We start from the raw sequence: 49233 nt of genomic DNA on the forward strand, positions 1-49233 counted from the left end.
CGCTACCTCATCCCCGCACGGGCCATCGGCTCGGCCGAACGCATGCTCCAGATGGGCGTCGACTACGCCCGCCAGCGGCACTCCATGGGCCGCCCCATCGCCGACTACCAGGCGATCCAGTGGCACATCGCCGACTCCCAGGTGGAGATCGAGTCCGCGAAGTGGCTCACCCTGTACGCGGCCTGGCGCGTGCAGCAGGGCCTCGACGCCCGGCACGCCTCCTCCATCGCGAAGCTCAACGGCGCGGTGATGGCGAACCAGGTCGTCGACCGCGTCCTGCAGATCCACGGCGGCATGGGCTACACCAAGGAACTGCCCATCGAACGCTGGTACCGCGAGCTGCGCCTTCTGCGCATCTTCGAGGGCACCGACGAGATCCAGAAGCGCACCATCGCCCGCAACCTCATCAAGGGACACGTACGACTCGGCGGGATCGGCGAGTGACCGGGCGGCGCCCGCGCATCCGGATCTTCCAGGTGCGCGAGCTCGACCACTACCCGAACGCCGGACAGCGGATGCGCATCCTGTCGATGGCGGTCCTCGCGGTCCTCATCGCCTCCTACGAGGGTCAGATCGCGCCCGTCGTGCCGCTGCTCCTCGACGACCTGGACATCTCGCTGACCACCTACGGAGCGGTCTCCGCCACGGCGCTCGTCGCCGGGGCCATCGCGTCGATCGTCGGCGGCCGGCTCACCGACACCGTGGGCCGGGTGCGGCTCATCGTGCCGCTGCTGATGCTCACGGCCGGCTGCTGCTTCCTGATGACGACCGTCCACTCGGCCGGTCAACTCCTCGCCGTGCGAGCAGTGTTGTCGGTCGTCGACGGCATGGCCATGGCGGGCACGGCGCCGCTGGTGCGGGACTTCTCGCCGCGGATGGGCCGGGCCCAGGCCTTCGGGTTCTGGACGTGGGGACCGGTCGGGGCGAGCTTCCTGGCCGCCGCGGTCGCCAGCCTCACGCTGCCGCTGCTCGACGACTCGTGGCGCTCGCAGTTCGTCATCATGGGATCGGTGTCCCTCGTACTCTCCGTGGTCATCGCCTTCAACATCGCGGACCTCTCACCCGAACTGCGCGCCCGCATCGTGCAGTCCGAGCGCGAAACCCTCGGCCGCGCGGACCACACCCAACCGGCCCGCGCCCGCGACCTGTTCGTCCACCGCGCCATCTGGGCCCACGTCATCGGCATCGCGTCCTGGCTCGTGCTGTACGTGACCCTCGTCGTGTACGGGCAGACGATGCTCGCGGAGAGCTTCGACCTCGACGCCGCGACGGCCTCGCAGATCATGGCGGCGTTCTGGACGCTGAACATCTTCACGCTCGTCCTGTCCGGCCGGATGTCCGACCGGCTGCAACTGCGCAAGCCCTTCTGCGTGGCAGGAACGGCGGGCAGTGTGCTGCTCACCGCGTACCTGGCGGGCCTCGTCGGACGCGAAGACGTCTCACACCTGCACATCGCCGTCACCGGGGCGATCCTCGGCGGGGTGATGGGCTGCGCCTACGGGCCGTGGATGGCGAACTTCTCGGAGAACGCCGAGGACGTCGACCCGCGCCTCCAGGGCACCGCCTGGGGTGTGTTCACGTTCCTGACCAAGGCGATGGGCGTGGTGGTGCTCCTCGTCGTGCCACGTGTGGTCGAAGCCCACGGCTGGCGCCCCTGGCTGATCGTCTCGGCATGCTGCATGGCCGTGTTCGTCCCCGCGTCGCTGCTCTTCCGCGGCCCGTGGCGCCGGACGAGGGCGGTGCCGGCGGAGTCCCCGCGGGACACCCCGGCACCGGCCCCCGCGGGCGACTGACCCCGGTCAGCCGCGGGCCACCGCGATCGCCCCGGCGAGCCGCTCCCCGGCTTCGTACACCATGTACGGCACACCGCTCTGCGTGCCGAACGAAGGGGCGGCCGCCCGGCCGTTCTCCGGTGCCGAGGCCCCTGAGTCGTAGAAGACTCCGAGGTGCTTGCGCTGGGAGAAGTCGGCGCCGACCTCCGTGATCATGAGGTCACCGCCGCTCTCCTTGTCCTTGTTGTAGACGACGTACGCGGAGCCGCCACGCGTGAGCAGATGCGGGCCGCCGACGTTGACGGCATCGACGTCCGAGTGCCGCACGAGCGGTGTCTGGTCGAAGGTCCAGGCGCGGCCGTCGGCGGACCAACCCCAGCAGATGTCCCGGTGGTCGGTCGTGTTGTTCAGCATGAACAGCATCACGTAGTGGGCGCCACGGCCCGGCAGTTCGTGCGCGAAGACGCGGGCGTACGAGGTCTCGGTGGTGCCCGAAGGCATCATCGACGTCGACAGGACCACCTTGTCGTACGTGAAGGTGATGCCGTCCTTCGAGCGTGCGAGCCGTGTCGTGGTGTTCTCACCGTGGAAGTACAGCCAGAACTCCTTGTGCTGCGGCATCCACAGGACGTGCGGCGAGGAGACGTGGCTGACCGAGTAGTGCGGGGACCAGTCGTTCGACACGATCGGGTTGTGCGGGTACTCCGTGAACGGGCCTTCGAGGGAGTCCCCGTACGCGAGGCAGATGCCGCCGGGCGCGTCGTGCGGGGCGTAGTACAGGTAGTAGCGGCCCAGCGGAGAGGCGAGCTTGTCGTAGACGCCGCGGACCGTCGGGAAGATGATCTCGCCCGTCGGGTTGTACTTCAGGTCGGCGGGGGAGAGCAGTGTGCGCAGGTACGTGTAGTCGGGGAAGCCGCCCGGCGCGGCCGAGGCCGAAGGGGCCGGCAGGCCTCCCACGGCCATGGCGGTGCCGGTGACGGCGGCGGCGCGCAGGAACGTACGACGTTGCATGGTCAGCTCCTCGATGTGGGGTTGGTCAGAGATGGCTCGCGAACGCGGGATGTCAGAGGTAGGTCGCGGCCGTGACGCACAGTCCGCCGAGAGCCACCGCCCACACGTAGGGCAGCGTCCGCACCATCACCTGCTGCGGTGAGACACCGGCGTACTGGGCGGCCCACACGGTCTGGGTGCTGGTCGGGTCGGCGACGCCGAAGACCTGGTTGTACGAGGTCGTCATGCCGAGGACGGCGACGGCCGGGTAGACGCCGGTGGCGATGAGGACGCCTGCGATGCCGGCGCCGAGGCCGAACACGTTGAGCGGCCCGCGGTACAGACACAGCGGCACGAGGACGGTGAAGACGAGGACGAAGAGCACCGCGTTCTGCGGGCTGACCGCCTTCACCAGCGGTTCGAGCGCGTCGACCGCGCCCGGCAGATTCACCGCGGCCAGCAGGATGCCGATCGCGATGAACAGGGTGATCGGAGGGGCCGCCACCTCGAAGCCGCCGTACAAGGTGCGCAGCAGTCGGCGGTTCATCTCGCGCGGCCGCGTCGTCGTCACCAGTGCGTACAGGACGCCCGCCAACAGCGAGGGAATGATGGCCAGTTCGAAGCCGAGGGCAAGGACCAGCGGGACGACCGGCGTGAGCAGCGCGTACCACGGGGCGTCGCCGAGCGGCTTGCGCGCGTGGGCCCGTGGCTTGTCCTGGACCGACTTCAGCGACCACGTGTGCTCCACGCCGCGCCGCCGCGACTCGATCAGTACGTACGCGAGAGCCGCCACCAGCGCGAACGGGAACAGCTTCACCATGAAGCCGCGCACCGTCGGGATCGGCAGGTCGAGGGCAGTGGAGAAGAACTGCCACACCGGCAGCTCGAAGGGGATGCCCACCGCGATACCCATGAGGATCGTCCCGGCGGCCGTCACCTTCGGAATACCCACCGCGATCATCGCCGGGATCCCGATGAGTCCGGCGAGCATCGCCGCGGGCGCAGACCCGGTCACCGTGCCGACGAGCGCCGACACGGCGAGCACACCGAGCGCCACGAACACCGGCCGGTCACCACCGAATTCGACGATCTTACGGACGAGTGTGCCCGCGATCCCTGTCTCCTCCAGGAGCTTGCCGAGCCACGAGCCGAGCAGGATCGCGATCATCGTCGCGGCGAGTGCCGGAGCGCCCTCCTGAAGGACCGTGTCGAGGACACTGTTCTTGCCGGTCAGCGGCGCGCCCGCGAGGAAGGCGATCACCACGGCGAGCAGCACGAGCGCGAACGCGGTGGGGAGTTTGCGGGTGAGCATGGCGGCGACACCGGCCGCCATGACGAGCAGGATGACGACACCCATGGGTCACCTCAGTGTTGTGTCGGAAGTCTTGAGTCGGACTGCACGGCGGTGGCCAGGGCCTCCGTGAGCAGCAGGGGGCTGCGGCCCAGGCCGCAGGCGACGCGCGCGTAGGCGTGCGCGGCCAGCTCGTCGGCGCCCACGACATGCGCGTACACACGGCGCCGCCCGATCCGCAGCGCCGTGTGGCCGAGCGCCCGCTTGAACTCGGCCCGCACGCGCGCGTGGTGGAGGTGTTCGTGGGCCCGCTCGTGGGCGAGCGCCGCCGCCCGCACCGAGCCCACGGGGAACCAGGCGCGCCAGCCCCGCTCGTCGACGAGCCGTTCGGCGCGGTCGATGGTGTCGACGTACAGCTCGATCTGGGCGGGCCTCGACCGGTAGCGGGCGAGGAGCCCGGCTTCGAGGCCGCCCTCGTGCTCGACGATCCGGACGTCGGCGAGCCGCCCGGGGGTCATGCGAGCCCCGAACTCCTCAGCAGACAGCGCCCATTGACGCAGCGTCAGTGGATCGCGGCCCTCGTGTGTCGGTGTGTTCGACAGGAGCCGCACCGCGAGGTCCAGGTCATGCTCCGGGTCGCTGCTCATGTGCGGGACTCCACGACCGCCACCACCGGTTCGTCGGCCGCGCGCGCCCGCAACTCGCTGCGTGCCAGGGCAAGGAGCGCCTCCGGCTCGAGCACCCCCGACAGATCGGCGATCCGGCCGCCGACGAGCAGCCGCACCGCGGGCGCCCGCGTCCCGCCGTCCCCGTACGAGGTGGCGTCCCGCACCAGCGCGGAGAGGGCCTCGCCGGCCGCGCCCACGGTCGTCGTCGCCACCCGCGCGTCCGGCACTCCGAGCCGCACGACACCATCCGCGTCCACCACCCGCACCGGCCGCCGCACGGCCCGGAGCCGACGTTTCACCTCGGTGCCGTAGACGGTGTACGCGTCGGTACCCGCCAGTACGTCGATGTGTGCCTGCGGGATCTTGAGGCTGGTGGCGGCCGCCTTCAGCCGCTCCGTGTCGTCCGCGCGGTGTGCCCGGTCCTGCGTGCGCAGTTCGGTGGCGCCGGTGGCGACGGCCCGTACGGTGCTGGTCTGCGGGTCGACGGTCACCTCGACCTCGACGCCGTCGGCCGCGGCGCCCTGCGCGACGACCGCCCGCTCGGCCTCGGCGCGCACGGCGAGGATCTGCTCCTGCGTGGCGCCGGGCACGATCCGCTCGACCTGCTCGCGGACCAGCGCGAGGGCCACGCCGATCGGGCTGATCACCTCGCTGTGGCGGGCGATGCGCCCTTCCATGTCGGTGGTCGCCGCGAGATGCGGGGTGACGGATGCGGCGCCGCCGCCCCCGCCGACGAGGACGGCGGTGTCATGGTCGAGGCGGTAGTCCTTGACCATCGCGTCCACGACCGTCTTCACCTGCGCGGTCCCCGCGTCGAGGACGGCCCGCGCCGCCCCCGCCACATCGGTGCCGAGCCGGGCGGCCAGCGGGGCCAGTGCGGCCTGCGCCACCTCCTGGTCGCAGCGCGCGAAGTCACCCTCGGGCACCCGCCCGAGCGCGTTCGCCGCACACGTCATCGTGAGCGCGAACCGGCCGCCCGCCGCGTCGAGCACCACATGGTCGTCCGGATCGCCGTCCATGGGTGCCACCGTGGTGAGCTTCGCGTCCCGCAGCTCGTCGAGCGTGGCGAAACACGCGTAGGGGAGCCCGGCGATGTGCGCGCTGCGCGGCCCGACGCCCGTCACCCTGCCCTGTCCGAGACGCGCCATCGAACCGCCGCCGACCCCGACCGTGCGCACATCAAGGGCGTTCAGATACGACGTCTTCCCGAGGATCGTCGCGTGCCGCACCGCGACCTTGCCGCGCCGCACCACACTGATGTCCGTCGAGGTGCCACCCGTTTCCAGGAACACCCCCTCGCTGATCCGCTCCTGCATCAGCGCGCCCGCGACCCCGGCGGCCGGACCCGACAGCACGGTGAGCAGCGGTCGGCGCCGCATCTCGGCGAGAGACATGACACCGCCGTCGCAGCGCATCACCATCAGCGGCGCGCTCACCCCGGCCTTGGTGATGGAGGAATCGACGAGTTCCGCGGTCGACAGCATCCGCGGCAGGATCGCCGCGTTGACCACGGCCGTACGCGTCCGCTTGTGCAGCCCGTACAGCGATGTGATCTCGTGCGCGGCGGCCATCGGCAGGCCCGACGACTCCGCCGCGGCGAGCACGGCCTGCTCCCCGTCGGGCCTGTCGACACCGAACGGCTCGGTGGCGACGAGGACTTCGGCGCCCTCCTCCTGTACGCGGGTCACCGCGGCCCGCACCGCTTCGGCGTCGAACGGGTCCGGGACGTGTGCGTACGCGAGCGGCAGCTTCTTGCCGGGCGTGAGGTCCAGCTTGCCGAGCGCGGCGAGCCGCCGGGTGAGCACCGCGCCCGTGCCCGTGCCGATGCCGAGCAGCCCGACGGTCGCCACGTCGCCCTCCAGGAGCGCGTTCGTGGCCTGCGTCGTGCCGTGCGCCAGGAACGTGACATCTGCCGGGGTGCGGTCGACCTGGGTCAGCAGTCTGTCGAGGGCCTGCACGATGCCGTGCGCGACACCGTCCTCATGATGGTGACTCGTGGGCACCTTCACCTGGCCCACCAGGTCAAGCGTCGCGGCGTCGACGGCCACGGCGTCCGTGAACGTGCCGCCCACGTCGATCCCGACGCGTATCCGTGTGCTCATGTCGTACGCACCTCCTTGTGCGTTCGCGTGCCGAATGGAGGGTCAGTAGCCGCGCACATCGGGCCAGCGGCGCTGCACGCCGGCCCGGTCGAGAAGTCGCCCGAACTCGTCGAACCGCTTGTCCTCCGCCTGCACCTGGTGCGGAGACACGTCCTCGGCCAGGCAGTGCGCGGCCAGCGCACCCGCGACCTCGCCGATGTTCCACTCCACCGGGTGCAGCCGGTAACAGCCGTTGGTGATGTGGGTGGTACCGATGTTCTTGCCGGCCGGCAGCAGATTGCGCACCCGCCGGGGGATGAGCGCGCCCAGCGGGATCTCGAACGGCACCGAACCGACGTCGATGTAGTTGTCACCACCGGTCGAGGGGTGCAGATCGATGCGGTAATTGCCGACACCCACCGGGTCCCGGTAGCGCGTCCTGCCGTACGGGCCGACGACGTCGATGGAGACGTCCTGCTCCACGACCGTCGTCACCGCCTTGATCCGGCGCGACTCGCGCACGTACGGCGCCTTCGCGAGGCCGTCCGTCGTGCCGGTCACATCCGGGCGGATACGCAGACCGGGGAAGCCGGTGCCGCCGTCGGCGCGCGGGGCCCCGGTCTGGAGCCAGTACAGGACGGACAGCGACAACTGCCGTGCCTCGCGCAGTGCTTCGGCCTCCTGCCCGATGTACGGCTTCAACCAGTAGTCGTTCAAAGGCCAGTTGACGAGGGTGATGTCCGAGTCGAAGGCGCCCGGCTGGTGCAGCTTGCGCGCGAGGATCCGGCGGAAGCCCCACAGTTCCTTGTCGCCGGCGTCGGCGCTCTGGTCGGCGCTCACGGCAAGCGGGTCGAGCTCTGGGTTCGGCACGAAGGTGCGGGGGACCGCCGCCAGGCTGCGCGGGTCGGGGGCCTCGAAGCCGAGCAGCGGGCCCGGCCAGAAATCCGGGCGGTACGAACGCCAGAAGTCGTAGTCCTCAGGCCGGTCGATGGTGTGGTCCTCGCCCTCGTGGTGCGAGAGCGCGAAGCACACGGTGATGCCCTGCTGGTTCTCCGGCTGCGCCTCGGCGGGGGCGTGCGGCTCGCCGAACTCCCCTTGCGCCTCGGCTCCGTTGGCGTGCTCGACATCCGCCAGGGCGAGCAGTTCACCGGTCTCGGTGGCGTCGATGACGTATGGAGGGGTGAACCCTCGGACGATGCCGGTGCGCAGATCCCGCACGGAGACCGCGGTGATGGCATCGTTGTCCGACTCGGCGGACACCGCCCTGTGCTCCGTCAGTACGGTCAGCAGACCGCTCGCCCGGTGCGGCGCGAGCATCCCCTCCAGGACGGCGAGCGCGATCCGCGGTTCGTGACACAACTTGCTGACCCGGCCCGCGCCCGGATTGAACTCGGGCAGCGCGAGGGCCTCGCCGCGCAGCGGATACCACTGCCGGTAGTACGCGCGGATGCCCTCCCGCAGCGCCCGGTACGAGGCCGTCGTGCCGAACTGTTCCACCCACGGGTGCTCGTCCGGCGGCACGGCCTGCGCGGTGAGCTGCCCGCCGATCCAGTCGGTTTCCTCGGTGAGCACGACACGGCGCCCCGCGCGGCAGGCGGCAAGTGCCGCGGCGACACCGCCGAGGCCGCCGCCGACGATGAGGATCTCCGGTTCGCGAAACACATGACTCCTTCGTGCTGTACGTGCTGGTGCGGTGTGCTTGTTCCGTACGTGCTGGTTTCGCATGTGCTTGGTGGCTCAAGGCCTCGGTACCGGTCCGGCCGTCCGTCCGGCCCGGAACTCGCAGGTCACCAACGGCTCGTCCGCCTCCTCGCCGGCCACCTGGGCGGACAGCAGGCGTACCGCAGCCGCGCCCAACTCGTGCCGGGGTACGTCGAACCCGGTCGGCACGGGCCCCTCGGCCAGCTCCGGCGGCGGGCTGCCGAGCAGCGCCAGGGAGACATCCCCGGGACACGAGAGGCCGGCCTCCGCCACCGCCCCGCTCAGCGCCCGCCACGCCGCCCCGGTGTCCGTCTCCTCGGCCACGAACGCGGTCACACCGTCCGCGACCAGCTCCCGGACCCGCTCGGCCGTCACCTCGGCCACCGGGTCCGCACACCGCAGCACGGATTCGGGGCCGCCCGCGAGCCTCGCCGCGTCGAGCCCGTCGAGGAAGCCCTGCTGACGGTCCGTGGAGGCGGGCGCGTCGTCGTCCTCGCGCACGAGCACGATGCGGCGGTGCCCCAACTCGGCCAGATGCGCGACGACTTCGCGGCTCGCGCTGACGTAGTCGGCGCCCACCCAGGCGAGCCCTTCCAGCTTCTCCCTGCGGCCGAGGTGCACCACGGGGAAACCGTCGGCGACGAGCCGCTTGAGCTCGGCGCGCGGGACATGCCGTCCGAGGAAGAGGCAGCCGTCGGCGAGCCGCACGCGGCTGAGGGCGTCCGGACCGCCACCGCTGGAGGCGGTGAAGAGGACCAGGTCGTAGCCGCGCGCGGCTGCCTCCTGCTCCACACCCACCAGGAACGGGTAGTACGAGTGCTGCACATCCGTCGGGAACGCCGACGTGAAGCTGAAGACGCCGAGCAGATTGTTGCGGGCGGCCGCGAGGCGGCGGGCGGCCGGGTCGGGAACGTAGCCGAGGTTGCGCGCGGCTTCGAGGACCCGCTGCCGGGTCTCCTCGGAAATCGTCGCGCCCTTGCCGTCGCGGCGGGCGTTCAGGACCAGCGAGACGGTCGCCTGCGAGACACCGGCGAGCCGCGCCACCTCGGCCTGCCGGGGACGCGACTTCCGGCCCGCCGGAGCCGGGGCACGCCCCGGCTTCGTCCGCTTCCTGGGTTGCTCCACGCCTGCCGCTCCTCGGGGTGTCCGCAGTTGGTAATGCGTATTAGGTAATGCGCATTAACGCGTACTGTGCGGGCGCCGCCCGCGCGGGGTCAAGGGGTCGTACGCAGATTTCCGATGTTCAACGAGCGTGCCGCGCATGCCGTTTGAGCACGCCGAGGGACCCGGCCGCACGTCGGGCGGTCGGGTCCCTCAGCCAATGGCGATACGCAGGTCAGTGCACGGAGAGCCGCACCAGCCGCGCGTCCGTGGCCCGCTCGCCGGACACCTTGAAGGCGACATAGCGGGCCGTCGCCGAACGCAGCGACAGTGTCCGCTCCGGCCGCTTCCCGTCGAGCCGACCCACGACCCGGTAGGTGAGTCCGTCGGTGCTGAGTTCCACCTCGGCGCCGGGCGCGCCGCCGACCGTCCACTGCGCCTCCACAGTGCGCAGCGCGAACACCTCGCCGAGATCCACGACCAGGCGTCCGCCGGGACCCGGGCGCCACGCGGTGCCGGGGTCGCCGTCCACCGCCGTCGCCGGGTCGGACATGCCCTCGGGCAGCGGACTGGTCGGGAAGACGGTCCGGCCGAGCGCGCGGTCGTCCAACGGGAAGGCGGTGGCACCGGGGAGGTGCAGTGTCGTCTCCCGCGTACGGGACACCGTGGCCACGGCGTGGCGGCCCTGCGCCTCGACACGGACCCGGCATGCGGCGCCGGAGAGCCGGAGGGTGGCGCCGTCGACCACGCGGACCCGCAGACCGGCGGGCAACCGGTCGCCCGACAGCGGAGCCAGCGTGAACCGGGGCGCGAGCAGCACCGCCTCGGCCGCGTCGAGGTCCGCGCGGTAGGTGACACCGTCGTCGGTGACGCTCTGGTCTCCTTGGAAGACGGTGCGGCGCTCGCCGGACTGCGGGACGTGGGCCGTGGTGGTGGCCCGTGCACCCGACAGGTTGAAAAGGCTCAAGTGGCCATCTGTGAAAGCCACGTGGAGTTCCTTGGACTCGGCCGTGGCGGAGCGCTTGCGGGCCAATGCTCGCAACGCGCTCGCCGACGACTCCGCGAAACCCTCGACCACGACGGGCGCCGCCGGGCCGTCGGCCGCCACGATCGTGTCGCCGTACACGGAGAGGGGGTGTTTGCCGCCGCGGACGACGAGCCCGGCCCGGCCGTCGACGTCGAGCCAGCCACCACGGCTGCTGACGTCCGGCTTCGGCCAGTCGGCGAGGTCGTCCCAGGTCTCGCCGTCGGCCGAGCCCTGGATGCGGTACGCGCGGCCCGCGGCGGCCTCCCAGCGCAGTGTCACCTGGTCGATGTCGTGGCGCGTGCCCAGGTCGACCGCGAGCCAGCTGTCCGCGCGAGGGCGGTCGGCCTTGGACACGGCCCACCGGGTCGCCGGGTCACCGTCGACGGCGAGCCCCGGCCCCTTGCCCGTTTCGCTCGACGACGCGGTCGCCGTCCCGCCGCGCGCGAGGTCCGCCCCGTCGGCGCCGTCCCGCACCTCCAGGGCGTACAGCGAGTATCCGTACGTCGGGTCGGGGCGCACCCCGAGCATCCGTATGTGCCGCACGGCCGTGCGCGGGACATCGACCTTGTCGACGCGAGCCGTCGAGCCCGACCCGTCGTCCTGGGCCCGCACGGAGGCGCTGCCCTCTTCGAAGCGGTACGTACGGGACCCGTCGAGCCCGGCCATGCCCGGCATCGTCAGGTTGTGGATCTCCAGATGGCCCTCGCCGGCGCCGGTTCCGCTCGTCGCGTAGACGACCGAGCCCGTCGGCAGCGTCGCGAACCCCGCGTAGCCGCCGTCCAGTTGGAGGACGCTCGCGCTGCCGTCGAAGCCATCGCGCAGGGACTCGTAGAGTCGCACCGATCGCTTGTCGACCTTGCCCTTGGAAGAGGGCAGGAACATCGGGGTCGCGCCGCTCAGCTTGAACAGCCAGTCGTCGTGCGCCGGTTGCCACGCGAACTTCACGAAGCCCGGCTTGCTGACGGTGCCCGCCCAAGCGGCCGGTGTCTGGTGGGAGACGAGGTCGGGCCCGGCGCCGAAATCCGTGACCCCGGACGCGTGGGCGAACAGCTCCTTCTGTGTGTACGGGCGGACCGGGTCACGGCCCTCCGCCGCCGCCCACACGTGCAGCAGATAGCTGATGGCCAGCTCCGCGCGTGCCTCCGGCTCGTACTTCGGCTCCCCGGAGAACTTGGCGAGGCGGTGCTCCGGCGGATACTTCTGGTACGCCTCGAGCCGCTCGGCCAGCGCCTGTTCGGCGCGCGCCGCCGCCCGGTCGCCCACCACCTGCGCGAAGAACGCGAGCGGGATGACATCTCGGCCGTACAGGTGCTCCCGGTCGTTCACCATCGGCATCAACGGCTCACCCGCGTCGCTCATGACACCAAGGAGAGTGCGCCACAGGGGCTCGGCGTTCGGCTGCTTCGTCAGCACCTCGGGCAGCGGCCGGCCCGCCGCCAGGAAGTGTGCGGCGTTCCGCCCCGAGGTGCGCCACAACTCCTCCTGGTAGTGCGGGCCGAAGGAGCCGTGGTTCTCGACGATGAACGTGTCGTACAGGTTCCGCGCGGTGTTGCGCGAGACACGTGTGCCGTCGACGAGAGCCGGGTTGGCAAGGTCGGCGGGCGGAAGCCCGGCCTCGTTGCGCGACCAGGTGCCGTAGCCGGACTGCCAGTCGGGGTGGCGCGGGTCGTCGGGGGCCCAGGCCAGGGCGGGCGCGAGGGTCTGCGCGTACAGACCCATCTCCTCCAGCTTGGTGTCACCGACGTGGCCGCCCTTGAGGCCGTTCGGTGTCCAGTCGCCCGAGTCGGGGTCGTTGCCCGTCCCCAAGGACTTGGTGTACGCGGCCTGTTCGCGCGTGATGGTGTCGATGCGGTCGCGTGTCGTGTCGTCGAGCTCGTCCCACAGGAGTCGCGCGGCGAGCACGAAGTACGACTGGAAGGTGGTGTCGAAGAACAGCTTGCGGCCCCACTCCGTGCCGCCCGTGAGCCGGTTCGACGCCGCGAAGTGCCGGATGGTGGCGAGCGTGCGCGCCTTGAGGGTGTCCCGGTCGATGCCGGCCCGGTCACCGTCGTACGTGCCCTGTGTCAGCAGGACCGCGTTGCCGAGGACGACCGCGAAGCCGAAGTCCTTCGCCGTGTAGTGGCCGAGCGTGGCGTCCCACTGCGTCTCGGACCAGCGGGTGTGATCGAGCAGGACCCGGTGGTAGGTGGCCGCGATGCCGTCCGGGGGAGTGGACGAACGGCCCGCCGCCCGCGCCGGGTTCGCCCCGGTGAGAGCCGGGAGAGCGGCCATGGCGCCCGTCAGGCCGACGGCTTGCAGGAACCTGCGGCGATGGAGCTGCGGGAGGTGGGTCGGCATGGGCAGGGCCTCTTTCGCGAATCTCGACGAGACAACGTTGTCAGGAAGGAGAGGTGCTCAGTATTCGATCTGTGCCCGTCGGCGTCAACGGGCGGGCGGTGAGAGCGTGGTGGCCGGTGGGCACCCACCGGCCACCACCGAGGTCAGCCGCGTGTCCGTGTGAGGATCGCGCGGAGTTCGGGCACGGGCAGCTTCGGTTCGCGGTCCGCCGTCAGCAGGCCGTTGACCTCCTGCTCGGTGTCGGTGAACTGGGTGTAGCAGAAGCCGGCGAGCCCCGAGTCCACCGCGGCCCCCACCAGCGAGGACAACCGATCCGCGAAGTCCTTCTCGGTGGCCACGGTGTCGTAGCCGAACCACTCGGCACCCTCGGCCGGTTCGAAGGTGGCGCCGCCGAACTCACTGAGGACCACTGGCTGCCCCTCGTGGCGCACCCCGTCCAGAGTGAGGCGCCGGACGCCGGGCCACTGCTCGGTGAACTCCCCGCGGCGCAGGGACGAGGGGCCGTAGCGCTCGCGCAGCACATCGGCGCGCTGCGTGTAGTCGTGCACGCCCCACATGTCACCGGCGGAGATCTCCCAGCCGTCGTTGGAGACAGCGGGCCGCGAGGGGTCGAGGGCCTTGGTCAAGTGGTACAGGGCGTCCATGAAGTGGCGCTGCTCGGGGACGAGCGCCGGATTGGGCACGGACCAGGACTCGTTGAGGGGGACCCAGGCGACGATCGAGGGGTGACTCACGTCGCGCGAGATCGCCTCGGTCCACTCGGCGACCACGCGCTCGACCGTGGTCGTGCCGAACGCGTACGCCGACGGCATCTCGCCCCACAGCACGAGGCCGAGCCGGTCCGCCCAGTACAGGAAGCGCGGGTCCTCGATCTTCTGGTGGATGCGCAGCCCGTTGAGGCCGATCTCCTTGGCCAGTTCGGCCTCCCGGCGCAGCTCGTCCGCCGACGCCGCGAGGTGCGAGCCCGGCCAGTAGCCCTGCTGGAGCGCGAGGCGCAGGAAATACGGCTTGTGATTGAGGAGGAAGAGACCGTCGTCCCAGCCGATGTCACGAAGGCCGAGGTACGACGCGACCTGGTCGACGGCCGTGCCGTCCGCCGCGTCGGCGACCTCGACGGTCGCGTCCACGAGGTGCGGGCGCTCCGGACTCCACAGCACACCGTCCAGGTCCTGGGCGTTGCGCAGCGCGGGCACCGCGATGTCGAACGTCGTCTCCTGGCCGTCGGCAAGGGTCCGCTGGTCGGCGAGGACACGTTCGCCCAGCGCGAGACGCACCGACACATGCACCGGCGAGGCGGGCCACCGGCTCAGGCGCACCCGGCAGCGTACGCGGGCGTTCGCGACGTCGGGAGTCCAGTGCAGCGTCGTCACGTGCAGCTCGGGCACCTCCTCGAGCCACACCGGCTGCCAGATCCCCGACGTGCGGTGGTACCAGATGACGTGCGGGTCGCGGTGCCAGTCCTGCTTGCCGCGCGGCTGCGTGACATCGAGAGGCTGGTCCTCCGCGCGCACCACGACGACGTGCTCGCCGTCCCCGTCGAGTACGTCCGTGACATCGCAGGAGAAGCCGGTGTGACCGCCCTCGTGGCGGCCGACCAGGCGGCCGTCCACCCAGACCTCCGCGCGATGGTCGACCGCGCCGAAGTGCAGCAGCAGGCGGCGGCCCGCGGCGGGCCGGGGCACGTCGATCGTGCGCCGGTACCAGAGCACGGGGTGGAAGCCGGCGTCGCGCACCCCGGACGCCGCTGACTCGGGTGGGTAGGGCACGGTCACGACGCCGGTGTACGGCGCGGAGACGTCGGGGTCCATCCAGCGCTCCGAGCGGCCGCGGTCGGCGTCGTCGTGGGCGAACCGCCACGGACCGCCGAGGTCGTGCCAGTCGGGGTCCCGGACGAGCTGCGGCCGGGGGTGTCCTGCGACGTCGAGGTGGGTGTGAGACAAGGAGAACTCCGGTGGTGTGGTGCGCTGTTCAGGGGAGGGGGCCGGGTGTCAGGGCGCGCGTCGGCCGGTGGGGGAGCGCAGGTCGACGACCGTCGCGGCGAACGCCAGCGGCCCCGGCAGCAGCGGGACGAGCATCGGCATCGCCCACGCCAGGAGCACGGCCAGTACCACGGCGCCCGCGAGGAGCAGACTGCCGCGCGGATCGGCGAGAGACCGGACGAGCCCCTCACGCGCGGACAGCAGGTGCGGTTTCTCCAGCGCGGTGGCGCGCAGCCCCACGACCGCGGCGCCCAGGGCAAGGAGCAAGAGGGCGGGCGCCAGGACCTGAGCCCCCGGAAGGTCGGTGCCGACCAGTCGGCTGTCGAGGAGAAGGAGCACGCCGAGCAGCGGCGGCACCAGCCCGGCCAGCAGCGTCCGCCCGGTCAGCCGGGTGCGCAACTCACCAATATACGTAACCATGTTGAACTGGACGCCGCCCTGCGCCGTGCCCCGCAGCGTCGCCGACGCCGCCGAGAAGGCGGCGGGCGCCGTGACGACGGGCAGGCAGGCGACGCTGGTCAGGAGGCCGACGAGCAGCACGTCAGCGAAGAGCGTGAAGCCGCCGCCGAACACTTCGCCGGGCTCCCGGCGTTGCGGGTCGGCGCGCCGCGGCGCGACGGGTGCGTGGGTCATGGTGGCTCAGCCCTTCAGTCCGGAGGTCGCCATGCCCTGCACCAAGTAGCGCTGGAAGACGAAGAAGAACAGCACGATCGGCAGCACGGAGATCACCGACATGGCGAACATGGGCCCGTAGGCGGAGGTGCTGCCCTGGTCGACGAAGCTGCGCAGAGCGAGCGTGATGGTGAAGTTCTCCGGCGCGAACAGGTAGATCATCTGCGTGAAGAAGTCGTTCCACGTCCAGATGAACGTGAAGATGGCCGTGGTGATCAGCGCGGGCCGGCTGAGCGGCAGCGTGATCGCCCAGTACGTGCGGAACGGACCGCAGCCGTCGATGCGCGCCGACTCCTCCAGTTCCCGCGGAAGGCCCCGCATGAACTGCACGATGAGGAACACGAAGAACGCTTCGGTGGCCAGGAACTTCGGCAGGATCAGCGGCCAGAACGTGTCCGTGAGGCCGAGCTGGTTGAAGATGATGTACTGCGGGATCAGCACGACGTGGTGCGGCAGCATCAGCGTCGCCACCATGAAGGCGAACATCACCTTGCTCATCCGGAACCGCAGCCGGGCGAAGGCGTAGGCCGCCAGCGAGCAGGACAGTACGTTGCCGAGGACGGCGCCGCCCGCGATCATCAGCGTATTGGCGAGCAGCCGGGGCACGGAGACACCCGACACCCCGTCCATGGCGGTCGTGTAGTTGGACCACTCCAGGTGACTGGGCCACAGGTCGAGGCTGGCGATGACCTCGTCGGCCGGCTTGAGTGACGTGGCGAGCAGCCAGGCCAGCGGGTACAGCAGGACCAACAGGCCCACAGCGGCGATGGTGTGCGGCAGCCACCGCTTCGCGGCGATGTTCATCGGCCCTCCTCGTCCGCGTAGAAGACCCAGGACCGGGACGTCCGGAAGAGGATCAGGGTGACCGCACCAATGGCGATCAGCAGCAGCCAGGCCATCGCCGAGGCGTAGCCCATGTGCGAGGCCGTGAAGCCGCGCTCGTACAGGTACAGCGTGTAGAACAGCGTCGAGTCGGCTGGCCCGCCGTTTCCGTGGCTGACGGCGAAGGCCGGAGTGAAGACCTGGAAGGAGTTGATGACTTCGAGAACCAGGTTGAAGAAGACGACCGGGGACAGCATCGGCACGGTCACCGAGATGAACTGCCGCCAGCGGCCCGCCCCGTCGAGCGCGGCGGCCTCGTACAGTTCGGGCGAGATCTGCTGGAGCCCCGCCAGGAAGATGACCATCGGTGCGCCGAACTGCCACACCGTCAGCAGGACGATCACATACACCGCGAGATCGGCGTTGCCGACCCAGCCGCCCGTGTGGATGCCGATCGAGTCCAGGAGATTGACCACTGTGCCGCCGTCGTTGAACAGCGCCCGCCACACCAGGGCGATGGACATGCTCGCCCCGAGCAGCGACGGCGCGTAGAACGCGGAACGGTAGAAGGCCCGGCCCCGGCCGAGGTTCTTCAGCAGCATGGCCACGCCCAGCGCGAGCCCCAGCTTCAGCGGCACGGCCACGACGACGTACAGCATCGTGGTGCCCACCGACCGCCAGTAACGGGGGTCGTCGGTGAGCATGTCCGTGTAGTTGCGCAGCCCGATCCACTTCGGCGGATCGAACAGGTTGTAGTCCGTGAACGACAGATACAGCGACACCGCCATCGGTACGAGCGTCAGCACGACCGCGCCGATCATCCACGGCGAGAGGAACACGTAGGCGGGCCACTGCTTTTCGCGCACCCGACGGATCCGGCCGCCGGACGCCGGGGCCTCGGCATCCTGGTGTGTGGGAGCGGGCGCCTTGGTGGTGAGTGCGCTCATGACCTCAGCTCCTTGTTGGCCTGATCGATGAGTTCGCGCGCCGTCTGCCGGGGCGTGCCCTTTTCGTACATCACGCGCTCGTACATGCGGGTGAACAGGGGCTGGATCGCGAGGTCGCCGGGCGGCGGAGCCGTCGGCGGGGCGTCCAGGCCGTACTTCTCCATCTCCTGCGCGTACCGGTAGATCTCCAGCTCGGGGCCCTTGAGCGTCTTGCCGACGCGGACGGCGATCGTCCGGTTGGGAGGAGTGGACCGGGAGAAGCCGAGGATGTCGCCCACCCGCCTGTCATTGAGCAGGAAGTCCACCAACTGGGCGGCCTCCTTGGGATGTGCGGAGTGCGCGCCGATGCCGACCAGCATGCTGGGCTTGAAGTACGCGCCCTGCCGCCCGTCGGTCGTGGGCACCGGCGCGTAGTGGATGTCCTCGCCGAGCAGATCCACATAGCCGGGGAAGGGCGCGTCCCAGGTGAAGTCGGAGGCGGCGAGATGACGGCCCATGGGCGACATCTCGGTGTTGGTGGCCTGCACGCTGTCCCGGGGCTCGGCGATCGCGCCCGCCTTGCGCAGCCGGTCGTAGAACGTCCAGAACTCGGTGAGGTCGTCCTCGGTGAAGGCGAGTTCGGTCTGGCTCCTGTAGAGCTTGCCGCCGCGGCTGCGCAGCCAGTCCTCGAAGATGTCCTCGTTGCCGCCGCCGTCGTTGGCGCCGCGCAGCGGGCGGCCGTCGGGGGACTTGAGGCCGAGCGCGGTGACCTTCCTGTTGGCCTCGGCCCACTCCTGCCATGTCCAGTCGGGCGGGGGCGTGCCGATCCCGGCCCGCTTGAAGATCTTCGAGTCGTAGGCGAATCCGGTGATGCCGCGGCCCATCGGCAGGGCGTACTGGCCGCCCCGGTACGTGCCGGTGCGCAGGAAGCTGTGGTCCATGTCGGACGTGTCGATGGTCCCGCGCTTGATGACATCGTCCAGAGACATCAGCGCGTCACCACCCGCGTACTGGGACACCTGCCGGTAGTCGAGCTGCACCACGTCGGGGACGCCGCCGCCTGCGGCCTGCGTCGCCAACTTCTGGAGGTACGCGCCGAATTCGCCGTTGGACGTGCGGACGGTGACGCCGGGGTGCTCCTTCTCGAAGAGGCGCACCGCCTTCTCGGTGCGCGCGGCACGGTCGTCATTGCCCCACCAGGAGAACCTGAGGGTGACACCGCGCGACGTGCCGCCGCTCGCGGTGGAACAGCCGGTCAGCGTGCCGGTCAGCGCGGCGCCGGCCCCGGCGGCCGCGGTGGTCAGGACGGCCCTGCGGCTGAGGTGGGGGCGCGGGCCGCTTCGGGGCTCGGGCATGGGGGCCTTCCAAGAGTGTGTGATGGGTTGGGGCTGCGGTGATGGCCCGTCAGATACCGGGATAGACGTCGAGCCGCCCGCACATGCCGAAGCGGCCGCGTGCGGTGGGCCCGGTCGCGGTGACCCGGCCGGCCGTCAGATGCCGCTCGTCCTTGTCGCGCAGCGCGGTGAGTTGACCCCTGGTTGCCTCGGCCGCGGCCCGGGCCCCGTCGCGCCAGCGCTGCTCCCAGGCGTCGAGGCGTGGGTGGACGAGCGCGGCGGCGGCCCGCTGAAACGCGGCGAGCGGCTCGGGATCCCCGGCCTCGAAGGCATCGCGCAGCTCCAGGAACCAGCGCGTCGCCAGATCACGGCGGGCACGCGCGACCTCGGCCTGCTCCTCCTCCGATACGTCGCCGGGGATACGGACCGCGTCCGCGTACGTATCGGCGTCGGCGAGCAGGTCCGGCGGCAGGGTGAGCACGGCGTCGCCCGCCTCGGGGAGGCCGCTGTTCTGCATGACGACGGTGATCTCCAGGCCGTCGTCGTTGGCGAGGCGGTGGATCGTGCCCGGCGTGAACCAGGCGACCGTGCCCGGCTCCAGGGGTGTCTCCCGGAAGCCGGAACTGGTCAGCGTCTGCACACTTCCCCGGCCGGCTGTCACCACGTAGCCCTCGCTGCACGTGAGGTGCATGTGCGGGGTGCCGCCCCCGGGGCGGCCGTCCACGGTCGGCCAGTCGTACACGGTCAGCCGGGACACCCCGGCCGCGCCGGGGAAACCCTCGTAGGCCGCGCTCACCATGTGTGCCCCCGCAGATGTGCATCGACCCGCTCGCGGTCCCAGGCACCGTCGGCGACGGTCACCCGGTAGCCGCGGGCAAGGGTGTCACCGGGCTCCAGGACCAGCTCCTCGTGGAACGCCCAGGACGGCGCGACCGCCGCGAACGGGTCGCTGCGCACGAACCAGTGCGCCGGGTGGGTGCCCTTCTCGCCCGCCTGGTCGTTGGTGGCCGCGTGCTCGAAGACGACCGTGGCGTGACCGTCGCGTCCGTCGTGCTCACCGACGTAGGCGAGCCAGGGTGCCTGCGTACCCATCAGATCGCCGGAGTCGGCCTCCGCGGTGAAGACCTTTCCGTCGCGGAAGGAACGCGGACCGCGCCAGAACAGGCCGGTGTACCCGGCGGCGGGACGGCCGTGCGTGGTGGGGCTGCCGAAGCGCAGCGGCTCCGCACGACGGTTGGTCACCGCGGACGTCCAGGTGAACGACCAGCTCCCGGACGCCTCGTCGACGGCGCACACCTCGATGCGGCGCTCCTCGTCGGCCCACCGCTCCCCGTCGTGCGGGTGCCAGGTCAGACGCTCGGCGATGACGGCGCCGCCATCCGTGGCGGACACCTCCTCGAAGGACACGTGGGCCATCGAACCGACCCGCTCGGGCAGCGCGAGGTACCCCTCGCCGTGCACGTAGGTGTTGCCGCCCCACAGGTTCTGCCCCGACAGGTGCGAGGCCGTGAGCTGCAGGCCCTTGTGCCAGCGGTGGTCGTTCGGCCGGTAGTCGGTGACGAGCCCGCCGGACAGGGTGCGGATCGGGTGCAGATACGGCTTCGGTGCCTCCCACGCGGCTTCGGGCCGGTACACGTAGGCGAACAGTTCGGTTCCGCTCGTCTCATGGGTCACGGTGATGCGGTCACCGTGGGCGTGCGTCAGTGCCAGTGTCATGCGTCGTCCTTCGTCGTGGTGGAGGCGTCCGGGGCCCAGCCGGGGGCGCCGCCGTGCAGCTCGGTGTAGTACGGGTCGCCGGGGCCGATCTCGCCCGCCCGGACCGTGGTGTCGGTGAATGCGGACTTGTACAGCGCCGTGATGAACTCGAGGGTCCGCCGGCCGCCCGCGCCGCTCGTGGGATGGCGCCGCCCGGCCCTGATGTCCGCGACGAGCACGCGCAGTTGGGCCAGGTGCGAGCTCGGCTCGTCGGCCCCGAACTCCCGCCACCGCGCCACCGTCTCCTCGGGGACACCGGGGGCGGGCGTGATGCGCCAGTCGGCGTTGCCGTACCCGTACAGGTGCGTCAGCTCGATCGTCGCCAGCTCGCAGTCGACGCGGATCCGGCTGACTTCGTCCGGGCTCAGCACACTGTTGACGACGGTGCCGACCGCCCCGTTCGCGAAGCGGACCTGCGCCGTGGACACATCCTCCGTCTCCACGTCGTGCACGAGCCGCGCCGCCATGCCGCGCACCTCGGACCACGGGCCCATCAGGTCGAGCAGCAGATCCGTCTGGTGGATGCCGTGCCCCATGGCGGGGCCGCCGCCCTCCGTCGCCCAACGGCCGCGCCACGGCACCGCGTAGTAGGCGGTGTCCCGGTACCAGGTCGTCTGGCAGTGGGCCACCAGCGGCCGGCCGAAGGCACCGGTGTGCAGGAGTTCGCGCACATGGCGGGCTCCGGAGCCGAAGCGGTGCTGGAACACGATCGAGGCGTACGGGTCCGTGTCCTCGCCCCGCTCCGCGGCTGCCACGGCGTCGTAATCGGCCAGCGAGGGACACGGCGGCTTCTCGCACCACACCCACGCGCCCGCCCGCAGCGCGGCCACGGACTGCTCGCGGTGCACTGCGGGCGGCGTGCACAACACCACGAGACCCGGGCGCACTTCGGCCAGCATCGCGTCGAGGTCCGTGGAGGCGTACGGAATCCCGGCGTCGGCGGCGAAGGAACGCACCGCCTCCTCGTCCACGTCGACCGCGGCGACGAGCTCCGTCTCGCCTTCGGCGGCGAGCTTCTGGAGCGCGGGCACATGACTGGAACGCGCGATGCCTCCGGTGCCGACCACGGCGGTACGCAGTGGGGTGTGCGGAGGGTGCTCGGACATGAGGGACCTCTCGTGAGGCAGACGTGTGGGACACCTCGGGCGGCGCGCAGCTGCTGCGGCGGGCCCCGACGGCGACGGATTCCAACGTTGTAACCAGTGGGTGTCGCCGAGGTCAACCCTCCGGACGAAATCACTGCGGATCCGGATCGGGGCTGTCACTGGGCGTCATCACATGCATAATCAGGGGAAACAACTTGAGGGGAGCCGGGTAGTGGCAGCAGTGACACTCAAGGACGTCGCCGAGCGTGCGGGGGTGTCCATCAAGACTGTTTCCAACGTTGTACGCGACGCCCCGCGGGTGTCCGACGCCACCCGGACCCGCGTGATGCGGGCCGTGACCGAGCTCGGCTACCGGCCGAACCCGTCGGCCCGCCGCCTGCGCACCGGCCGCAGCGGCCTGATCGCCCTCGCCGTCCCCGACCTCGCCACGCCCTACTTCGCTGAACTCGCCCACCACGTGCGCACGGAGGCGGCGGCCCTCGGCTTCACCGTCCTCATCGAGGAGACCCTCGGCGACACCAAGGAGGAACTCCGCCTCGCGACAGGCGTCGGCGCGTCCCTTTTGGACGGCGTGATCCTCTCCCCGCTGCACGTCTCACCGGACGAACTCGCCCCCGTCACCGACCAGTTCCCTCTCGTCCTCCTCGGCGAGCGCAGCTATGAGGGTGACCGCGTCGTCGCCGACCACGTCCTCATCGACAACGTGGCGGCCGCCCGCGAGGCCACCGCACACCTCGCGAGCCTCGGCCGGACCCGGATCGCCGCGATCGGCGTAGACAAGGCGGGCTCCGCGACCAGCAGACAACGCCTCGAAGGCTTCCAACATGCCCTGCACGAAGCCGGGTTGACCTACGACCCCCGACTCGCGCCCCAGATCAAGGACTTCGACCGGCGCAACGGACTCCAGGCGATGCGCACCCTCACCGCGCTCCCCGACGAGCTGTGCCCCGACGCCGTGTTCTGCTTCAGCGACCTGCTGGCGGTCGGCGCCCGACGGGCCCTGTACGAGGCCGGCCTGAGCATCCCCGACGACGTCGCCCTCGCCGGCGTGGACGGATCCGAGGAGGCCCTCTACGGCACACCCTCGCTGACCACGGTGGTGCCCGACAAGGCGGCGATCGCTTCCCTCGCCGTGAAGTGCCTGGTCAACCGGGTCCTGGCCGAGGAGCCCCCACCCTTCGAAGTACACATGGCCCCGCACTGGCTGGACGTGCGCGAGTCCACGGGCGGCGAGCGGACACCCGTCGACCCCGCGAGCGCGGAGTAGCCACGTACGGGATGCGGACACGGCGGCCGTCAGAGGCGCCGCCGCACTCCTGGCGGCCGCTCAGCCCTCGTCGCCGCACGCCGCCAGAATCGCCTGCATCCGCGCCCCGTTGGACGCGATGTGGTGCCGCGCCTCACGCTGGGCGCGCTCCGCGTCACCCGCGCGGATCGCGTCCATGAGCGGCTCGTGCTCGCCCACCAGCCTGCGCGGGTTCTCGTTCTCGCGTTCGTGGGCGGACATCGCCATGAGATAGAAGCGCAGTTCACGGGTGAGCCCCGCGTAGAACGCGTCGATCCGCCCATTGCCCAGCGTCGCCACGATCGCCTCGTGGAACGCGAGGTCCGCGGCCACGATGTCGGCCCGCCGCTGCGACCCGGTGACCGTGACCAGATGCCCGTACGCCGCCTCCACCGCGGCGAGTTGAGCGGAGTCGAGTGGTGCCGCGAGGGCCGCCGCCTCCAAGTGCTCGCGTGCCGTGTACAACTCGTGCACGCTCCGCGGCGTCGGTGAGACGACCACGGCACCGCGATTGGCCTGGAACCGGATCAACCCGCCGTGCTCGAGCAGCCGGACCGCCTCGCGCACCGTGTTGCGGGCGATGCCGAGTTCGGCGGCGATGGCGCTCTCGCGCAGCCGCTCGCCCGGTTGGAAGGACCCCGCGAGGATCCGCTCCGACAGGCCGTCGGCGATCTGCTGCGCGGTCGTGGTCCGCCTGGCCACCAGGCCTTCGAGTGCCGTCATGGCGTCATCGTAGCCAGCGATCAACCTCTGGTGCCGGACAGTAGAACTGTTCTACAGTTGCGCACTGCTTCGGCCGCTCGCGGCCCGTCGCCCGCGTGACCCACCGAACCGATGTCGCAGGAGGGCTCCGAACAGTGCGGACACGTCCCGAGAACGACCAGCGAGACCCGGTCGACCAGAGCGCCCCGGAGCAGACACCCGCCGACGCACCCCGCACCCTCAGGCAGCGCCACGTCCGGATGATCGCCCTCGGCGGCATCGTCGGCGCCAGCCTCTTCGTCGGCAGCGGCGCCGTCATCCACACCGTCGGACCTGCCGCCATCCTGTCCTACGCACTCGGCGGCCTGCTGGTCATCCTCGTCATGCGGATGCTGGGCGAGATGGCGACCGCCTCGCCAACCCTCGGATCGTTCATGGAGTACGCCCGGACGTCGCTGGGCGGCTGGGCCGGCTACACCATCGGCTGGCTGTACTGGTACTTCTGGGTCGGCGTCGTCGCCTTCGAGGCGGTCGCCGGGGCCAAGCTGCTGATGCTGTGGATACCCGGCGTACCGCAGTGGGTCTTCTCCCTGGTCCTGATGACACTGCTGACGGCCACGAACCTGGTGTCGACCCGCTCGTTCGGGGAGACCGAGTTCTGGCTGGCGTCCATCAAGGTAGTCACCATCGTCGTGTTCCTCGTCGCGGGCACACTCTTCGCGCTGGGACTGTGGCCGGACACGACACTGTCGGTCGGCAACGTCGCCCTCGACGGCTTCGCCCCAGGCGGCCTCTCGGCCATCCTGCACGGCGTCGTCCTCGTGATCTTCTCCTACGTCGGCACCGAGATCGTCACCATCGCCGCCGCCGAGTCCGACAACCCGGTGAAGTCCGTCGTCAAGGCGACCTCCTCCACGGTGTGGCGCGTCATCATCTTCTACGTCGGGTCGGTCACGCTGTTGGTGATGATGACGCCGTGGGACCGGATCCCGGTCGAGACCAGCCCGTACGCGGCCGCCTTCGGCAAGATGGGCGTGCCCGCCGCGACGACCGTCATCAACGTCGTCGTCCTCACCTCCGTCCTCTCCGTCCTCAACTCCGGCCTGTACACGGCCTCGCGCATGCTCTTCGCCCTCCAGCGCAACAACTGGGCCCCTCGCTGGGTCGCTCACCGCAGCCGCAAGGGCACCCCCTGGAAGGCCATCCTGGCGTGCACCGTCGTCGGATACGTGGCCGTCGCCATGAGCTATGTCGCACCCGACACCATCTTCAACTTCATCATCAACTCGGCAGGCGCCGTCGGCCTGTTCGTCTACGCGATCATCGCGGGCTCGCAGCTGCGCATGCGGCGGCAACTGGAACGCGAGGCCCCGGAGCGGATCAAGCTGCGCATGTGGGGCTACCCGTACCTGAGTTGGGCCACCCTGGTGGCCATCGTGGTCGTCCTCAGCTCCATGCTCCTGGTCCCCGACGCGCGCTCGCAGCTCTACCTGAGCGTTCTCAGCCTGGCCGCGATCCTCGCCACCTACCTGCTCGTACGGACCCGGCGACGCGACAGCACCACACACTGACCCCCACCTCTCACGGAGACCCCCATGGCCCAGGAGAACCCGCCCGTCCTGTCCGGACCCGCACTGTGGAGCGCGCAGGCCCACCTCCCGTCCGTTCTTGGACGCCAGCTCACCGTCGAACGCGCCGAAGGCAGCTACCTGTTCACCACCGACGGCCGCCGCCTCTTCGACGGTACCGCCGGCCTGTGGCACGCCAACGTCGGCCACTCCCGCCCTGAACTCGCCGAGGCCGCCCACGCGCAGATGCTGCGCCTGGAGACGTACCACGTCTTCGGCCGCTACCTGAACGACCAGGCCGTCGCCCTCGGCGAACGCCTCGCCGCCATGTCACCCATCGACGACCCCAAGGTCATCCTCAACAGCGGCGGCAGCGACGCCATCGACGTCGCCTGCAAGCTCGCCCGCAGGCACTGGCAGCGCGAAGGCCGAGACACCAAGACGACGATCCTCAGCCGCGAGTTCGCCTACCACGGCCTGCACGCCTACGGCACGAGCATCGCGGGCCTCGACTTCAACCGGACCGGTTACGGCACCGAATCGCTCGTCCCGGAGACCGCGCGCGTCGACACGTACGACATCGAAGCGGTCGAGCGCACGGTGCGCGAGATCGGCCCGGAACACATCGCCGCACTCGTGGCCGAGCCCATCCAGGGCACCGGAGGCGTGATCACACCGGCCCCCGGCTACCTGGAGGGCTTGCAGCGCATCTGCCGCGAGAACGACATCCTCCTCATCATCGACGAGGTCATCACCGGCTTCGGCCGCACCGGCCACATGTTCGCCACCGAACGCTACGGCCTCACACCCGACCTGATCACCTTCGCCAAGGGCGTCACCTCCGGCTACGCACCGCTCGGCGGCGTCCTCGTTGCCCCGCACATCTGGCAGCCGTTCTACCGGGACGCGGACGACACACCCATGTTCCGGCACGGCGCCACCTACTCCGGGCACGCCACCGCCTGCGCCGTGGCGCTGCGCAACCTCGACATCCTCGACGAGGAGAAGCTGGTGCCCCGAGTTGCCGCCCTGGAGCAGGTACTCGCCGACGAACTGCGGGTCCTGGGCACACGGGAGTCCGTCGTCGAGACACGGGTCGGGGGACTGCTCGGCGGTGTCGCCCTCGTCGACGACATCAGCGCGGAGGCGGTCACCGACGAGCTCGTCGAGCACGGCTTCGTCACCCGCCCGCTGCGCGGAAACACCGTGCAGATCAGCCCGCCGTTCATCACCACGGACGAGGAACTGCGCGGGCTCGTCGCCGCGATCGGCACCGTCCTCGCCACACACGAAGGCCGATGACGCGATGCCGATAGCGGAGGAACAACCGTCAGGCGGTCTCGTCGAGTCCCGGTCCATCGACGTGGTGCCCGACGAGGAGCGCCACGGCACCGCGTTCAGCCAGTTCACCCTATGGGTCGGTGCCAACCTCCAGATCACCGCGGTGGTCACCGGCGCCCTCGCCGTGGTCCTCGGCGCGACCGCCTTCTGGGCGGTCGTCGGGCTCCTCGTCGGAAACCTGCTCGGCGGCACCGTGATGGCACTCCACTCCGCGCAGGGGCCCCGCCTCGGCCTCCCGCAAATGATCTCCTCGCGGGCCCAGTTCGGAGTCCGCGGCGCCGTCGTGCCCCTCGTCCTCGCGGTGTTCATGTTCATCGGCTGCACGGCGAGCGGCACCGTCCTCGCGGGCGAGGCGGTCGGCGAACTGACCCACCTCGGACCCGTCGCGGGCATCCTCATCTTCACTGTGGTGACCGCGGTGGCGGCGGCCGTCGGCTACCGCCTCATCCACTTCCTGGGACGCCTCGCCGGAGTGGTGTGCGGCGTGGCGTTCGTCTACCTCGGCGCCCGCCTCCTCCAGCACGACGACATCGGCGCGGTCCTCGCCGACCACACCTTCGCCCTGCCCGCGTTCCTGCTCGCGGTGTCCCTCTCGGCGTCCTGGCAGCTGTCGTTCGGCCCGTACGTCGCCGACTACTCGCGCTACCTGCCGCGTTCGACGTCGGCGCGCGCGACGTTCGGCTGGACGCTGGCCGGGACCGCCCTGGGTGCCCAGTGGTCGATGGCCTTCGGTGCGCTCGCGGCGGCCGCCGCGGGGGAGGCCTTCGTCGGCCACGAGGTGACGTACGTGGTGTCACTCGGCGGGGCGGGCCTGATGGCGGCGGTGCTCTACTTCGTCATCGCCCTCGGCAAGTTGACCGTCACCGTCCTCAACACCTACGGCGCGTTCATGTCGACCGTGACGAGTGTGACCGGGATGCGGCGGCGGGGCGCGGTGCCGCACCGGCTTTCGCCGCGCGGGCGGATCGGCTACATCGCCGCGATCATCATGGTGGGCGCCGCCCTCGCCCTCGCGGGCCGTGGCGACTTCCTCAACACGTTCTCGACGTTCCTGCTCATCGTGCTGGCCTTCTTCACCCCGTGGAGCGCGGTGAACCTCGCCGACTACTACCTCGTCGCGAAGGAGCGCTACGACATCCCGGCCCTCAACGACCCCGACGGCCGCTACGGCTCCTGGCGGGCCCCGGCCCTGGTGTCGTACGGGGTGGGCCTGGTGGTCCAACTCCCGTTCATGGCAACGGACCTGTTCACCGGCCCCTTCGTCGCACCGCTGGGCGGCGCGGACATCTCGTGGATCGTTGGGCTGACCCTGCCAGGAGTGCTGTACTGGTTCCTGGCCCGCCGCGAACGGCACCGGATCCCGGACCGGATGATCTACCCGGACGATGTGGTGCCGACGCAGGAGCCGCGGCCGGGAGCGACGGAGGTGCCTGCCTAGCTCGGAGCCGAGGGGGCTGCGGCGGCAACGACCAGCCCGTCCACCGCGAGCGCGCCCTCCGGAGCGACCCGCACCGGGTTGAGCTCGACCTCGGCGATGTCCTCCCGTCCGGCGATCACGTCGCACACGGCGACGATCACGTCCACCAGGGCCTCCACGTCGACGGTGGGCCGACCGCGCCAGCCGTGCAGCAGTGGAGCCATCCGCAGGCTCCGCACCATGGCGTGCGCGGTGTCCCGCGTACAGGGCGCAAGTTCGAGCGCCAGGTCACGGGAGAGTTCGGCCCGGACTCCGCCGGCCCCGACCACCACGACCGGGCCGAACGACACGTCCCTGCGGGCGGCGACGAGTACCTCGACCACGCCGGCACGCCGATCCATCTCCTCGACCACGTACGTGTGAGGGCCCAGGCGCTCCACCATGTCGTGGTACGCGGCCCGCAGCGCGCCGGGGTCCCACAGCCCGGTCGCCACACCGCCGTGCTCGGTCTTGTGCTCCAGCCAGTCGGCCTTGAGTACGACGGGGGCCGAGAGGGAGGCCGCCGCGGCCACCGGGTCACGGGTGCCCGCCGGTACCTCCGCCGCCCGCGGGAACGGCACACCTGCTTCGCCCAACAGGTGGCGCGCGGCCAGGTAGCCCGAGCCGATGGGTGACCTGCGCGACAGCGAGTGCGGAGGTGTGCGTCGACGACCAGGTTGCAAGGTGAGGCGGTGTGTCGTGGCGACGGCCCGCAGCGCCCGCTCGACGTCGGTGAACGTCGGCACACCCGCAGCCTCCAACTCCCGCAATGCCGGGGTGTGTTCGGCCATGGAGTGCACGACGATGGGCAAGCCCCTGTCCGCGGCGAGGCGCCCAGGGCACGCGCCGTGGCCGACTCTGCCGCCGCTTGCGCGGGGATGTCACGCCCGTAACTGCCGAAGTAGCCGCTGAGCACGACCGTGTCGGCCACCGACGCGGCCACCAGGCATGCCGGGACCGCGGCGTACGCCGACAGGTCCCGCTCACCCGCGCCGTCGAGGTCGACGGGGTTCGCCCGCCCCGCGTGCGGTGGCAGGTGGCACGCGAGCTCCCGCTGTACGGAGGACGGGAACTCCGCGACGTCCAGGCCGAGCCGCGCGGCGGTGTCCGCGGCCACGGCCCCCTGCTCGCCACTGTCCGCCACGATCGCCACGCGCGGCCCGCGGACCGGGGCCGCGCGGAGCAACAGGTGGGCTGTATCGGCGAGTTGAGCGGGAGTGTCGACGCGGACGGCGCCGACCGCACGGCACGCCGCGTCCACGACGTCGAGGGCGGAGGTCATGGCGCCGGTGTGGGAGCGGGCGGCAGCCCGCGCCGCCGTGCTCGCGCCGACGGTCAGCAGCAACACCGGTTTGCCCGCCTCACGCAGCGCGGCGAGGGCGTCGAGGAGCGCCGCGCCTTCGCCGTAACTCTCCAGGTAGAGGGCGACGGCGCGCGTCGTGTCGTGGTCGACCAGGTCGGCGAGCACCTCGGCGGCGCCCACGAGGAGGACGCCGACGAATGGTCGGTGTGGGTGCAGTCGTGGAACGAGGCGATCCTCGACCCGAGCCTGCGCGGCGGCCAGCGCGGTGTCCACGCCCGCTGGCGCGGCGTCGTCCTGGACCTGGTGCGCACCTGCCAACGCGAGGGCATGGCCGAAGGCGTCGACGTGGAGGCACTGGCCGCCCGCTTCACGGGACTCGTCGACGGCCTGGCGATCCAAGTCCTGGCAGGAACGGGCGACATGGACGCGGCGCGGATGCGGGAGCTGCTCCTGGACGCGGTCGAGCCGTACATCAGCGTGCGAAAGGGCAGTTGAGCGCGCCGTTCGCAGGTGGGTTCTGGAGCAATTTCCAAGATCTCATGCGGAGTTGATGTGGGGGCTTCCGCGCCGCTTGGGCGTCAACGATAGTGATGCATCGCGGAATTGATCTTCCGCTATGCAGAATATCCGCCCATGTAGGAGTGCCCCATGGCGCACGCCAACGGAAACATCGCACGCCGCGCAGGCCGTCTCCTGCGCACCAGTCTCTTCGCTCAAGTCCTGCTCGCCCTGCTGCTCGGCGCCCTGGTGGGACGCCTGTGGCCGGACGCCGGATCGGCCCTGCAACCCCTGGGGGACGGCTTCGTCCGGCTCATCAAGGCGATGATCGCGCCCCTGGTGTTCTGCGTCGTCGTCGCGGGCATCACCAAGGCCGGTGACCTCAAGGCCTTCGGCCGGATCGGCGTGAAGGCGCTGATCTGGTTCGAGGTCGCCACCACCGTCGCCCTCGTCATCGGCCTGCTCGCCGGCAACATCCTGGCGCCCGGCGCTGGCATGAACGTCGACCCCGCCACCCTCGACAAGGGCGCGGTCGACGAACAGACCGGCGGCGGACACCTTCCGTCCACCGCCCAGTTCGTCCTGGAGTCCCTGCCGGACAGCGCCGTCGGCGCCTTCGCCGAGAACTCCCTGCTCCAAGTCCTCGTCCTGGCCTGCCTCGTGGGCGCCGCGCTGCTCCACCTCGGCCAGAGCAAGGTTCCGCAGATCCTGCCGTTCATCGAGCAGGCCCAGGACGTCGTGTTCACCATCGTCGGCTACATCATGAAGCTCGCCCCGCTCGCGGTCTTCGGTGCAACCGCCCACCTCGTCGGCGAATACGGCGTGGGTGCGATGTCGACGTACGGAAAGCTGATCGCCGTCTGCTACGGCGTCGCCCTGCTCTTCCTCCTGCTGCTCGGCCTCGCGCTCAAGGCGGTCACCGGACTGAGTCTGTGGAAGTTCGTCCGCTACACCCGCGAGGAACTGCTGCTCGCGCTCGGCACCGGATCCAGCGAGACCGTGATGCCGCGCATGATGCAGAAGCTGCGCGCGGCGGGCTGTCGGGACGACGCGGTCGGGCTCGTCCTGCCCACCGGGTACTCCTTCAACCTCGACGGCGCCTCCATCTACCTCTCCATCGGCACCCTCTTCATCGCCCAGGCCGTCGGCGTCGACCTGAGCCTCGGGCAGCAGGTCACGGTCGTCCTGGTACTCATGCTGACCAGCAAGGGCATGGCGGGCGTGCCCGGTTCGGCGTTCCTCGCGCTGTCCGCGACCGCCTCCGCGCTCGGTGTCATTCCGGCCGCCGCGGTGGCACTGCTGCTCGGCGTCGACCGGATCATGGACTCGATGCGGGTCGCCACCAACCTGCTCGGCAACTGTGTCGCGGTGTTCGCGGTCTCCCGCTGGGAGGGGGCCCTGGACCGGGTCACCGCGAAGCGCGTCATGAACGGCGAGGAACCGGGCGCGGCGCCCGCGGCCACGATCAAGGGGGCGGCGCCCGTGGACATGGCGAAGGAGGCGACACCCGTCAAGGACAGCTGACGCCCGGCCATCACCACATCAATCAACGCCCTTGCCCCGCCCATCATTTGGCAAAACTAGATTCATGCCGCATGGATCTCGATCGGCAGGGCAGACGGCCGCCCAGTAGCAGATCAAGCGAGCGACCTCGAAAGAGCGGGCCGCGGATCAGGGACGGATGTGGTGATGGCCACGCTGACTGAGTCTTCGGGGGAAACCTCGGAGCAACGAACAGGGCTACGCAGAGACATGGGTCGGATCAGCCTGCTATTCGCGGGCGTGGGATCCATCATCGGATCCGGCTGGCTCTTCGGCGCGTTGAACGCGGCGAAGATCGCCGGGCCCGCTTCCATATTCTCGTGGGCGATAGCCGCCGTGATGATTCTCCTCATCGGGCTGTGCTTCGCCGAACTGGGAACCATGTTCCCGGTGTCCGGGGGAGTGGTGCGCTTTCCGCACCTCTCCTTCGGCTCCTTCGCCAGCTACACCATGGGCTGGATCACCTGGATCGCCGCCGCGACGGTGGCACCCATCGAGGTCGAAGGCGCCCTGCAATACGCCACGAAGTGGGCGCACTTCACCGATTTCCACGAGGCGAACGGCGCCTACACCCTGACCACGCTCGGCTATGCCGTCGCGGTCGTCGCCATGGCATTCTTCGTCCTCCTGAACTACTACGGCATCCGCTGGTTCGCCCGCGTCAACAATGTCCTGGTCTGGTGGAAGCTGCTCGCCATCGCGCTGGTGATCGTGGCATTCTTCGTGACCGCCTTCCATGGACACAACCTCGGAGCCGCCGAGTACGGAGGCTTCGCCCCCGGCGGCGCCAAGGGTATCTTCACAGCAATCTCCACCGCGGGCATCACCTTCTCCTTTCTGGGCTTTCGCCAAGGAGTGGAACTCGCAGGTGAGACCGACAATCCGCGGCGCAACGTCCCGTTCGCCGTCATCGGTTCCGTACTGCTCACCGGCCTGATCTACGTACTCCTCGAAATCGCCTTCCTCGGCGCGGTCCCCGAGAGCGACCTGCAGCACTCGCACGGCTGGCTCAACCTGGCCTTCGCCAACGACTTCGGCCCGCTCGCCGCCATCTCCAGCGCCATCGGCCTGGGCTGGCTGGCCTACATCCTCTACGTGGACGCGGTGATCTCGCCGGCGGACACCGGCCTCATCTACACCACCGTCACGGCCCGCATCTCCTACGCCATGGCCCGCAACCGCAACGCGCCCGCGGGCCTTGCCAAGACCACGCGCAAGGGGGCGCCGCTGGTCAGCCTGACCGTGACCTTCGTACTCGGACTCATCGTCTTTCTGCCGTTCCCGAGCTGGCAGGAGCTGGTCGGCTTCATCACCTCGGCCACCGTGCTGTCGTTCGGGTCGGGACCGCTCGTCCTGGCCGTGATGCGCCGTCAGATCCCCGAGCACGAAAGGCCGTACAGGCTTCCCGGCGGTGACATCATCCCGTTCCTCGGCCTCTATTCGGCGAACCTGATCGTGTACTGGGCGGGCTGGAACACCAACTACAAGCTGTTCCTCACCATCTGTATCGGCTTCGTCGTCCTGGCGGTCCTCCAGGTGCTCGACAAGGGCCACGCCCCGCAGCTGGACTGGAAGGCGGGCGCGAGCTGGGTGCTGCCGTGGCTCGTCGGCCTCGCCGTGATCAGCCGGATCGGCGACTACGACGGTGGCCTCGGCTGGATCGGCCTCGGCTGGGGATTTGTCGCCAACCTCGTGCTCACCGCGCTCGTCTACCTGTTGGCCCTGCGCGTGCGACTCCCGCGGGAGCGCGTGCTGGAGAACATCGAGGAATCGCGCGAGGAGTCCCGGATGGAGGAAGCGGAACTGGGCGCGACACACTGACCGACCCCGGCCCAACCAGGGCCCACGCACCACATGTGACGGCCCGCCCGACATCCGGGCGGGCCGTCACATGTGGGCCGTACGACTCCCGCGGGGCGCCACGCCACGGAAATCGCACAGATCGCGATATCAGTGGCAAACCCTGGCGTTACGGAATCATCACATCATCACGACCATGGAGGCCGATGTACGGGGCAGGCGAAAAGTGAGAAGTCGAGGGAAGGAAGCCACCGATGCTGATCGTGGCTCTTTTGCTCCTGCCGGCCATGGGACTGCTCCTGCTCGGCATGGACCGCATAGAAGACCGCATGGGCGGAGCGACCCGCCCGGGATCCGGACACCATCGACTGCGTCATCTCCGTCTCGTCCACGGTGACGAGCGGAGCGGCCGAGAAACGAACACCCCCAGAGAATCCGACCGCAAGGCCGCGTGACACCGTGCGGCACGCTCAGCCCGTTGGGCCGGGCCGCCACACCGCGACGCCGAGCACCGAATCCGCCATGCCGTAGTACAGGAACCAGACGTCGCGGAACCGCACCAACCCCTCGGTGAACACCACGTGATTGACCTGGCCGTCCTGCTCGTCCGCCGACGTCGGCACGAGGAACGGCCGCTCGAGGCGGGCCACCGCCTTGGTCGGGTCGGCCGGGTCGATGAGCAGCTGACCGGTGGAGTACTGGCCCTTGGTGTACCCGCCCTTGCCGTCCGAGCGGGCGTTGTAGACGAGCAGGATGTGTCCGTCGTCGGTGCGCAACGGTGGCGGGCCGGGCTCGATCAGGGACCCTTCCCAGGGGTGCACGGGCTTCGCCACCGGATCGTCGTTCCCGACGGTCTCCCAGTGGATCAGATCCTTGGACCGGGCCCAGAAGACGTTGGACTCACCGAAGTACATCCAGTACATGCCGTCGATGGGCGTGCTGAGGATGGCACCCGACTTGTTCCACGGCTTGTCACCATGGATCGGGTCGTGCAACTCAGGGAAGAGCGGCCCGTGCTTCTCCCAGTGCACCAGGTCCTTCGACGTCGCCAGGCACAGCAACGCGCTCGTCCCGTCGTAACCGGTGTACGTCATGTAGAAGGTGTCACCGACGTGCACCACTCGCGGATCCTCGCACCCACCTGGCAGCTCGTACGGCTCGCTCGGCGTGAGCACCGGCTCGGACCTGCGCCGGAACGTGATGCCGTCATCGCTCCAGGCGAGCCCGATACTGGACCGCTTCGCCTTGTTCTGCGCCCGGTACAGCAACGCGATCCTGCCGCCCACCACGAGGGCGCAGGGGTTGTACAGATACGCCGACTCCCACTCGTGCGACGGGTCCGGCCGCAGAATCGGATTCGCCTCGCTCTTGGTGAACGGACCCATGGGGAAGGTCGCCGGCCCGCGCGGGAACCGTGGGGGTGTGCTCGCGGCGGTGGCACTGCCCGCGCCGGCGAGCGACCCGGTGAGCGCCGCGCCGACCACGGTCGCCGAGGCCTTGAGCATGCCGCGGCGCCTGTGCGCCTGTCGGTGGTCGTCCTCCATGTCGGGTGAACCTCCTGGTTGTTGATTCTCGGAAGTAGCGCGTTCTCGGATTCCTCGAGTCATCCGTGACGGGGCCCCGCGCACACTCCCGCGAGGCCCCGTCACACCTGCCGCGTACTCAGTCCCGTACGGCCGCCAGCCGCACCGTCAGAATCTGGAACGGCCGCAGCCGCAACCGCACTCCACCGTCCGTCGCCTCGCACGCGGGCTCGTCGGCGGCGCGCGGGCGCTCCAGCAGGTCCGTGGCCGTCGCCGAGGCGAGGCGGAAGCCGGGGGAGAGGAGAGCGGTGGCGCGGGCACCCTGGGACTCGTACAGGCGGACCACGACGTCGCCCGAGCGGTCGTCGGCGAGTTTGAGGGCCTCGACCACCACGGCCGGGTTGTCCACGGCCACGAGTGGTGCCACCTCCGCCGAGCCGGACACCGTCCGCTCGGGCAGGTTGAGGCGGTAGCCCTCGCGGACCGCGTCGTCGACGTCCGCGCCGATCAGCAGGGCGTAGCGCAGCCGGTGCGTGCCCTGGTCCGTGTCCGGGTCGGGGAAGCGCGGCGCGCGGGCCAGGGACAGGCGGACCGTCGTGGTGGTGCCACCGTCCTCGCGCACATCACGTGTGACGTCGTGCCCGTACGTCGAGTCGTTGACCAGGGCCGCGCCCCAGCCCTTCTCGCCGACGTGCAGGAAGCGGTGCGCGCACACCTCGAACTTCGCGGCGTCCCAGCTGGTGTTGGTGTGCGTGGGCCGCTCGACGTGCCCGAACGGCACCTGCGCCGTGGAGTGCCCGGCCCGCACGTCCAGCGGGAAGGCGACCTTGAGCAGCTTCTCCGTCTCGTGCCAGTCCAGGACCGTGCCCACGTCCAGGCGACGGGCACCCGGCGCGAGCGCCAGAGTCTGCTCGATACGCGAATCACCAAAGGCACGGACCACGCGTACGCCGCCATCCACGACGGTCACCGACTCCGCCTCCGTCAGATCCGTGACGGTGTTGCGGTAGAAGGCGTCCAGATCCCAGGCGTCCCACTGGTTCGGGAAGTCCTGGTGCAGCTGGAGCAGGTTGGCCACCGCACCCGGCGGCAGCGCCTCCCGCTCGCCGTCGATGTCGTACGCCGACGTGACCAGGCCCCGCTCGTCGATCACGACGCGCACCAGCCCGTTGTCCAGGACGAACCCACCGTCCCGCGGCTGCGGTTCGACCGTGACCGCCTCCGGCTCCCGGCGCACCGTCGTACCCAGGGCGGCGGCGCCCGCGCGGGCGTGCGGAGCGGCGTTGAAGACGACCCGCGAACCGTCATCGGAGGCCGGACCCGCCAGCGCGGTCTGCGCCGAGGCGATCAACTCGCCCAGCTCTGCGGCCACCTGACGGTACGTCTCCTCCGCCTCCCGATGCACCCACGCGATCGACGTACCCGGCAGAATGTCGTGGAACTGGTGCAGCAGCACCGTCTTCCACAGCCGGTCGATCGCCTCGTACGGATACGCCGCCCCTGTGCGCAGCGCCGCCGTCGCCGCCCACAACTCGGCCTCCCGCAGCAGGTGTTCGCTGCGCCGGTTGCCCTGCTTGGTCGCGATCTGAGAGGTGAGCGTGCCCCGGTGGAACTCCAGGTACAGCTCGCCCACCCACACCGGCGCGTCCGGATAGTCCTCAAGGGCCTTGGCGAAGAAGTCACCCGGCTTCTCGATCTCGACCCGCGCCGAACCCTCCAGATCCGCGAGCCGCTCGGCGCGCGCCAGCATCTCGCGGGTGGGGCCGCCACCACCGTCGCCGTACCCGAACGGGGCCAGCGAACGATTGGCCGCACCCTTGTCCTGGAAGTTGCGCACACTGTGCGCCACCTCGGCGCCGGACAGGTCACTGTTGTACGTGTCGACCGGCGGGAAGTGGCTGAAGATCCGGGTACCGTCGATGCCCTCCCACCAGAAAGTGTGATGGGGGAACTTGTTCGTCGTGTTCCACGAGATCTTCTGCGTGAGGAACCAGCGCACCCCGGCCAGCTTCATCAGCTGCGGCATCGCCGCGTTGTAGCCAAACGTGTCCGGCAGCCACATGTCCTCGGTCTCGACACCGAACTCTTCGAGATAGAACCGCTTGCCGTGGATGAACTGCCGCGCCAGCGCCTCACCACCGGTGATGTTGGTGTCCGGCTCCACCCACAGGCTGCCCGTCGGCACGAACTGCCCCGTCTTCGCCTTCTCCTGGGCCCGCTCGTACACCTCGGGCCGGTGCTCCTTGAGCCAGGCCAACTGCTGCGCCTGGGACATCACGAAGCGGAACTCCGGGTACTCATCCATGAGTTGGGTGACATTGGAGACGGTGCGCGCGACCTTGCGCACGGTCTCGCGCAGCGGCCACAGCCACGCCGTGTCGATGTGCGCGTGCCCGATCGCCGAGATGCGGTGCTCGCCGTCGGCCGCGCCCGATGCCAGCGCCGGCGCGAGGATCTCACGAGCTGCCGACGCGGTTCCGCTGATGTCTTGGAGGTCCACGGCGTCCAGCGCCGAGGACAGCGCCCGCAGGATCTGCCAGCGGCGCGGCGCCTGCTCCGGCAGCTCCCGCATCAGCTGGTCGAGTACTTCCAGGTCGTGGACGAGCTCGTACACCTCCGCGTCGAAGACGGCCAGGTCGAGACGGCGCAGCCGGTAGATCGGCTCACCGTTCGAGGCACCTTCCTCGTCGAGCCACGGCGCGCGACCTCCGAGCGGCGTGCTCGCGAAGGAGCGGTCCTCCGGTCCCGAGTGCATGACGAGCGGGTTCGCGGCGGCCTCGACGTAGCAGACGAACTCCTCGCCTCCGACGGCCTGTTCGGCGACCGGCAGCCAGGCGTTGCGCGGGTTGAGCGCCTTCACGGCGGTCCCATCGGGCCGGTACGCGAGGCCCTCGGCGGAGAAGCCCGGCTCGGTCGTGCCGAAACCGAGGTCGACGACGGCCTCGACGCGGCGCCCCGCCCACTCCTCGGGGACCCGACCGCTGACCTTGAACCAGTTGGTGGTCCAGGCCGGACCCCAGGGTGCGCCCACCGCGGTGGGCCGGTAGTCGGCGGCGAGACCCTCGGCCACGGGGACGGGCTCGCCCGGCACCTGCCAGATGCCGATGTCCAGCGGGACGGAGGTGGCGTGGACGGCGGGCCGGATGCGTTCGTCGAGGACGCGCCGGAGGCGGTGCTGGACGATGTCGCGGTCGGAGTGCACAGAACACCTTTCGAAGAACATTGAACAGGACGGCACGGGAGAGGAGTTGGCCCCTCACCGGGGATGTGGACTCAGCCCTTGAGGGCGCCGCCCAGGGCGAAGCCGCCGCCCAACTTGCGGGTCAGCAGCAGGTACAGCATCACCACGGGCAGCGTGTACACCAGGGAGAACGCGGCGAGCTGCCCGTACTGCGTCTGGTCATGGGCGCTGAGGAACGTGAACACACTCACCGACGCCGGCAGCTTCTCCGGCGACAGGAGCAGCACGAACGGCACGAAGAAGTTGCCCCACATGCTGATGAAGGTGAACACGGTGACGACGGTGACACCCGGCCACATCAGCGGCAGCACCACGCGGGCAAGCGACTGCATGGCGTTCGCGCCGTCGATCCGCGCGGCCTCCTCCAGGACGATGGGCACCCCGTCCATGAAGTTCTTCATCAGCCAGATCCCGATGGGCAGCGCGGAGGCCGCCAGGAACAGCGTCGTCGCGAACATCGAGTCGATCAGCTCGACCTGCACGAACATGCTGTACACGGGGATCATTACGGCGGTGATGGGCAGCCCGGTGGTGAACAGCACGGTGTACAGGAACGGGCGGCGCAGCCGGGAGCGGTAGCGCGAGAGTGGGTACGCGGCCAGGATCGACGCGACCACGCACAGCAGGGTCGCGCCGCCGCACAGCAGCAGCCCGTTGAGCAGCGGCCGGTACGTCGTCTCGGCGTTCATGATCGCGTGGAAGTTGTCCAGCGTCGGCGGCGTGGGCACGTTCAGCTCGAAGCTGGCCGTGGAGCTGAACGCCGCGAACACCATCCACACCAGCGGCAGCACGAACAGCAGGCTGATCACCAGCAGGACGACATTGACGGCGACGCGCCCGGGACGGAACCGGCGCCGTGCCGTGCTTGTCACGGGGGTCGGGCGGGCGCCGCCGTCGGCGCGACCGGCCTCGGCGGCGGGCAGCAGATCGGTGGTCGCCATCAGTCGTCCTCCACCTTGAGCAGCTTCAGATACACCAGGGAGAACAGGGCACCCACGACCAGCAGCACCAGAGCGATCGCGGTCCCGTAGCCGATCATGCTGTTCTGGAAGGCCTGCTGGTACATGAACACCGGCAGGGTCTGGCTCTTGTTGCCGGGGCCGCCACGCGTCATGGCGTAGATCAGCCCGAAGACGGAGAGCGTCTGCAAGGTGATCAGCATGAGGTTGGTCATGATGGTGCGGCGGATGACCGGCAGCGTCACATGCCACAGCCGGTGCCACACACCCGCGCCGTCCATCTCGGCGGCCTCGACCAGCTCGCGCGGCACCTCGTTGAGCGCGGCGGAGTACACCATCATCGAGAACGCGGTGCCGCGCCACACATTGGCCAGGCACACCGCGAGGATAGGCAGCGTGTAGAGCCAGTTCTGCTGCGGAAGACCCAGGAAGTCGAGGACGTTGTTGAGCGAGCCCTGCTTGTAGAAGAACGCGTACATCAGGTACCCGGCGACGACCTCGGGCAGCACCCAGGCGGCGATGACGACACCGTTGGTGAGTGTGCGCAGCGGCTTGGTGGCTTTCTCGGCCATCACCGCGAGGCTCAGGCCGAGGGTGTTCTGCCCGATGACGGCGGAGCCGACGACGAACACCAGGGTCAGCCACAGGGCGTTGAGGAAGTTCGGATCGTCCAGCGCCCGCGTGAAGTTGTCCAGGCCGACGAAGTTCGTCTCGGCGGCGCCGGTCAATTGGGCGTCGGTGAACGCGTCGTAGACGCAGTACAGGATCGGTCCGGCCAGGAACACGGCCAGCAGGACGATCGACGGCAGCAGCGGCATGCCGCGCAGCAGTGAGCGTCTCACGGGAGCGCGGCCGGCCGCGCTCGCACCCGGGACGGCATCGGCGGTGGCGACGGCCGTTTTCATCGGACGCCCTTGGCAGTGGCGTCAGGGCCGACGGCCGTGCCCAGATCCTCGTCGTAGGTCTTGGCGGCCTCGCCCACCGAGGCCTGCCCGGTGGTCACGGACTCCATGGCCTTGGTGATGGCGTTGGAGACCTGCGGGTACTTCGGCAGCGCCGGGCGGAAGTGGGTGTGCTTCACCAGGTCGGTGAAGAACTTGTTGGTCGGTGTGGCGTTGAGGTACTTCGGGTCGGCGGCGACATCGGTACGCACGGCGGTCGTGGACTCGATGATGTTCCACTTCACCGAGTTGTCCTTGTTCTTGATCGCCTTGATGAACTGCCAGGCCAGATCGGGGTTCTTGGCCTTCGACGGAATCGACCAGGCCCAGCCGCCCGACATGCTGACCTTGCCGGGCGCCTGTCCGTTCTGCGTGGGCATGGCGGCCGGCTTCATCGTCTTCGACCACTCGGGCCACGGGCTCGGACCGGTCTTCAGCCAGCTGTTGGCCATCCACGACCCGTCGATGTTCATGGCGATCTTGCTCTTCGGCATCAGCTTCGTACCGACCTCGGTGCCCGCGTTGGCTCCAAGGGCGGTGGACTTGTCCAGGCCGAGGTCCTCGCCGTAGACGGTGTGCACGAACTTCAGCGCGTCCTTGAAGCCCTGCGAGCCGACGATCCACTTCTTCTTCTTGGCGTCGTACAGGGAGTCACCGGCGCTCTCGGTCCCGTACAGCAGCATCTCGAAGCCCTGCATGGTGGACTGCTCGCCCCCGGCCTGGCCGGTGTACAGGTTCATCGGGATGACACCCGGAAGCTTCTTCTTCAGCGTGCGCGCGGTGTCGAGGAGGTCCTGCCAACTCTTGGGCTGCCAGGGCGTCTTGATGCCCGCCTTCTTCAGCAGCTTCTCGTTGTACCAGATGCCACGGGTGTCGGTGTCGTCCGGGACGCCGTACGTCTTGCCGTCGGTGGGGGAGGAGACCGCGCCCTTGGCGGCCTTCGCGAACTTGCCCCAGTCCGACCATTTCCCGACGTACTCGTCGAGCGGTTTGAGGTACCCGCTGGCGATGTCCGAGTTGATCAGCGCCGTGTCCTCGTAGACCATGTCGGGCGCGGTCGAGGGCGAGCGCATCATCAGCTGGATCTTCGTGTAGTAGTCGTTCTCCGAGGCCGTGACCGGAACGATCTGGACCTTCTTGCCCGGGTGGGCCTTCTCGAACGACTTCTTCATCGAGGCGAGGAACTTCTGCTGCTTGTGGTCGTTCTGGTCCAGGTGCTGCCAGTAGACGACCTTGATCGAGTCGCCGCCGGCGGAGGATCCGGAACCACCGCAAGCGGTTGCGGACAACGTTGTCGCGATGGTGACCGCGAGGGCGGCGAAGAGCTTCTTGCGCAAGGGGTTCCTCCAGGAAGTGGCGGCTCGGCACCCGAGTCGGGCGCTCAACTGCAGGCGGTACCAGAGGTGTTGCGGTTGCACAGGTCGGGTGGCGATGCGGAAGCCACCGACGATGCGGGCGTGGTGCGCGTTGGTGCGTGATGCGTTGTCGATTACCTAAATCCAATGGATGGACTAAGTCAACGCCTGCTGCATAATCTCGACGTCGAAACCGGTGCGCTGGACACGAGTTGGCGAGCACGAGTTGGCGAGAGTGCCACGACGGACTTGCCCGAAGGAGGAGACACCATGGCGCGCAGCGGCACCAACCTGCCCAGGGTCGGCGGCTACAACCAGGCCGTCGTCCTGGCCGCCATCCGCACCAAAGGGCCGGTGAGTCGCGTCGAGTTGGGGCCCCTGACCGGCCTCACCAACCAGACCGTGTCGAACGTCGTACGCCGACTGCTCGACGAAGGCCTGATCGCCGAATCCGGGCACGCGCCCTCCAGCGGAGGCAAACGCCGCACCCTGCTCACCCCGCGCGCCGACGGCGCCTACGCCCTCGGGGTGCACCTCGACCCGGACGCCGCGGTGATCGTCCTGGTGGACCTCGCCGGATCGGTGCTGCTCAGCCGCCGCTTCGCGCTGCCACGCCCCAGCGATCCGACCGCGGTCGTCGACCGGGTGGCACGCGCGGCGCTGCGGCTGCCCGAACGCGCCGCGATCGACCGCAGCCGGCTGCTCGGCCTGGGGATCGCGGCGCCGGGCCCCATCGACGCGAAGGCGGGCGCGATCGTGAACCCGCCGAACTTCGTCGGCTGGCGGCGCGTACCTCTGGTTGACATGTTCGCGAAAGAAACTGGCATGCCGGTCGCGATGGACAACGACGCGACGGCCGCGGCGATAGGCGAACGCTGGATCGGCGGCGAAGCCCGCGCCGACGGCTTCCTGTTCCTGTACATGGGCGCGGGGATCGGCGCAGGCGTCATGCTGGGCAACCACGTCCTGCGCGGCGATTCGGGCAACGCGGGCGAGATCGGCCACGCCCAGGCCGAACCCGGTAACCGCCGCTGCGACTGCGGGAGCTACGGCTGCCTCGGCCCCTACTGCAACCCCGCCGCCCTGGTCGAGGACCTGTTCACCCGGCACGGCGACACCGCCGCACACCGCATCGGACTCAGCGGCGCCCCCGACGCGGTACGCGCCGACTGGAAGCTGCTGCGGCGCGCGGTGAGAGCGGGCGACGAAGCGGCCCGTGACGTGGTGCGCCTGGCGGGACGCCGGATGGGGCAGGCGGTGCGCGGGGCTGTGGCCCTGCTCGATGTGAGCCGGGTGGTGCTGGGCGGCGAGGCCCTCGTCGGCGTGGAGCAACTGCTCGGCGAGGAGATCGACAAGGCCGTCAACACGACGTCGGTGGCACGCGCGTTGGGCGGTGTGACGGTGGAACCGAGCCTGATCGGTGAGACGGCCGGGGCGGTCGGCGCCGCGTCACTCGTCCTGGACGGGCGCTACGCGCCGGGGTGGCGGATGCTGACGGAGGTGTCGGGCTGAGGGGCACCTCTGCACACGGGGCGAGCGGCGATTCGGCTCGGGACGCCGGAGTGGGAGCCGTCTTCCGCCCCCACTGACCTGCATGTCACCGCCCGGCCGTCGCGGCAGGCGCCGGGTGGGGGCTGCGGAAGGTGAACGCCTGGGGCCCCGGCCCGTGTTCGCGGACGAGAGCGACCCGCTCCATCGCCTCCGCGATGCTCGGACGATGCCCGGCCGGCACCCACCACAGAGCCTGGTGCGCCTCGGCCATGCGCTGGAACCACTCGCGGCGACGGCTCAGTACGCGCAGGTGATCGCTGTGGTACGTGAACGTTCGCAGTGCCTCGACCGACTCCCAGACCGAGCAGTTGATCAGGATCATGTCGTCGGCGTCATCGGGACGGAAGCCGGTCGCGTCCTCGCCGGCGTCGTCGACCATGCGCCAGACGAATCCGGGGCTGCCGTCGGCGAGCGCGTTGATCTCGGGAAGCTGTGCGACGAAGTCGGCGAGCTCGGGCCCGGTCAGCGGGGCGACGAGGCGGCCGATGTTGACCTGTGCCAGGTGAAAGCCAGTCATGGGCCCAGCATGTCCGAGCCCGCTTCTATAGTCAATGATGACTTGTTTTAGAAACTGACGGAGGTGGGCGTCGGCGGAAAGATCACCGCCAAGACGAGGCGCAACTCAGTCGGACCTCCGGGACAGGGCTACGCAGCATCCACCCGGGCACGGATCCATCGTCGGTGACCACTCCGCAGGCGCAAGCCCCTCCAGCAGCGCGAGATTCATCCCGCAGATGAGAGCGGGAAACTCCTCGGCCAGCGCATGGAAGGGGCAGTTGCGAAGACGCAGCGTCCCCTCATCCCAGTACGGCTGGTAACCGCGCTCCGCCAGGGCGTCGACCAGGTCGTCGACATCCACGTCCGGCTGCGCGGCGCCCGCGGCCCGCGCCACTTCCTGCAGCTCGCGGTCCAGGCCCGCGTTCTCCACGGTCGAGGCCAGTAGGTGACCGACGGAGCCGTAGGACCGGGGTGGCAGGGACACGGCGTGCTCCCCCTCGGCGCGCCGGTACACCTTCGCGGGCCGCCCCGCGCCCGGCCCGGTGCGCCCGGACAACCGCCGCGACGACGCGGTCAACAACTCCGCCTCGACGAGCTTGTCCAAGTGGAACGCGGCCAGCGACCGGGACACACCAACCGCCTCCGCGGCCGCGTCACGCCCTACGTCGTCCGGTTGAGTGGCGACGTATCGATAGAGCCGACGGCGTACGGGATCGGTCAGTGCGCCCAGCGCTGCGAATGCGGAATCGTCGTTCGTCACACGGCGATTCTATGACCAATGGTGACGCGCGATAGAGGCGTGCTGTCGGGACTGCTACCGGACGCCGAACCGGACTGGGAGGCGGGAACGTGATGTGGTGGGGAGGTCGGCACGGGGAACGCCCCGGCGGTGAAGTGCCAGCAGCCCTGCTTGCCTCAGCGCGGGCAGCGGCCCAGTCATGATCGCAGTGAGCGTCGACCAGGTGGACGTGCGCCGGAACGGCGGCGCCCCTCGACGGGCCCGCCCATGCCCCGCACCGCTTGGCTACTGGGACGGACGAGAGGCCAGGCCGAAGATCCTTCTTACTCGATTCGAGTGCTTTTCTTACCGATAGGCGACGAGGCGGACGCCTGGGCGACAACGTTTGTTAACGTCACGTCAACCCGATGGGTTGCCGTTCGCACGGAAGAAGGGGAAGCAAGGAAACACCCTTCATTCGCGCTCGACAACTCTTGAGGCGGATTCACTTCTTCACGTATTCATTCCGGTCAATCAGACCTTGATCCACCGGTATTGAAGTAGTTCGACTGAAGGAAGCGCCTGCCGAGGCTCTCCCCGCGTCGAATATCCGAAGTTGTCCGAGTGGGTCGCGATCGCGACCGGACCCCTCAGGTCCAGGGATGTGCAATGCCGAACGAAACCTTGCCGCAGCCCAGCGCGCCGTCCAGCGCGGAATTCCGCACGGGACCTCCCTCACGAGCGCTGCGCGCGTATCGCCGAATGATTCCGCTACGCCTGCGTCGCGCGGTTCGCGCGCGAGCGGGGATCGAGGAATGGGAGCGCCTGAGACATCACCTTGAGCGCCCCACACTCGCAGCGCGAAACCTCCAACTACGTCGCCTGTCGGCCCGGCTCGAACAACAGGGACTGCTCGGCGACGGCGGTCACGTACCCATCCGGACCCGGGGCGGCCTGCGTATCGCGCTGCAACGCCGGGAGATCACCCCGCTGCAAGCACGCGAGTACAACCTGCAGGCCGTACTCGGAGCCCTACGGGAGGCCGGAGTAGATCACTTCATGGTGCGCGGCACGGTGGAGACCGCCTCCACCGTGGGTGTCTGCACCGAGGACCGGGCGCGGGCCGAGCAGGCGCTGCACGCGCTCGGCAGTCAGATCCCACTCCAACTCGCCCTGGCCCAAGGCGGCCGGCGGGGCCAGGTGCAGTCCAGCCGGCCCGTCGACTCCACGAGTGTGTGGGACAGCGTCACCACACGGAAGGCGTTCAGGGTCTTCTGCTTCTTCGCGGACTCGGCCTCCGCCGAGCTGGTGCTGGGCCCGAAGTTCGGATGCGACATCGAGTTCTGGCCCCCATCCGAAGACGGCACGGAACTGGTGGCGCCGCGAACCAACCTCACGTGTGAGCGGATCAGCCGATGGGGGCCCGTGGTACAGCGTCCGGGCCGGCACTTCACACGGTTGGCCTCGGTGGACACACGCCCCCAGCCCGGGGAGGTGCCCACCCGGCGGGAGTTCGCCGAACCGCTGCCGGACGATGTCGACTTCCCGGTGGACGTCGTCTACACCTGGGTGGACGGCTCGGATCCGCAGTGGCAGCGAAGACGGGCGGCATCGGTGGGCGAGCCCTACCACCCGGAGGCAGCCAACGCCGCCCGCTACCTCAGCCGCGACGAACTGCGCTACTCCCTGCGTTCCCTGCACCTCTACGCGCCGTGGATCCGGAACATCTTCATCGTCACGGACCGACAGGTACCGAGCTGGCTCAACACCACACATCCCCGGGTCCACGTCGTCGACCACCGGGATATCTTCTCCGACCCCGCCGCGCTGCCCACGTTCAACTCGCATGCCATCGAAAGCCAGTTGCACCACATCGATGACCTGGCCGAGCACTTCCTCTACTTCAACGACGACGTCTTCCTGGGCCGCCCGGCGCTCCCGCAGGACTTCTTCCTCGCCAATGGCCTCAGCAGGTTCTTCCCCTCCAAGGCGCTGCTTCCGCCCGTCGGCAGCAGCGGCGCGGACGACGTCCCCGTGTCCGCCGCCGGTGTCACCAACCGGCAACTGCTGGCGGCCAGGTTCGGCAGCAGCATCACCCGCAAGATGAAGCACACACCCTGCGCGCTGCGGCGCAGTGTGCTGGAAGACGTGGAGCGGGTCTTCGCCGACGCCCACCGGCGCACCGCGGGACACACCTTCCGCAGCCCCGATGACATCGCCATCACCAACTCGCTGCACCACTACTACGCCTTCCTCACCGGACGGGCCGTGCCGGGAACCATCCGCTACGACTACGTGGACATCTCCAAGCCACGCATCGAACCCCGCTTGCGACGCCTGCTGAACCGCTCCCACCTCGTCTTCTGCCTCAATGACACCACTACCTGTGACGGCGAGGAGCACGCAAGCACCGCAGTCGTACAGCAGTTCCTGGACAGCTACTACCCCACAGCCAGCCCCTACGAGCGCCCGTACGACCCGACAACAGGGGCGGCATCGGAGGGTTCCGCGTCTCCCGTTCTGCGCGCGACCGAGGAGGCACGTTCGACGCCGTAAGCCTCGAGCAGCCGCAAGCGTCACGCACGGCCTCCTGAAAAGGGGCGGCCTCCATCACCGGAAAAGGAAGACTCCCCATGCCACTCGTAGTCAGGCTCCCGCACAACCCGTCAGCCATCGCACAAGCTGGCCCCTACCCCAGCGCATTGAATTTCATGAACCGCAAACAGACGGCTGTCCAACGGCAGTTGCGTCGATCCGGGCTCGCGGGATACGAGCCGTTGACACAGGCGACATTGATGGCGGTGGCCCATCAAGCGCCGAAAGGGAGCGCCGTTTTTGATGTCGGCGCACACATCGGCCTCTATTCGGCACTCATCGATGCCGTATACGGCTGCAAATTGTCGGTTCACGCATTTGAACCCGCGCCGGAGACATCGGGAATCTGCGCACAGATCCGAGACGTCAACGGCCTCGGATTCGAACTCGTCCGCTCGGCGGTATCCAACACACCGGGCAGCGCGGAGCTGTACCTTTCGCTGAAAGCGGAGTCGTCGAATTCCCTCAACTCCGATCACCGTCGGCACACGGAATCGGTGACCGTCCCGGTCACGACTCTGGACGACTTCACGCAGGAGCGACCCGAGCTCCGCCCACATCTGATCAAGATCGACGTGGAGACGCTGGAGGGACAGGTGCTGGCCGGGGGAGTGCGAACCGTACGCCAGCACCGCCCGTGGATCGTCCTCGAGATCCTTCCCAGTTCCGACCACGATTCGCTGGCCCGCAGCCTGAAGGCGATCACCGAACTCGGGTACGGGCTCCACCCGATCCAGGCGGAGAGCCCGTGGACGGGCCGCTCCGCGGACAACTACGCAACCCATGTGAGCAGTAACGGGCGCGACTGGCTGCTGGCCCCCGAGCCGCTCACCTACGACTTCCACCACGCGATGCGCACCTGGCTGAGGGCGATCCTCGAGTGCGATGAGCGCACCAACCTGGAACTGCCAGGGGGATCCGCCTTCCCCGAGGGATGGAACGCCCCCTATTCCTTGCCGACGGTGCACCGCAAACGCTCCTTCAAGAGCCTGGTGCGTGGTCCACTGCGACCCGCCACCGCCTCCTGACACACCCCGCCCGTCCGGGAAACGAAGCCACTGAACGCGCCACGACCGATGTCATGCCGCAGCACGAACATCAAGCAAGTAACGTGAGCCACTTTCTACGTGGTGATGGATACGACCGACCTGGCGGCCTGCTCGATCTTCGCGCAGTGGGCCTGCCGGGCTTCCTCGTCGACCTGCTGCTCATTTTCGGCACGCACCCCGGTCCGGCCGTCGACGCTCTCCCGCAGGATGTCGGCGTGCCCGGCATGCCGGACGGTTTCGCCGAGGACGTGGACCATGATGGCGAACAGGTTGGTGTTGGGACGGGGCTGCGGCCACCACGGCACATGGCCGGGGGCGTCGAGGGGAAGCTCGTTGATCGTCGCGTCCGAGTGTTCCCACGTGCGCCGGTAGAACCCGACGATCTGATCCCGGGTCTCGTCCTCGGCCGCCCACTGATCGCTGCCGTCGGAGTCCTGCCACCGGGGCAGCGGCTCAGGGCAAGGGCGGGCGAAGACCTCACCGAAGTACCTGGCCTCGACGGTGGCCACGTGTTTGACCAGGCCGAGGAGGGTGGTTCCGGTCACTGTCAAAGGTCGCCGTGCATCGTATTCGGACAAGCCGTCGAGTTTCCAGAGCAGAGCCTCGCGGTCCCGCCGCAGTCTCCCGTGCAGGTTGTCTTTCGCGAATTCATCAATCATGCGGCATGAGTCTGCCACGGCCTGCTCGTGGCCTCTTCTGGTTGTTGCGGCGGTGAACTGTCCTTGGCTGAACAGGGGATGGGGCAGGGTGAGGGTTGTTTGGGGTTGAACCGGTGTCATGGATGAGCGGGCGCCTCTGGTGGGCGGGGACCGGGTTGTTGCCCGGGAAGACAGTGCTGATAACGGGTGCGTCGAGTGGTATCGGCCGGATGCTGCGCGGTTGTTCGCGGGTGAGGGGGCGACGGTGATGGTTGGTCATGGCGTGAGGGCAGCAAACTCTGCGCGGCCGAGGGCTGCTCGCCATCGAGGTCGAGCATTTGCTGAGCCGCGGCGCACCTGCACAACCGGAGTGGGGGCACGTTGTGCGTCAACTCATTGCTATACGGCAGGGTATCGGTGCTGCCCTGCCGTTCGTGGGTGTCGGCTGCGGTGAAGGTCTCGGGTAGAGTCGCCGCGCCGTGTCTGACCGGGACATGGCGGGTCCGGCGCGCGTGCGTGCGGTGCGGACCCACAGGTGGGTTTCCGGGGGGACTGTTTCCATGCGTGTTCGTACGTGTCTGTCTGCTGTCGCTGCCGTCGTGGCCTGCAGTGCATTTCTCACCGCGTGCGGGGGTGATTCCGACAAGGCTTCCGACTCTGCGTCCGGTCCCAAGCCCACCCGTTCCGCCTCCGCTCGGGCCGACGCCGCCGCCCCGTCGGAATCTGCCGACGCCGGGGCGGGAACGGCCGCCGCCACTCCCAAGACGGTGAACAAGTCCTTTACGGACGACGTCATGGGGCAGAAGGCCACGGTGCTCAAGTACGTGCCCGACTTCCAGCCTTCGGCGGCCGCGAAGTCCAGGTTCTCGGCGCTCGGGAACCAGCACGTGGTCCTGGTGAATGTGAAGGTGACTGCGGGCTCGAAGTACTACACCAGCTTCGGGGCGAACAGCTTCCGCCTGACCGGCACGGCCAACGGCATCGACCGGGCGAGCACCACCATCCTGGACGACGAGGTCGAGGCGGTCGGGTACGAACCGGTGGAGGACGCCAAGGCCGGGATGAGCAGTACCGGTTGGGTTGTGTTCACGCCGGACAATAAGACGCA

Annotated in this window: 39 protein-coding genes and 1 pseudogene (1 of these 40 only partly in view); 14 read left to right on the plus strand and 26 right to left on the minus strand. The window is 69.5% G+C overall.

Annotation, left to right across the window (positions count from 1 at the left end):
- Window positions 1–444: the 3' end of an acyl-CoA dehydrogenase family protein gene (locus ACWD2L_RS26455; protein ID WP_451191838.1), read on the plus strand. The gene continues 729 nt to the left of window position 1, outside the view; the window shows 444 of its 1173 coding nt (coding positions 730–1173); the start codon falls outside the window, past its left edge; the stop codon is at window positions 442–444.
- Complete coding sequence (locus ACWD2L_RS26460; protein WP_451191841.1) at window positions 441–1793, plus strand: MFS transporter; 1353 nt, start codon at window positions 441–443, stop codon at window positions 1791–1793. Before ACWD2L_RS26455 ends, ACWD2L_RS26460 begins: the two co-directional genes overlap by 4 nt.
- A 6-nt stretch (window positions 1794–1799) precedes the next feature.
- On the opposite strand, the gene ACWD2L_RS26465 is transcribed toward ACWD2L_RS26460, so the two are convergent.
- The 15 genes from ACWD2L_RS26465 to ACWD2L_RS26535 all read right to left on the minus strand — a co-directional run bounded on the left by ACWD2L_RS26465 (window position 1800) and on the right by ACWD2L_RS26535 (window position 21562).
- On the minus strand, window positions 1800–2783 hold the full coding sequence (locus ACWD2L_RS26465) for a twin-arginine translocation signal domain-containing protein (RefSeq protein WP_451191844.1): 984 nt from the start codon (window positions 2781–2783) through the stop codon (window positions 1800–1802).
- 52 nt (window positions 2784–2835) lie between these two features.
- On the minus strand, window positions 2836–4119 hold the full coding sequence (locus tag ACWD2L_RS26470) for a transporter (RefSeq protein ID WP_451191846.1): 1284 nt from the start codon (window positions 4117–4119) through the stop codon (window positions 2836–2838).
- 8 nt (window positions 4120–4127) lie between these two features.
- On the minus strand, window positions 4128–4700 hold the full coding sequence (locus tag ACWD2L_RS26475) for a hypothetical protein (RefSeq protein WP_451191849.1): 573 nt from the start codon (window positions 4698–4700) through the stop codon (window positions 4128–4130).
- Window positions 4697–6823, minus strand: coding sequence for a hydantoinase/oxoprolinase family protein (locus tag ACWD2L_RS26480; protein WP_451191852.1), 2127 nt, complete (start codon window positions 6821–6823; stop codon window positions 4697–4699). Before ACWD2L_RS26480 ends, ACWD2L_RS26475 begins: the two co-directional genes overlap by 4 nt.
- Before the next feature lie 42 nt (window positions 6824–6865).
- A complete protein-coding gene (locus ACWD2L_RS26485; protein ID WP_451191855.1) occupies window positions 6866–8464 on the minus strand; it encodes an FAD-dependent oxidoreductase in 1599 nt (532 codons plus the stop codon).
- A 75-nt stretch (window positions 8465–8539) separates the two neighbouring features.
- Complete coding sequence (locus ACWD2L_RS26490) at window positions 8540–9628, minus strand: LacI family DNA-binding transcriptional regulator (protein ID WP_451191858.1); 1089 nt, start codon at window positions 9626–9628, stop codon at window positions 8540–8542.
- Between the two features lie 211 nt (window positions 9629–9839).
- The gene (locus ACWD2L_RS26495; protein WP_451191860.1) at window positions 9840–12968 is read right to left on the minus strand and encodes a discoidin domain-containing protein; all 3129 of its coding nucleotides are present in this window, start codon (window positions 12966–12968) and stop codon (window positions 9840–9842) included.
- Window positions 12969–13111: 143 nt separating this feature from the next.
- Window positions 13112–14908 carry a sugar-binding domain-containing protein gene (locus tag ACWD2L_RS26500; RefSeq protein ID WP_451191862.1) on the minus strand — a complete coding sequence of 599 codons (1797 nt, stop codon included), beginning with the start codon at window positions 14906–14908 and terminating at the stop codon, window positions 13112–13114.
- A 48-nt stretch (window positions 14909–14956) separates the two neighbouring features.
- Complete coding sequence (locus ACWD2L_RS26505) at window positions 14957–15580, minus strand: hypothetical protein (protein WP_451191865.1); 624 nt, start codon at window positions 15578–15580, stop codon at window positions 14957–14959.
- 6 nt (window positions 15581–15586) lie between these two features.
- Window positions 15587–16423, minus strand: a complete 837-nt coding sequence (locus tag ACWD2L_RS26510) for a carbohydrate ABC transporter permease (RefSeq protein ID WP_451191868.1) — start codon at window positions 16421–16423, stop codon at window positions 15587–15589.
- On the minus strand, window positions 16420–17388 hold the full coding sequence (locus tag ACWD2L_RS26515) for a carbohydrate ABC transporter permease (protein WP_451191871.1): 969 nt from the start codon (window positions 17386–17388) through the stop codon (window positions 16420–16422). Before ACWD2L_RS26515 ends, ACWD2L_RS26510 begins: the two co-directional genes overlap by 4 nt.
- Window positions 17385–18722 (minus strand): ABC transporter substrate-binding protein, encoded by a 1338-nt coding sequence (locus tag ACWD2L_RS26520; protein ID WP_451191873.1) that lies wholly within the window; start codon window positions 18720–18722, stop codon window positions 17385–17387. The genes ACWD2L_RS26515 and ACWD2L_RS26520 overlap by 4 nt, the downstream gene beginning before the upstream one ends.
- 49 nt (window positions 18723–18771) lie before the next feature.
- Entirely contained in the window at window positions 18772–19500 is a 729-nt protein-coding gene (locus ACWD2L_RS26525) for a cupin domain-containing protein (protein WP_451191876.1), read from the minus strand.
- Window positions 19494–20417, minus strand: coding sequence for a DUF6807 domain-containing protein (locus ACWD2L_RS26530; protein WP_451191879.1), 924 nt, complete (start codon window positions 20415–20417; stop codon window positions 19494–19496). The genes ACWD2L_RS26525 and ACWD2L_RS26530 overlap by 7 nt, the downstream gene beginning before the upstream one ends.
- Window positions 20414–21562, minus strand: a complete 1149-nt coding sequence (locus ACWD2L_RS26535; protein WP_451191882.1) for a Gfo/Idh/MocA family protein — start codon at window positions 21560–21562, stop codon at window positions 20414–20416. The genes ACWD2L_RS26530 and ACWD2L_RS26535 overlap by 4 nt, the downstream gene beginning before the upstream one ends.
- A gap of 211 nt (window positions 21563–21773) precedes the next feature.
- Here ACWD2L_RS26535 and ACWD2L_RS26540 point away from each other — a divergent pair, with 211 nt between their 5' ends.
- The gene (locus tag ACWD2L_RS26540) at window positions 21774–22829 is read left to right on the plus strand and encodes a LacI family DNA-binding transcriptional regulator (protein ID WP_451191884.1); all 1056 of its coding nucleotides are present in this window, start codon (window positions 21774–21776) and stop codon (window positions 22827–22829) included.
- A gap of 60 nt (window positions 22830–22889) precedes the next feature.
- Here ACWD2L_RS26540 and ACWD2L_RS26545 read toward each other — a convergent pair whose 3' ends face one another.
- A complete protein-coding gene (locus tag ACWD2L_RS26545) occupies window positions 22890–23570 on the minus strand; it encodes a GntR family transcriptional regulator (RefSeq protein ID WP_451191887.1) in 681 nt (226 codons plus the stop codon).
- A gap of 134 nt (window positions 23571–23704) precedes the next feature.
- On the opposite strand from ACWD2L_RS26545, the gene ACWD2L_RS26550 reads away from it, so the two are divergent.
- Genes ACWD2L_RS26550 through ACWD2L_RS26560 form a run of 3 tightly spaced genes read left to right on the plus strand, consistent with a single transcriptional unit; the run spans window position 23705 to window position 27896 of the window.
- Window positions 23705–25120: an amino acid permease gene (locus ACWD2L_RS26550; protein WP_451191890.1), complete on the plus strand. Its 1416-nt coding sequence runs from the start codon at window positions 23705–23707 to the stop codon at window positions 25118–25120.
- 24 nt (window positions 25121–25144) lie between these two features.
- Complete coding sequence (locus ACWD2L_RS26555; RefSeq protein ID WP_451191892.1) at window positions 25145–26419, plus strand: aminotransferase family protein; 1275 nt, start codon at window positions 25145–25147, stop codon at window positions 26417–26419.
- 4 nt (window positions 26420–26423) lie between these two features.
- Window positions 26424–27896: a purine-cytosine permease family protein gene (locus tag ACWD2L_RS26560; RefSeq protein WP_451191895.1), complete on the plus strand. Its 1473-nt coding sequence runs from the start codon at window positions 26424–26426 to the stop codon at window positions 27894–27896.
- On the opposite strand, the gene ACWD2L_RS26565 is transcribed toward ACWD2L_RS26560, so the two are convergent.
- Window positions 27893–28705, minus strand: coding sequence for an acetate--CoA ligase family protein (locus ACWD2L_RS26565; protein WP_451191897.1), 813 nt, complete (start codon window positions 28703–28705; stop codon window positions 27893–27895). The genes ACWD2L_RS26560 and ACWD2L_RS26565 overlap by 4 nt on opposite strands.
- Before the next feature lie 452 nt (window positions 28706–29157).
- Window positions 29158–29397: pseudogene (locus tag ACWD2L_RS26570) on the minus strand (acetate--CoA ligase family protein); the annotation flags it as partial.
- Between ACWD2L_RS26570 and ACWD2L_RS26575 the strand changes: the two are divergent.
- The 4 genes from ACWD2L_RS26575 to ACWD2L_RS26590 all read left to right on the plus strand — a co-directional run bounded on the left by ACWD2L_RS26575 (window position 29359) and on the right by ACWD2L_RS26590 (window position 33512).
- On the plus strand, window positions 29359–29712 hold the full coding sequence (locus ACWD2L_RS26575; protein WP_451191950.1) for a TetR family transcriptional regulator C-terminal domain-containing protein: 354 nt from the start codon (window positions 29359–29361) through the stop codon (window positions 29710–29712). The pseudogene ACWD2L_RS26570 and the gene ACWD2L_RS26575 sit on opposite strands and share 39 nt — an antisense overlap.
- A 153-nt stretch (window positions 29713–29865) precedes the next feature.
- Window positions 29866–31239 carry a cation:dicarboxylate symporter family transporter gene (locus ACWD2L_RS26580; RefSeq protein WP_451191899.1) on the plus strand — a complete coding sequence of 458 codons (1374 nt, stop codon included), beginning with the start codon at window positions 29866–29868 and terminating at the stop codon, window positions 31237–31239.
- Window positions 31240–31404: 165 nt separating this feature from the next.
- A complete protein-coding gene (locus ACWD2L_RS26585) occupies window positions 31405–33078 on the plus strand; it encodes an APC family permease (RefSeq protein WP_451191902.1) in 1674 nt (557 codons plus the stop codon).
- Window positions 33079–33311: 233 nt separating this feature from the next.
- Window positions 33312–33512, plus strand: coding sequence for a hypothetical protein (locus ACWD2L_RS26590; protein ID WP_451191905.1), 201 nt, complete (start codon window positions 33312–33314; stop codon window positions 33510–33512).
- Between the two features lie 15 nt (window positions 33513–33527).
- Here ACWD2L_RS26590 and ACWD2L_RS26595 read toward each other — a convergent pair whose 3' ends face one another.
- From ACWD2L_RS26595 to ACWD2L_RS26615, 5 genes are all read right to left on the minus strand, one after another.
- Window positions 33528–34601 carry a glycoside hydrolase family 130 protein gene (locus ACWD2L_RS26595; protein ID WP_451191908.1) on the minus strand — a complete coding sequence of 358 codons (1074 nt, stop codon included), beginning with the start codon at window positions 34599–34601 and terminating at the stop codon, window positions 33528–33530.
- A gap of 118 nt (window positions 34602–34719) precedes the next feature.
- Entirely contained in the window at window positions 34720–37782 is a 3063-nt protein-coding gene (locus ACWD2L_RS26600) for an alpha-mannosidase (RefSeq protein ID WP_451191911.1), read from the minus strand.
- Between the two features lie 71 nt (window positions 37783–37853).
- Complete coding sequence (locus ACWD2L_RS26605) at window positions 37854–38762, minus strand: carbohydrate ABC transporter permease (RefSeq protein ID WP_451191914.1); 909 nt, start codon at window positions 38760–38762, stop codon at window positions 37854–37856.
- Window positions 38762–39685 (minus strand): carbohydrate ABC transporter permease, encoded by a 924-nt coding sequence (locus ACWD2L_RS26610; RefSeq protein ID WP_451191918.1) that lies wholly within the window; start codon window positions 39683–39685, stop codon window positions 38762–38764. Before ACWD2L_RS26610 ends, ACWD2L_RS26605 begins: the two co-directional genes overlap by 1 nt.
- The gene (locus ACWD2L_RS26615; RefSeq protein WP_451191921.1) at window positions 39682–41058 is read right to left on the minus strand and encodes an extracellular solute-binding protein; all 1377 of its coding nucleotides are present in this window, start codon (window positions 41056–41058) and stop codon (window positions 39682–39684) included. The genes ACWD2L_RS26610 and ACWD2L_RS26615 overlap by 4 nt, the downstream gene beginning before the upstream one ends.
- A gap of 288 nt (window positions 41059–41346) precedes the next feature.
- Here ACWD2L_RS26615 and ACWD2L_RS26620 point away from each other — a divergent pair, with 288 nt between their 5' ends.
- On the plus strand, window positions 41347–42588 hold the full coding sequence (locus ACWD2L_RS26620) for an ROK family transcriptional regulator (RefSeq protein WP_451191924.1): 1242 nt from the start codon (window positions 41347–41349) through the stop codon (window positions 42586–42588).
- Window positions 42589–42673: 85 nt separating this feature from the next.
- Here the strand turns inward: ACWD2L_RS26620 and ACWD2L_RS26625 are convergent, their stop codons facing one another.
- Complete coding sequence (locus tag ACWD2L_RS26625; protein ID WP_451191927.1) at window positions 42674–43144, minus strand: DUF3291 domain-containing protein; 471 nt, start codon at window positions 43142–43144, stop codon at window positions 42674–42676.
- 105 nt (window positions 43145–43249) lie between these two features.
- Window positions 43250–43885 (minus strand): helix-turn-helix transcriptional regulator, encoded by a 636-nt coding sequence (locus ACWD2L_RS26630; protein ID WP_451191930.1) that lies wholly within the window; start codon window positions 43883–43885, stop codon window positions 43250–43252.
- A 720-nt stretch (window positions 43886–44605) separates the two neighbouring features.
- Between ACWD2L_RS26630 and ACWD2L_RS26635 the strand changes: the two genes are divergently transcribed.
- Both ACWD2L_RS26635 and ACWD2L_RS26640 read left to right on the plus strand, forming a co-directional pair.
- Window positions 44606–46399: a stealth family protein gene (locus ACWD2L_RS26635; RefSeq protein WP_451191933.1), complete on the plus strand. Its 1794-nt coding sequence runs from the start codon at window positions 44606–44608 to the stop codon at window positions 46397–46399.
- 77 nt (window positions 46400–46476) lie between these two features.
- Window positions 46477–47466: an FkbM family methyltransferase gene (locus ACWD2L_RS26640; protein WP_451191936.1), complete on the plus strand. Its 990-nt coding sequence runs from the start codon at window positions 46477–46479 to the stop codon at window positions 47464–47466.
- 95 nt (window positions 47467–47561) lie between these two features.
- Here ACWD2L_RS26640 and ACWD2L_RS26645 read toward each other — a convergent pair whose 3' ends face one another.
- Window positions 47562–48146 carry a DinB family protein gene (locus tag ACWD2L_RS26645; protein ID WP_451191952.1) on the minus strand — a complete coding sequence of 195 codons (585 nt, stop codon included), beginning with the start codon at window positions 48144–48146 and terminating at the stop codon, window positions 47562–47564.
- A 773-nt stretch (window positions 48147–48919) separates the two neighbouring features.
- On the opposite strand from ACWD2L_RS26645, the gene ACWD2L_RS26650 reads away from it, so the two are divergent.
- Window positions 48920–49233: hypothetical protein (locus ACWD2L_RS26650; RefSeq protein WP_451191938.1), on the plus strand; the 314-nt coding region annotated here is incomplete at its 3' end.

It is taken from the genome of Streptomyces sp. NPDC002754, assembly GCF_053592315.1.

Bases quoted from the DNA above. Each gene is read 5' to 3' on its own strand.
- ACWD2L_RS26465 (WP_451191844.1), bottom strand. From the start codon at position 2,783: ATGCAACGTCGTACGTTCCTGCGCGCCGCCGCCGTCACCGGCACCGCC.
- ACWD2L_RS26470 (WP_451191846.1), bottom strand. From the start codon at position 4,119: ATGGGTGTCGTCATCCTGCTCGTCATGGCGGCCGGTGTCGCCGCCATG.
- ACWD2L_RS26475 (WP_451191849.1), bottom strand. From the start codon at position 4,700: ATGAGCAGCGACCCGGAGCATGACCTGGACCTCGCGGTGCGGCTCCTG.
- ACWD2L_RS26480 (WP_451191852.1), bottom strand. From the start codon at position 6,823: ATGAGCACACGGATACGCGTCGGGATCGACGTGGGCGGCACGTTCACG.
- ACWD2L_RS26495 (WP_451191860.1), bottom strand. From the start codon at position 12,968: ATGCCGACCCACCTCCCGCAGCTCCATCGCCGCAGGTTCCTGCAAGCC.
- ACWD2L_RS26505 (WP_451191865.1), bottom strand. From the start codon at position 15,580: ATGACCCACGCACCCGTCGCGCCGCGGCGCGCCGACCCGCAACGCCGG.
- ACWD2L_RS26510 (WP_451191868.1), bottom strand. From the start codon at position 16,423: ATGAACATCGCCGCGAAGCGGTGGCTGCCGCACACCATCGCCGCTGTG.
- ACWD2L_RS26515 (WP_451191871.1), bottom strand. From the start codon at position 17,388: ATGAGCGCACTCACCACCAAGGCGCCCGCTCCCACACACCAGGATGCC.
- ACWD2L_RS26520 (WP_451191873.1), bottom strand. From the start codon at position 18,722: ATGCCCGAGCCCCGAAGCGGCCCGCGCCCCCACCTCAGCCGCAGGGCC.
- ACWD2L_RS26525 (WP_451191876.1), bottom strand. From the start codon at position 19,500: ATGGTGAGCGCGGCCTACGAGGGTTTCCCCGGCGCGGCCGGGGTGTCC.
- ACWD2L_RS26530 (WP_451191879.1), bottom strand. From the start codon at position 20,417: ATGACACTGGCACTGACGCACGCCCACGGTGACCGCATCACCGTGACC.
- ACWD2L_RS26535 (WP_451191882.1), bottom strand. From the start codon at position 21,562: ATGTCCGAGCACCCTCCGCACACCCCACTGCGTACCGCCGTGGTCGGC.
- ACWD2L_RS26545 (WP_451191887.1), bottom strand. From the start codon at position 23,570: ATGACGGCACTCGAAGGCCTGGTGGCCAGGCGGACCACGACCGCGCAG.
- ACWD2L_RS26555 (WP_451191892.1), top strand. From the start codon at position 25,145: ATGGCCCAGGAGAACCCGCCCGTCCTGTCCGGACCCGCACTGTGGAGC.
- ACWD2L_RS26560 (WP_451191895.1), top strand. From the start codon at position 26,424: ATGCCGATAGCGGAGGAACAACCGTCAGGCGGTCTCGTCGAGTCCCGG.
- ACWD2L_RS26565 (WP_451191897.1), bottom strand. From the start codon at position 28,705: ATGGCCGAACACACCCCGGCATTGCGGGAGTTGGAGGCTGCGGGTGTG.
- ACWD2L_RS26580 (WP_451191899.1), top strand. From the start codon at position 29,866: ATGGCGCACGCCAACGGAAACATCGCACGCCGCGCAGGCCGTCTCCTG.
- ACWD2L_RS26585 (WP_451191902.1), top strand. From the start codon at position 31,405: ATGGCCACGCTGACTGAGTCTTCGGGGGAAACCTCGGAGCAACGAACA.
- ACWD2L_RS26590 (WP_451191905.1), top strand. From the start codon at position 33,312: ATGCTGATCGTGGCTCTTTTGCTCCTGCCGGCCATGGGACTGCTCCTG.
- ACWD2L_RS26595 (WP_451191908.1), bottom strand. From the start codon at position 34,601: ATGGAGGACGACCACCGACAGGCGCACAGGCGCCGCGGCATGCTCAAG.
- ACWD2L_RS26605 (WP_451191914.1), bottom strand. From the start codon at position 38,762: ATGGCGACCACCGATCTGCTGCCCGCCGCCGAGGCCGGTCGCGCCGAC.
- ACWD2L_RS26610 (WP_451191918.1), bottom strand. From the start codon at position 39,685: ATGAAAACGGCCGTCGCCACCGCCGATGCCGTCCCGGGTGCGAGCGCG.
- ACWD2L_RS26620 (WP_451191924.1), top strand. From the start codon at position 41,347: ATGGCGCGCAGCGGCACCAACCTGCCCAGGGTCGGCGGCTACAACCAG.
- ACWD2L_RS26625 (WP_451191927.1), bottom strand. From the start codon at position 43,144: ATGACTGGCTTTCACCTGGCACAGGTCAACATCGGCCGCCTCGTCGCC.
- ACWD2L_RS26635 (WP_451191933.1), top strand. From the start codon at position 44,606: ATGATTCCGCTACGCCTGCGTCGCGCGGTTCGCGCGCGAGCGGGGATC.
- ACWD2L_RS26640 (WP_451191936.1), top strand. From the start codon at position 46,477: ATGCCACTCGTAGTCAGGCTCCCGCACAACCCGTCAGCCATCGCACAA.
- ACWD2L_RS26645 (WP_451191952.1), bottom strand. From the start codon at position 48,146: ATGATTGATGAATTCGCGAAAGACAACCTGCACGGGAGACTGCGGCGG.